Origin of the sequence: Acinetobacter sp. WCHAc060006 (assembly GCF_004209135.1) — a bacterium.
Lineage (GTDB): Bacteria > Pseudomonadota > Gammaproteobacteria > Pseudomonadales > Moraxellaceae > Acinetobacter > Acinetobacter cumulans.
In genome coordinates this window covers 115344-173014 of the sequence record NZ_SGSS01000001.1, presented here as the reverse complement: position 1 = coordinate 173014, position 57671 = coordinate 115344, and the positions used below count along the sequence as shown (strand labels likewise).

The following is a 57671-nucleotide window of genomic DNA, read 5'->3' as shown; positions in this document are numbered from 1 at the left end:
AATCACATTTCTATTTAAGCAAGATTTATTTCGTGATGCATTATTTAAAAAGTCCAGCTTCTAGTGAATAGGAGTTTTTGCACTTCCACAATAAGATTTGGATTTAAAATATAAATTAAACCGTTTTATTCCTAAGTAAAAACCTCGATTCACCATTCTATGAGCTTGCGTACCGATAAACATAGTCATACGCACTACATTCATTTTTAGATAAAACGGCCTTATTTTAAAGCTTGAATATTAAACTTGATCGGCGTAAAGTTTCATTAATTTAGTTACCCTAGTTAACCAAAATGAATTCTCGTTTAGGTTTCCGCACTTCCCTACTGCGTTCATCGCGCATGATTTGTGATGAAATCAACACCCTTTTATTACCCTACCAGCTGAATTATTCACTGTGGCAAGTCATGTTCGTTATACATGAAAAGCAAAGTTGCACTTCGATAGACATTGCAAATTATCTCAATGTCTCTAAGCCATCTATTACTAAACGTACGCTTATACTGAGTCAATTGGGCATCCTTACACAGCTAGCAACCCAAGATAAACGTCAAAAGAAAATAGCACTCAGTGATGCAGGTCTGCAACTATATCAAACTTGTGCCAGTGTTATTAATGACTTTGAACAGAGCATGATTCAACAATTTGACCAAAAAGACGTTGTGCTCAGCACTGCGCTTTTAAATACTTTGATTGATCAACTCTCAGCAAAAAATTCGGGAAATAATCATGCCTAATTCAGCGCCTTTATGGACCAAAAATTTTATTTTAGTGAGTACTATCAACTTTCAATTGGTCCTTACATTTTATCTGTTGGTAGTGGTCATTGTTGGCTATGCTGTTGCTGAGTTAGGTGCGAGTACTGCTCAAGCAGGTTTAGTCTCTGGGCTGTTTATTGTCGGCACTTTGGTTGGACGTTTATTGGTTGGACAGTTTCTGGAACGGTTTGGACGTAAGTTTAGCTTGCTCGTTGGCTTAACTGGATTTTTACTGTTTTCTTGCCTGTACTTTATTCGTTTTGACATTGGCATGTTGCTTTTCGTGCGTTTTATGCATGGCTTCATGATGGGCAAAGCACTAACCTTTTTACATAAAAAATCCCCCAGCTCATGGGGGATTTTTTAAAACGACATTGAGTGCTTGTTCAAAATTGATTTATTGAAACACTTTGAAACGTGTTGCATCATCAATATAGCCTTTATCTTTGGCTTCACCTTCCACAGAACCAAATACCAATTGTGCACGTAGTTTCCAATTGCTAGGAATACCCCATTCTGCATGAACGTGTTCATCTACAATTGGGTTGTAATGCTGCAAAGATGCACCTAAACCTTCTGTATGTAAGGCTGTCCATACTGCAAATTGTGCAATGGCAGTTGAATGTTCTGCCCAAATTGGGAAGTTTTCTGCATAAGATGGAAACTGTGTTTGTAAACCTTGTACGGTCTCTACATCTTCAAAAAATAAAACTGTGCCTACGCCTGCAGCAAAAGTTGCCATTTTTGCTGTTGTTTTTGCTGCACTTTCCTCGTCTTTTGCATAGGATTTTAATGCGTCTGCAACAAAGCCCCAAAATTTTTCATGTTGCGCATTCAATAAAATCACTGCACGTGAAGACTGTGAATTAAATGAAGATGGGCTTTGCTTGATGGTGTTTTGAATCAAATCAGTTAAATATTCAGGTGTTTGCACTACATTTTTGCCAATTGCATAGATAGTACGACGTTTTGTAATTAGATCTAAAAACTGATTTGGCATCTATTTTTTCCTTTTGAACATATTTAAACGTTAAGCAAGCCAATATTCATTAAATGTCATGAAAGGCTCAGCTCAACTGCACATTGTTGGTCTTAACATTATGCAAAAACAATTCCATTTACCATTAAAATTTGGCAATTTTTTAACCAGTTGTTAAAATTTATATGCACGTTTTCTAATAATTAAATACATAAATCTGATATACGCATAAAAAAAGCCCCTTCATTTTTTGAGGGGCTTTTTAAAATCCGTAAAATCACTTCAGTACATATCAATGCAAAATATAATGTTTAGAAATTTGCTTGTAATACTTTCGCTGAAACTTTATTTTTCCATAGATCACGCAGTGTTGGAAGGTAGAATTTTTCGCCTAGCTCTACAAGTTCTGCATCAATCAAACCGTGTACTTCATGCATAAACAAGTAATCAAGTTCAACTGTCGACAACATGGGTTGTGATTTAGAAAAATCTTTGCGTTTTTGCTGTGCTTGTTTAACAAGATTGTCTGCATATTTGCGGTCTTTGTATTGAGCTATCGCATTTAAACGTAATTCAATAATTCCCCAACCACTCAACAATAATTTAAAGGTTTCAAAGTCAGCAGTTGTCGACTCCCAAGACATTTCTTCCAAGTTTTCATTTTCAGGTAATACTGGCAGCATAAGCTCCATAACACTTGGAAAAATTTTCTTGAAATTTAAAACAAATTTAACAGGATGCTCACCAGGATAATCCTTAAATTGAACTTTCTTTTGGACATCTGTTAAATAAATATCAAACATTTAAACAACCTTTAATTAAAGCACTGTTTTTTATATTTTATTTTCGAATTGCACCATTAATGCAAAACGCAAATAAAGTTCAAAACATAAATAAGACAGGCATTTTATCAAGTATAAGGATTTATTCAATGCTCATAAGAAGATTAAAGATACCATTGATACAACTCGGCTTGACGACTCATACGCTAAATTAAATACAGTACATGACAGATCTAAGTATGAACTAGCTTACTGACACGGCAGTAATCATCATTTTACATTTCACGTTTTTAGGGTTCTTTTTTTGTGCACTTCAAATACTTAAATATTTCATGAAATTCATTGCCTGTCATCAGGCCTAAAAAATTTCACATTATATTATTAAAATCAGATATTTGTTTGACCCTTTCACCCCATTTTAACAGCGAAACTTTATGGACACGATTAAAGAAACGAAGCCCGAAATTAGCTTTAAAGAAGCTATCTTATTTTGGTTAAAACTTGGTTTTATTAGCTTTGGTGGGCCAGCGGGTCAAATTTCCCTCATGCATCAAGAACTTGTCGAACAAAAAAAATGGATTTCAGAAAAACGTTTTATGCATGCATTAAATTATTGCATGCTGTTACCTGGGCCTGAAGCCCAACAACTGGCCATCTATATGGGCTGGTTAATGCATAAGACAAAAGGTGGTGTTATTGCTGGTTTATTTTTTATTTTACCTTCACTTTTTATTTTAATAGGTCTGTCGTGGGTCTATGCTCAATTTGGCAATATCCCCATCATTGCAGGCCTATTTTATGGCATTAAACCAGCTGTTACTGCTGTCGTTTTTCATGCCACTTATCGTATTGCACATAAATCACTTAAAAATAATTATATGTACTCAATTGCATGTATTGCGTTTATTTTAATATTTGCATTTAAAGTTCCCTTTCCTTGGATTGTACTTTTAGCTGCAATCAGCGGTTATGTACTCAGTAAATTTAAAGCTGAGCTTTTCTCAGACAATCACCAAAGCACAAACTCAAAAAGTTATGGCCAAGCGATTATTGACGATCACATGCCAGCACCGCAGCATGCCATTTTTAAAGCGTCTCGACTGATTCAATTATTAGTTTTTGCTGCAGTACTGTGGTGCCTACCTATGAGCATACTGACAATAGTTTATGGCTGGTCGCATGACTTCACACAAATGGCCTGGTTCTTTAGCAAAGCCGCTCTAATGACATTTGGTGGCGCATACGCAGTTTTACCCTATATGTATCAAGGCGCTGTAAACTTTTATGGTTGGTTAAAACCAACACAAATGATTGATGGTTTAGCATTGGGTGAAAGTACACCCGGTCCACTGATTATGGTCGTGGCTTTTGTTGGATTTATGGGTGGATATAACCTTGAACTACTCGGGCCTGAACATACATTTATTGCGGGTGCTTTAGGTGCAATGATTGTTACATGGTTCACTTTCTTATTTTCATTTGTATTTATTCTTGGTGGCGCACCAATGATTGAATCGACACATAATCAAATTCAATTTACAGCGCCTCTTGCAGCAATTACAGCTGCAGTGGTGGGCGTCATACTAAATTTAGCCATTTTCTTTGTATACCATGTACTATGGCCAAAAGGTTTTGATGGGGCATTTGATTACATAGCAGCTATCATAACGTTCCTTGCCTGCATTGCGCTCTTTAAATTTCATCAAAGCGTATTACGTGTCATTGGCCTAGCTGCTTTACTCGGCATATTCATTCAACTCAGCAGGTAAACATAAGCAGATCATTGACCTGCTTATAACACACCATGTTTATACTGCCACTTGTAGTCTGCAACTCTGATTAATTTCAGCAGAAACATGTACAATTTCTTCATGGATGGATAGTGCTTTGCGAACTTGATCCGCAGTTATATTCATGTTGCCTACGTCTAAAGACAGAATACAAGAAAATTTGCCTTTACCCACCTTCCATACATGAATATCCGTAATCACAATTCGGCTGTCTAAATCTTCTATGACCTCTTGAATTTCTTCAACGACAGGATGCTCCATTTCTGCATCCAGTAAAGTTTTAGCTGTTTCGCGAATGAGCCCCCAAGACCAATGTGCAACCAAAATAGCACCAACAATTCCCAGCACTGCATCTAAAAAATCCCAACCAAAATATTTAGCTGCAAACAATGCAATGATGGCCAATACAGATGTTACGGCATCAGCTACAACATGCAAAAATGCTGCTTTTTGATTTAAATCATGATCATGCTGTTCATCTTCAGCGTGGTGGTGATGGCCATGACCGTGATGGTGGTCATGCTCATGATGATGGTGGTGATGGCCACTATCATGCAATAACCATGCGCAAACAAAGTTAACAACTAAGCCAATAACTGCAATGGCGATGGCTTCGTTATAGTGAATATTCACAGGATTAAAAAGACGCTCTATAGATTGTATGCCCATGAATAACGCAACAACCATCAGCAAAATTGCACTGGAATATCCCGCTAAGATTTCGATCTTCCATGTGCCAAAACAAAAACGCTGATCTTGTGAGTATTTACGCGCCATACGGTACGCAAAATATGCTAATCCTAAAGCTAGCATGTGTGAACTCATGTGCCAGCCATCTGCCAACAAGGCCATCGAATTAAAGAACCATCCGCCAACAATTTCAAATACCATCATGACGCCTGTCAGGACCGTGGCAATGAGTATTTTCTTTTGTGCTAGCGGGTTTCCTTCATCAAATTGGTGGGTATGGTTAGTTTTGACATTATTTAGATATTGCATTGTATTGGCCACAAATATACTCCCCTACAGTATATTTAATTCAAAAATAATTGCTACCGCCATGCCTGTTCAAAGCTAAAGAATTTGCAGAATCCAAGGCTTTGTTGCATAGAGTCTTTAAAGGTAAAGTTATCCTAAGTCACTAAAATTTAAGGCATCACTTGGGTATGTGGTCGGCCAATTTCCGTAAATTTATTTAATAGGGCTACACGAGCATGAATTTCATTTACTTGACTGGGAAAGCTTCTTGCCATTAATTTTTCGCCTAATAACTTGATGCAATGCATTTTAGTTTCAACCAAACTTCGCCGATGATAGCCTGACCATTTTTTCCATAGTGTCCTGCCTAAACGTTTAACTGTTCGAAGTAATTCATTTCGCTCTAACGAGCTGCTCTTTGTATCTTTCCATGGTTTCGCATTTTTTCTAGGTGGAATCACCGCATGCGCTTGCCGATCTGCTATGACCTGACGGCATTTCTTAGTGTCATAAGCTCCATCGGTATAAACAGAGTCAATCTGCTCATCTTGTGGAATTTGATCGAGTAAGTCACCAAGTACCTGTGAATCACTTACGTTGTTTGTTGTAAGCTGAATAGCACGTATTTGAAGGGTTTCAGCATCTATCCCAATATGAAGTTTTCTCCATTGGCGACGATATTCAGGCTGATGTTTCTTTCGTTTCCATTCACCTTCACCTAAAAACTTCAAACCAGTGGAGTCCACGAGTCGGTGAAGTCCATTACTGCTTTTTTGATAATTAATTGCAATATCAATATGCTTTTGTCTTCTACAAATAGTGGAATAATCTGGGGCTGTCCAATCTAACCCGCAAAGTTTAATCAGGCTCTGAACAAAACCTGTGACCATACGTAATGACAGACGGAATAGAGATTTCATCATTAAACAGCATTGAATAGCGGTGTCAGAGTAAGTTTGATTTCGACCATGTTTGCCTTTAGAGCGAGCATACCATTGAGTCTTAGGATCAAACCAAATTGAGATATTTCCTCGATTTATTAGTGCCCTGTTATAAGAAGACCAATTGGTTGTGCGATATTTTTTAGGTGTAGGCTTATTCATCTGAGAATTATATTGCTAGATAAGCCTTTAGAGGTAGGTTTATGCAACAAAGCCGTCTATATGCGACCCCGAATACGTCAGTTTTTCAAATCTCTTTATTCAACTCCCGATTCAAAAGTATTAGCAATTAAATATAATTCAAGTCATGACTGTGACTTTACACTATTAAGAAAAGTGAAACATTCAAGCTGTCAAAGCATAAAAACGGCTATTCGTAGCATTTTGTATGAACGTGGTTACACGCCTGCTGAAATTTCAGTATTAATCAATTAATTTTTCCTCATGGTTAGCCTCATAATAAATATGAGGCTTTCTGAATTATGCACATTTTGGAATTTTCATATTAATAATTAGATATTTATCTTTTCTTCATCATATTTTACTACTTCGATATTTTAAAAGGCAAATTAGCCTGAAAAGAATAATAACAATATAAAATTCTCCCTTGAAATTTCTAGTGAATTTTATGTAATGAATAACGCTTTAGGTATTTTAGATTTATTTTAAAATTGACATTTTTAATGTCTTAAATATCTAATAATATCATTATACTCTTTTCCATGAGCTCTGTTGAGAAAAATACCAATACAAAGAAGTCGCGACTATTTAAACATTATTCATATCTACTTTTCATAATACAAAATTATAGACCAAAAATCCCACTCTTTATATAGGTATAATCCTTTGATGTAAAACAAGATATAATATTGTTTTAAAATACAAATAAAAAATTGCATTGTAATGATATCCCGACATAGCATAATCAGGATACCCAGTGTCATAATTAATTTACGTCAAACAGAACTTAACTAGCCTATCCATCTCAAGAGAACTATTATCCTGAACCACCACATCGATTAACTCATCATAATCCTCAGCAACTATATATTCTTCTTCCAACATAACACTTTCAGTATGCTTAATAATAACCTCTTTTTTTAAAAGTTTTTGAAGAATTAAATTACCATTAAAATGACTAACCTCAGCATTTACTCTTTTAACCTTCTGAGGTTTAAAGGTTCCATTTGATTCAAAAATTCTTAATATCCTTTCAATATTTTTCCTAGTTTTTAAATTTCTATTACCAACATTCTGAAATAAATCCTCCACAGCATCAGATAACGCTAAGTCAACACTACTACCACTAAAAATATCAGGAGATATATTACTTTTTGTAGTAGGTCTATTCCTTATATTCAATAAATTACAGTTTTGAAAAACTGTATTTTTATTAAACATACAATCCCAGAAGAAGTCATAGTTTTCAAAATGTGAGTTCTTAAAAGTAATATTTTCAAAATTAAAAGTAATTTTTTTACTCGAGTTAAAGATTGGTGAAATATTTTTAAAGTAAAGTTCCTTCACAACACCATCTTGAATAAAAATTTTTTCCAGAAAATCATTTGGATTTTTTGAATATACATTAATATATATATAAATAAATAGAATGAATATATTTGATGCATAGGATATCTTTTCATCCCCTGAGAATTTAGACTTAATATTTTCAAAACACAATATCACAAAATCAATATATTTCTCCTCCTTACCAACCAAGGATGATTGAACACGATCTAGTATTTCTTTACAAAAAATATTTGCATAACCGACAAAATTTAAAGAATTTAATATTTTTTCATTTACTGAATCATCATTTAATTCAATTAAAAATTTAGAAATGGAAACTTGTAAAAAATATTTTTTCAAGAAATCATATTTAAAAGTTATACAATCACCAAAATTACTAGCCTGAACATCCAACAATAGATGCTCTTTCAAGGATATTGCTTTGATATTATCTATTGCTCCATCCAATAAAAAAATTTTATTTATTTCTAAGCAACCATCATAGTCGATCGCCAACTTAGTTAAAAAATTCAATTGTTGTTCAATATTGAAAAATTTATATTTTTTATATTCATGACCACAAATTTTATATATTAAATAATCATGACTATCTTCTTTAAGCAATGGAAAATCTGAAGACAAAAATAAGTTGTCATCCATACTAATATCATCTTCTTCATTGATAATATTCTTAGCATCTTCCTCTTTTTTATCAATCAAATATTTAACAGTATCCAACATAAATGGAATGTAACTTTCTTTATTATTATTAAATTTATTTAGTATTTTAAGTGCTTGCTTTTCCTTTTTATTATCATTGAATGATAGCTCAAAAAATTTATTTGCCTTTTCTTCATCAAATGGTTGTAATGTAACAATCGAAATTCCTGTATTATCATTCAGACTTAACTCTTCCCAAAATTGATTTCTACATGTAAATATAATTTTACAATTACCATTATTAAAACAATATTCGTTAATAATTGTATGCACAAAGCTTCTAAAGTTAAACTTATTTGATAAGTTCGATATAACCTCATCAATACCATCTAAAACTAATATTATGTGCCCATCATCTAATGTTAATCTCAATAAATCTCTGGTAAAAAAACTACTAATATCAGTGGAAAATTTATATAAATCGAACAAATCAATATTTCTATCAAACTCCTCACTATGAATTTTTTTTATAATATTTGATGAAGTCATATATATTATTTTTGTTTTTTTATTGTGTTCAGTATATTTATTTAAATACTGCTCTAATAATGTAGTTTTTCCAATACCACCTTCACCCTGAATCACTAAAATAGGTTTATAAACTGTTTTGAACCATTCATTTAAAATTTCATGGGTTCCTTTTAATCTATTTGTGTTTTCTATGATTGCATCACTAACAACATAAGCCTCTCTTTTTTTAAATTTCTGAAATTCTACTTTATCTAAAGTATTTTTGTATATATACGTTAATCCAAAGTCATCTAAGAATAAAATTTTCTTTATCTGTATTTTTTGTTCTACCAATGCTTTTTCGATTGACTGTAATCTTCTTGAACTATCTGTTATTGGTCTATCTGTTACTACTATGATTTTTTTATCTAAAATTTCTGCTCTATTTTTTAGATCAATAGCTAATTGTTTAAAATTTGAACCAGAATTTATATAAACTAGGTCAAGTGCATTTTCGAAATTATCAATATATGAATAAATTTTACATTTATATCTTACTTTTGTATTGTTACTTTGTAATTCAATTGGGTAACCATCCAACAACTTTAAATTTTGATTTTTAGAAAGATAATCTAAGGACATATCTATATTTCGACCTAAAATTTTCTTTTCAGCCTCTCCATTAGAATCATCTGATAAGATACCTAGCGTTTTTTGCAACGCAAAAATTTCATTTTCATCAGCCAAGTTAATTTCATCTTCTTTATTATTATTATTTACACCACGAACAAAGATAGAATTTTCTCGACAAATATTTTTATTATCAAAAAACTCTTTTGTAACTTTCAATATTTGTTTAGGTTGATAAATTTCAAATATATAGATTGTTTTTTCAGACAAAATATTTTTATATATTTTAAAATCAGGAAAAAAATTAAAGAAATTTTCTAGTTTATTTTTTATCTCATTTATAAATTTTTCACTTTCCAAGTTTGTGAAATTTATACCGCACACATCACCATCATCTTTTACACCAAATACTAAATATCTAGTCTGACCATGATAGTTTTTATTAGCATTAACTAATGCACCAAAATCTTTATAAAATTCCCCCCATGCTCTCGCCTTATCTCCCTTTTCATTTTCCTCCCAATACCACTGACTTTTAAACTCTAATACAGGACTTTCTTTCCTTCTTAATATCGTGTTTAGTTCTATTTTATCTAAAGTTCGCATATTACACTCAAAAAATAAGGGCTGATTAATCAGCCCTTATTTTATACTTTTTATTTCTTAATTATCAATCAATTAAGCCAATTGAGCAGCAGTAATTTTCTTAGTATCAACTTCTTTAGAAGCGTCAGTATACGTTTCCATTTTTTCGAAGCTTAAGTAATTTAACTTTGACAACGACTCAAACTCTCATCTATATAACTTTTATCTAGTTGATTAATTTTTAGTGAGTTAAATAATCTCTCCAGTCTTTGCTTGTTACCCGGATATGCACAATATAGTTGTTGAATGTCCTTAATTTTCCTAGTTGACGCAAGTTTTTCTAATGAGTTTACTACCCCTTGCTCTACACGCCCCCAATTCACATTCAACTTAGTTAAATCATATTTATAACTATTTGCTGTATACATAATATGGTAATAGTTAAATTCTTGATCAGTCGGATTCAACTTCTGTATATCATTTACAATCATATTAATCGCATCATAATTTTCACCAAACCAATTATTATTAAAATAGGACATAAAAGTATTATAAATGACACGCTGTTTTGGAAATTTTAGAATTCCATCTTGGTACGCTTTTAAATACTCTTCCTCCATCCCTAAATCAGCCAATGTGAGCAACACAATGTAATAATAAAAAGGGTCTTTCGATGCGACCTCATAATTTTCGAATAAAAAATTAAGATTTCTGATAGATTGCTCACCAAAATATTTCATATTTTTTTTAGAAATATTAGCTGAATAATCTCCACCTCTGACTTTCCATGCCTGTTGTCTTACCCATAAAGCATAATAAATATATCCAAGCGGTGAATCTGGAACAGCTTTTATCCACTCCTGCCCCACAGCAATATTTTCAATAAAATAATTGTTAGACGTCACTCTTGAGCGATTAACGATATACAACAAGCTATCTAATAATGCAGTATGCTTAAACTTTCCATCAATATTATATTCTTCACTATTTAATAAATATTTAGCTTTATCCGATATTTCTTTGAATCTCTTTTGCTCAATCATACCTATCATGGTTGATTGAGTTTCGGCATTTGTCTCGAATTTACTTTCTATTGCAAACTGCTTTTTACTTAGTTTTGAATACGAAACATCAGCATAGCTATTTATTGAAAATATACAAAATCCAATTAAAGCTAAAATATTAATTTTCATAATTTATCTCATTAGTTTTTTATTTTTATGTTTTTATTTACACACTAACAAAGAAAATCCCACTCGAAAGTGGGATTTTCTATTCTACTTAATCAATTAAGACAATTGAGCAGCAGCAATTTTCTTCGTATCAACTTCTTTAGAAGCGTCAGTATAAGTTTCCATTTTGTCGAAACTTAAGTATTGGTAGATGTCAGCAGACATGCTATCAATTTGAGCTGCATATTGTTGGTATTCTTCTGGAGTTGGTAATTTACCAAGTACAGCAGCAACAGATGCAAGTTCAGCAGAAGCTAAGTAAACGTTAGCGCCTTGACCTAAACGGTTCGGGAAGTTACGAGTAGAAGTCGATACACATGTAGTGTTCGGTGCTACGCGCGCTTGGTTACCCATACATAATGAACAACCTGGCATTTCTGTACGAGCGCCAGCTTTACCATAAATGTTGTAGAAACCTTCTTCCATCAATTGACGTTCGTCCATACGAGTTGGAGGAGCCAACCATAGACGAGTAGATAAAGAACCACCAGGAACTTTGTCTAGAAGTTTACCAGCTGCACGGAAGTGACCGATGTTAGTCATACATGAACCAACGAATACTTCGTCAATTTTCACGCCTTGAACGTCAGAAAGCAATTTAGCGTCATCTGGGTCATTCGGGCAGCAAAGAACTGGTTCAGTGATTGTAGAAAGGTCGATTTCGTACACTTTAGTGTATTCAGCGTCAGCATCAGCTTTAAGAAGTGATGGGTTAGCCAACCATTTTTCCATGTTCTCTACACGACGAGCCATAGTACGCGCATCGCCATAACCTTCAGAGATCATCCACTTAAGCATAGTGATGTTCGAACGAAGGTATTCAGCAACTTTCTCTTCAGAAAGTGTGATTGAACAGCCAGCTGCAGAACGTTCAGCAGATGCGTCAGAAAGTTCGAACGCTTGCTCAACAGTAAGGTCAGTTTCCATTTCTGTAAGGTCGATCTCAAGGATACGGCCAGAGAAGATGTTCTTCTTACCTTTTTTCTCTACAGTTAAGTCACCTTGCTGAATCGCAACGTAAGGAATTGCATGTACTAGGTCACGTAGAGTGATACCAGGTTGCATTTTACCTTTGAACTTAACAAGAACAGACTCAGGCATGTCTAGTGGCATAACACCAGTTGCAGCAGCAAATGCTACAAGACCAGAACCCGCTGGGAATGAAATACCAATTGGGAAACGAGTATGCGAGTCACCGCCAGTACCTACTGTATCTGGAAGAAGCATACGGTTTAACCAAGAGTGGATAATACCGTCACCTGGACGTAGTGATACACCACCACGGTTCATGATGAAATCAGGAAGCGAGTGTTGCATTTGAACGTCAACTGGTTTTGGATACGCAGCTGTGTGACAGAAAGATTGCATAACTAGGTCAGCAGAGAAGCCTAGGCAAGCTAAGTCTTTAAGTTCGTCACGAGTCATTGGACCAGTTGTATCTTGCGAACCAACAGTCGTCATCTTAGGTTCACAGTAAGTACCTGGAAGTACACCTTGACCTTCAGGAAGACCACAAGCGCGACCAACCATTTTTTGAGCTTGAGTGAAGCCTTTACCAGTAGCTGCAGGTTGAACTGGAGTACGGAATAAAGTTGAAGGTGCAAGACCTAGCGCTTCACGAGCTTTAGTTGTTAAACCACGACCAACGATAAGGTTGATACGGCCACCAGCACGTACTTCGTCTAGAAGAACTGGAGTTTTAAGTTCAGATTCAGCGATTTGAGCGCCATCTTTGAACGCAGTTACTTTAGCAGCAGCGTGATCGATCTTAAGAACGATTTCGTCGCCCATGTTCATGTTTTGAACATCGATTTCTACTGGCAATGCACCAGCATCTTCCATTGTGTTGAAGAAAATCGGAGCGATTTTAGAACCTAAGCAGTAACCGCCTTCTTTCTTGTTCGGGATGTGAGCAATTTCGTCACCGAAGAACCAAAGTACAGAGTTAGTTGCTGACTTACGAGAAGAACCAGTACCAACAACGTCACCTACGTAAGCAACTTGGTTGCCTTTCGCAATAAGGTCTTTGATTTGGTTAAGCGGACCAACTTCACCAGGAACTTCTGGGTTAATACCGTCACGTACGTTTTTAAGCATTGCGTTAGCGTGTAACGGAATGTCTGGACGGCTCCACGCGTCTTGTGCAGGTGACAAGTCGTCTGTGTTAGTTTCGCCAGTTACTTTGAAAACTGTAAGTTTGATTTCTTCAGGAACGTCTTTACGGCTAGTGAACCATTCAGCGTCAGCCCAAGATTGCATAACTGCTTGTGCATTCGCATTGCCCGCTTTTGCTTTATCAGCAACGTCGTGGAACGCATCAAATACAAGAAGAGTTTTCTTAAGTGCGTCAGCAGCTAATTCAGCAAGCTCTGCATCATCAAGAAGAGCAACTAAAGGAGCAACGTTATAACCACCAAGCATAGTACCTAGTAGGTAAACCGCACGTTCTTTAGTTACAAGTGGAGAAGTCGCTTCACCTTTTGCCAAAGCAGCTAAGAAAGCAGCCTTAACGTAAGCAGCTTGGTCAACACCTGCAGGAACACGGTTTTCAAGCAAATCAACTAAGAATGCTTCTTCGCCAGCTGGTGGATTTTTTAATAATTCAACTAATGCAGCTGTTTGAGCGTCATCAAGTGGCTTCGGTGGGACTCCGAGTGCGGCACGTTCTTCAACGTGTTGGCGGTAAGCTTCTAGCACAGTGTTATTCCTCTTTTTTAAAAAATTACTCGCGAATTCCTGCTTTATAAAAGCTTCACAAGTAATATGGACTGCTAAATTTTACTAAAATTCCAGTTAAAAGTTAATGCAAGTAAAGTGTTTCTTTGTGATGCCCGTTATTTTGTAAATAAATGGTATCGATTTTGCTTAATCTACAATCAAATTCAACACTTATTGCATGCTTTTCACTCACAAATTAACTTTGAAGTGGAATTCACCCCATAAAAAAAGGCAACTAAATGTTGCCTATATTTTTTAAGATTGGATATTCCACCTTAGTGTACTGTAGTTGCCGAAATATATTGGTTTAATTCTGTACGACTGCCACTGAATTTCACCTGACACTGGTCTTCAAATCTACCGCAGTGCTGATTACTTGCGAACGAAATATCGACTTCGCAACGCGATGTTCCCTGCATAATATTATGCTTAAAATAAACCTTGTCCCCAATGCTCAGCACATAATTTACGCCACCAATAATGACAAGGCCCTGTTCATCTTCCAAAAGTAAATCTGCATGGTTCATATAGCCAACAACATCCATTTGCTACTCCTTTTAATGCGGATCTTCAAAATCATTATTCATTAAAAAGATAAGCTTTTCTATATTTTAGAAATAGGTTTTGTGTCAATTTGTGATCACATTCTGCTTAGGCTATTTATAAGTATTCCTGTCTATCCATAAAAAAATAGATGCCCATAAAAAAACCGTTCAAATATGAACGGTTTTTTTATCAAGCTACATGCTTAAAATGGTTTGTAATCTGGCATTTCGTCATGTGGCGTTGCAATACATTTGGCTGTAAATTCAGCTCGGATTTTTTCGCGTGATGCTTCTACATCATTTTTGATCGCATCTTCAGGCAAGGCATACACTTCGTCAATAATACTGATCAGAAACTTTTTCGTAGTTTCATCTTCAATTTTTGAAGCATGTTCTACTGCTTTGTCTTTTTCAATCGCATTTTGACGATCTAACATTACAGTACGTGCAGCATTACCCACACTACGACAATAACCATGCCATTGCTCTTCAGGTGTTAATGGTTTCTTTTCGGCACAACCAACCAAAGCCACCAAAACAGATAAAGCGAGTAACTTTTTCATGAATTTCTCCTTACGACAGGCAATATAAAAGATCGCTCGGCTTTTGTCATGTAAATAATGAGAGCATTCTAAACAAACAAAAAGCCCTTACGGGCTTTTTGAACAATTTGACTTAACCACAACTTGCAGCAGTAATTTTTTTGCTACTTGGATCGACTGTAACCGTTACACGCTCTGCACGATAATCCATTGTTACAGGTTGTCCGGGTTGAACCATTCTGACAATTTGAGATTTTGTGAGCACTTTAATTTGATCTTTAGATAAATTCGATTGTCCAACCAAACGCTTCGCCTCTTCAGCAGAACAATTGGCCTGACTTGCACGGAACAATGCCCATTCTTCTACTACCCGCCCATTGGCTAAATGGCAATATCCAACCTGACCATTCGTTTCATTACGTATTTCAAGCTTTCCACCTTGATCCACACAGTATTGACTTGCAGGATTAGCCATCCCCACTTTTGGCACTGTGCTTTGACTATTATGAGTCGCACAACCTGCGAGCCCAACCACCATCAAACTCATCCAAATCATATTTTTCATTGGTCTTTCCTTCATGATTAGCCTTTAAATTAACAGTTATTTCAAAGCGAAAACTGCTTTATTGCAAAGCCACACGAAAATATAAAAAGCGCTTAAAACAAAATACTTAATTGACCGAATGAATATCAAGTTCTTCGTTAGTCGCTAAAACCACTGAAGATAAAATTGGTACACCTAAAATCATTGGCATTGCAAAAATCCAAAGAATGACTGTCGCACCTGGGTTAAAGAAAAAATGAATCGCAATTGCTGTAAACACCAAAACAAATAGCAAAATCATGGCAAATCTTAGCGTAAATTTAGTTGACATCGTCTTATACTCAAATGAGAAATCATATTCTTTCAATATACACATACTTTTAGTATGGTTTTATTGATTTTCAATCTGCATTTTCACTTTACTATTGATTATTCTCATCTTAAATCCAGTCTTAAAACCAAATACAAGCGCATGCTTAGCATCAAGCTCTTCCATTTTAAACGTCCTAAATTGACGTGCTACTGATTTTTAAAGCTTTTTAAATTTGAAAATTGAACCACGCAACCCTTATGCTAAAAAGTAGATTTCCTTCAAACACGCCTTGTAGCGTAGGAGCAAATATGTCAAAAAAGCTGCCGATTTATTTTTCGGACCAAGCGTGGTCGTCCTTACAACACCTCATGGGCGACAATGGCAAACCCAGTCCGACTATTAATGCCTTGCTTGAACAGCAAGATATTTCAGATGCATTTTTACACTCGAATCTCAATGTGCAAGCCATCAAGCGAAACTCGCATATTCAACTTCCTGTTGCACTCGAGCGAATTCCTGCAGGGCCTGCTTTTGCCAATAAAGATGTCTTTGAAAAAGCCTTAGACTTAAATGATTATTTGGTGATTAATCCATTAGCAACCTTTATTGCACATGTAGATAGTGAATCACTCCTTCATGCAGGCTTTGAAATTAATGACACCTTTTTGGTTGACCGTAGTTTAGAAGCCAAGCATGGCGATATTGTGGTTGCACTGATTGATAACCGTGAAATTACACTAAAACGCCTGATGATTAGCGCAAAAATGTCTAAAGATGAAATTGCCGATATCTTTGGCGATGCCAATAAAGTCTTGCCTGAAATGTGGTTAAAAGCAGAAAATCCTGCTTATGAACATATCATTCCAGAAGACTCGCAAACTATTAGCATTCAGGGTGTGGTGACATTTAATCTTAAGCAGCTCTATAAGCGTTTGTAAAATATAGAGCATTGCTATGAAAGCCGAAAATAAAATATTTGCGTTAGTCGACGTGAACAATTGTTACGTCAGCTGTGAACGTGTTTTTAATCCCAAATTAAATAATGTGCCTGTTGTTGTTCTCTCAAACAACGATGGTTGTGTGGTATCGCGTAGCGCCGAAGCCAAAGCTTTAGGCATTAAAATGGCGGTGCCTGTATATCAAATTCAAGACTTAATACAACAGCACAATGTACAAGTACTTTCGAGCAATTACGGTTTATACACCGAAATGTCAAAACGCTTTATGAATATCCTAGGGCAATTTGTAAACGACGAAGAGCGGGAAATTTATTCAATTGATGAATGCTTTTTAGATTTCACCAGTTATCAAAATTTATTTGATTTAACGGACTATGCACGCAAAATTATTCAAACCGTCAATCAATGGCTAGGTATTCCCTGCTGTATTGGTATTGGACGCTCAAAAACTGAAGCAAAAATAGCCAATCATATTGCAAAGCAAAATACATACTTAAATGGGGTTTGCAATTTAGTCACAATGGATCCTTGCGCCTCAGAACAACTACTGGCCCAAATGCCTGTAAATGAAGTTTGGGGAATTGGGCGCAATCACCACAAATCATTAAACCAGATAAATATTTTCAGTGTATTGGATTTAATTGAAACTAACCCAAAGGACATGCGTCGCTTATTTAGTGTGATGATGGAAAAAACTGTACGTGAACTGCAAGGTATAGCCTGTATAGACATTGAGCAAGACGCACCATGTAAATATCAAATTATTAGCAGTCGCTCGTATGGACAGCCAGTTTATGCACTTGAAGACATTAAAGCATCTATACGGCTTTATATTGCCCGTGCTGTCACGCGTTTAAGAGCAGATCAGTCTTTATGCCGTATGGTGGGTGTATTTATTCAGACAGGACGTTTTGGTAATAACGAAAAATATGCACCTTATACCGCCATTACGCTCAATGAACACACCGATGATTTACTCAGCATCACACAAGCAGCAACGTATGCCGTTGAGACAATTTATAAAGCTGGATTTAAATATAAAAAAGCAGGCGTCGTTTTATTGCAACTACAAGCCAAGCAAAATTTTGTACCCGACTTATTTTGTGATCTTGCGCAGCGTCAAAGTCGCTCCAAACTCTCCGATACACTCGATCATATTCAAAAAAAATTTGGCCATCACTTTGTTTCTATAGGGCTACCTCAAGACGATGCAGCCACATGGCGAATGAAAAAAAATATGTGCTCGCCCGCCTATTTAAGTAACTGGAATGAACTCTTAAGGGTGAAATAGGCTATATAGAAATTCCTCAGTTGTATCAAGCGCGGTCATGTCTATTTAAAACAAGTAGAAATAGAACCTAACCGCGACAAGATGATTACCAACTGTACAATCACAACCTAGAAATTTACAGCATTAAAAAAGGATCAGCACATTTAAAAAAGATCTGCACAACAAAAAGGCATTAACCATGATTGATGATTTCGGTTTTTTTCGTGATCGCCTCAACAATTTTCTTGATGGAATACAGTAGCTGACCTAAAAGCACATGCTTTGAGGTTAGTACGACCAATACCATTGGGTATTTAGCATTTGGAATAGCTGTTAATACGACTTTGCCATTATTGGCGTCCAAAGTTAAGCTTTGACAACCTTCCAAATTTATCTCGCCCATAAAAGCCTGTACCATAGCTAGGATAGAACTACTTACAGCGGCCAATTTACCGGCATTCTCAATCTTCTTCTTAGATGCTGAACTAAGCTCAAACCCATCTGTAGAGCACAGCATAGTAAATTCAACTTCCGAAATATCTCTGAGCAATGCATTAAGATGCTCGTGAGCATATTCTACAAGTGCCTCTGGCGCTTGACGATTCAATTGATGTGCTAACATACTTTTACCTTAAATAATTAAATTGAAAATTGAACTTCTGCATTGGCAATCAATGCTTCAATGAGTAAAAGCACATCATTTTTTTCACGGGCGTCAATAAAGAATAGCGGATATTTTGTATCTATTTGACTTTTTTCCCAATCTCTATAAATAGATGTGTTATAAGCTGTTTTCACATCTAAATGCGTTATACCAATAATAATATTTTCAGAAACAGTTTTAAAATAATTTAAATAAAAATCAAGCTCTTTGATTGGATTCTCAGTGCTATGATCTATTAAAATAATTGTACCTAAAGCCCCTTTGCAAATCTCACTCCAAATAAAATCAAAGCGTTCTTGGCCTGGCGTACCATATAACCCTACTTTCGTTCCATCATCTAAGATTAATTCACCATAGTCGATTCCGACTGTAGTAAACATTTTAGTGTGAGACTGAGTATCTGTATTAATTGCTTCCGTGGATACAACGCCAACGCTGGATAATGACTTAATTGCCTCACTTTTCCCCGCACCCATTGTCCCTGCAAAGACTATTTTGTATTGATGTAAAATCATTTTATTCCACTATAACCCTAGCTTTTTACGCAAGCTGTTAAAAAAACCACGCACCTTACTTACTTCCTGAATTTCTAAAGGCGTCGTAATTTGACCCAATGAATCTTTTTCAGGAATTTCTTCTACAATTTGAGCAATGTGACATGCAAATAGGTAGCGATTGATCAATGTTGCATTAATACTGGTTTTTTGCTCAATATATTGCACCGTACATCCTCGGCTAAAATAAGCAGAAATTTTTAATACTACATGACGTTGCTGATCTAGCTCAGGTTGTGGCCAATGATGTAAACGATATGCACCATAATATTCAGGTAAATCTGACGGGGAATGATCCCAAATAAATTGCCAAATTCCAGTATTTAGTTCTTTATATTGAAAATTTTTCTTAAACTTAACAATAATATTAAGGTTTGCCGGTACAATTGATAGATCTTGCCCCGTAATACTGGTCAGTTCTGGATGTTGATAAAACTCCCTATTTTTCAAATCAAAACAGGCGATTATTTTGTCATTATTTTCAATAACAAAATGACTAATCCCTGAATATTCTTGCGTAACTTGCAAAAAAGCAGACGTAAGAATTTGATGCTTAATGGTATTCGAAATATCAGCATTTTCTGGAAAAATATTGCATGACTTTTTATTATTATAATAAGTTTCATGAATATCATCTAACGCATTACTAATCCATTCATTCAATATCTGTGATGAATTTATGGGTAAATATAGTGTATTATTAACAAGTTCACCTGATAATTTTTCATTTTTCTTTAATTTTAAAATTTTTACATTCGATTTATTTATTTTTTCAACATAATCAATATCTGAAAAATCATCATTTATTAATAAAATTTGCAACCTATCATCTGAAATAGGTGTCCAACAAATATCAAACTGGCTAGAAAATTTATTATAAATAATATTTTTTAAATCATTAATCGTCGAAAGACTTAAACCGAATATTGAAACATAAACTGATTTAGCCATAATTTTAGACAATCATATTGGTTAAAAATTAAAAAGGTTATTGCTAGGTGCAATAACCTTTATTTCAATTAAGAAAAATCAAGCTCTTTCTCGAAATGCTTTAACTCATGACGTGCCATAGCCAAGTTAGCTTTACTTCGATCTAACACTAAGTAAAGAAATAATGCTTCATTTGAATCCAATGGACGGATTAAGTGATACTGCTTACCCAACGTGATTAAAATATCCTCAATCGAATCATTCAAATTCAATGCTTTAGATACTTTTCGTTTTGAACGAATTACTTCTGTATTACCTGCTGCCGCAAGCTCTAAATCAATTGTATTATTACCTTGTGTAGCAAGAGCTAAACCACTCTCACTATCCACAAGCGCACTCGCGATAAAACCATCAATTTCAAGCAAAGAATCTAATGATACTTTGGCCATGCTGTACTCCCCCTGACTTTATATTATATACTTTATATTATATTTTGATAATATTTAAAAAATAAATTACTGCATTAAAAAAATATCATCAAACAACCTATCGTTCACTGGCAAATTAGATCAATTAAAATCATCCAAAAATAATAACTAAATATAGAAAAACTCAATAATTAATTAACAAAACAAATATAAACATAAGAAAAAATACTAAAAAAAGCAAAAAATAACGCTGAAAAATCGATTTTTTAATCAAAATTTGTAGAATTTTAAGCCATTTTTTATTTTCTATTTTTTAATAAATATATTTTTATATTTAGCTTATCTTTACAAAAAACAGCAAACCAATTGGCAATAACTATCAAAATAGTGAAAGAAAAAACAATAATTAATAATAATTTACAGTGATTTTTTCAATTATTTTTCGTTATTTAAATGGTTAAATTAAAAAAAATCAAATATATGATTATTTTACATGCATATTTAATTTTTTTCATCTCGTGAGGCCCACAATAATTTAGATTCACTCAGTTTATGAACTACTTAAATATTTTATACAAAATTCATGTTTTTCCCCCTAAAAAAAACTTATAATTTGTTAACATTTTGCATAATTTATACTCTATTAATTAATGAACGACTCACAACTTTCACTGAGTGAATATCTATCAGCCGTTCAAAACGTCATCAAACTGGCTTTTGATGATGCTGTATGGGTCAAGGCGGAGATTCGTAATCTAAATATTAAAGGTGGTCATTACTATTTAGAACTGGCAGAAAAAGACCCTGACAGTGACAAAGTCATTGCCAGCTGTAAAGCGACAATATGGAAATTTACGGCGTCAAAAATCGTCGGCACATTTGAAAAAGAAAGTGGTATTGAACTCAGTCGTGATTTGAATGTGCTTATTAAAGTACGTGCCCGATTTGATCCACAGTACGGCTTTTCTGTGAATGTAGAAGAAATTGACTCTAGCTTTACGTTAGGTGATTTAGCCAAACGCTACCAGCAAATCTTAGTAAAATTAACAGAAGAAGGCTTAATCGAACGTAATATACGTTTAGCATCCCCTTTTGATATTCAACGTGTGTTGGTTATTGCTCCAGAAAAAGCAGCAGGCTTGGGTGACTTTAAAAAAGATGCAGATGCACTGTCCAATGCCAAAGTGTGCCAATTTATTTATCATTATGCGACGTTTCAAGGCAATACAGCGGCGCAAAGTATTCGAGATGCCTTGGCCTTAGGTTTAAGACAATGGGCAAACCAATATGATACCGCCCCAGACCTCATTGTGATTATTCGTGGTGGTGGTGCAGTCAATGATCTAGCCTATTTAAATGACTATGACTTAGCGGCTTTACTTTGTAAGCGTAGCGTTCCTATTTGGGTCGGCATCGGTCATGAAAAAGACCGTACAATTTTAGATGAAATCGCGCACCGTTCTTTTGATACGCCAAGTAAAGTCATCGCAGGTATCCGAAATCATATTGTGGAACGTGTACAGGAAGTCAGCGACTATTTGCAAAGCATCCAGCTCATGTCACAACAGCAAATTAGCGTGTATCAAAGTCAAAATGACAAACTCTTAACCCTGATTCAAACCCTTGCACAAAACCAGCTACAAGATGCCTCCAAGCAGCTCACGCAGCTCATTGGACTGACTGAAAACTATGCCAATCAGCAACTGAAATTTGCCAAACATCAAGTAGAAGCTTTAATGCGTGAAGCGTTACTACAAAACCCACGCACAGTACTTTCCAAAGGCTTTGCTGTTGTGCGTCAAGATGGTCACAGCATTCGTCATGTGCAAAAGCTAAAGACCTCTCAACCTATCCAAATTGAACTTCAGGATGGCATTTTAGATGCCAAACTGATCCATATTCACCCGCATACGGGAGTATTACCATGAGTAATGAATCCATCAACTTTAAACAAGGCTACGACGTTTTAAAGAAAAATGCTGAATTGCTAGAATCGCAACAAGAACCAGATATTGATAATTTGATGAAAATTGTTGAGGAATCTATGCAAGCCTATAAAGCTTGTAAATCTCGAGTTGACGCTGTGCAAAATGCACTCAATGAAACTTTCAAAGAATAAAGTATGTATACGGCGTAGATACACTGCAAAATAAAAAAGTAATCCTAGGATTACTTTTTTTTAAATCTATTTTGCTTAGATTAACGAGCGCCTAAAAACTCAAATGGTTTAGTCACTTTAAATGAATCATTGGCTTTACCAGCATATACTTTGGCCTGATCTGCACCCAACTCCAACTTCTTGGCTTGACCATCTTTAAAGTTGATATCTTTTAAATCCACCCAAAACACATTAGGCGAAACAGCCGACTCAAAGAAATACAAACCACGCTTATGGTCTACAACTGTTCGCCAGCGAGTAGATGAAATATTCGGCTCTTCTTCTGTATTTAAGCCAAAAGGTACTGAAGCATTTCGAATCACGCTAAATACACCTGCCAAAGAATGTTTTTGATCTGCATTTTTTGGAATGGCATTGGTGTAGAACGATGCACGAGCAAAACGATCAGCTGCGCGGTTTGTTCCTGGTAGCATGGTGGTGCCACCAATTTGTTGCCAATATGTATTGAGCGCCAGTTGCTGGTCAAAGGTAGGTGAATTGGTCATCACTTGATACTTGCGGTTATGATGAATGACCTGCTTGCCATTAATATATTCAATAATGGCACTGTCGCCTGTTGCATCTGAAATTGATAAATGTAACGTCGCTAAGCGATTTTCACCTGGCACGTGGTCTGATACGACTACAAACGGTTCTTTTTCTAAAAACTTGATCGCTTCATCTACCGAGCTAAAATTATCCAATACATATTGAGCCCATAGTGAAATACTTAAAGTTGCTTTGGTATTTTTTTGCACTGCAGGATATTCAGACTCTACTAACCACAATAAATTTGCCATGAGGCCTTTTTCATTGACGCCATCAGTCGTGGCAATATCGTAGCCTGTTGCAACCACACTGCCGTATTTAGACGTCCATTGCACAGATTTTGGACCAGCCAAACCACTACGCTTAACCTCACTGGGTAAAATCCATAGGTTTGTGCCGACATCACTTTTCCAATCCATTGAGCGGGCTGTCATAATCTCATTATTGCCCTGAAAAATAACACGCGTACATGCCGAAGCCATTTCAGCAGCAAACATCAATCCTGCTGCGAATAACACTTTTTGTAATGCTTTATTCATGAAACGCCTCTATTTAAAAAATTGGTAAATTTATGCCGACGACTGGTCCGTGTTCTTTAATATCCCACTTGAAATCACCACTTGTATAATCTTGCTCAAAATAACGATAGCCCCCACGTATATTCAAATGTCGGTTAAATACAGGAATGCGGTAACCGACATAAGCTTGTACAGAACGGGTATCTTCAACCCCAAAAGTGATTTCTGAAGCAAAATTCCACGCAGAATCGAGGTTATATTTAAATCGTGCACCCCAAAAGAATTCATCCCAGTCTGTAGAAGCTTGAATCTTATGATTTAAAGCACCAAGTGTTGCACTGGCATCTGTATGATGCATACCTATAGTGGGCTCAACAATGAATTTAGCGTATTGATCTTTGGTTTGCTCAGGGGAAACATAGGCCTGATAATAAATACCGTAGCTACTTTGATCCAACTTAGTCGCTAAAGCCAAAGGAACATGCAAAACCTGTTTATCTTGAGAAGTTTTTACATATTGACGATCTGCATAAATCCCCCATTTGCCTTTACTCAAATCCAAATGTGCCATATAGGATTTATCTAACTCTTTTAACGTCTCTTTAAAAGGCTATTCAACCTCATAGGAAATAGGACCTTTGCTAATATCGCCATCGATATCCGCGGCAAAAACATAAAGATTCAAATTGAGTTTCGTTTTTCCTTTAAATGTATCCGAAATCTCATTTGCAATTGCTGATTGACTCGCTACTAGCGCTAAACCCACCGTAAAATTTATTAAAGTTTTTAAGTACATTTTATTATCCTGATGTGTTCTATTTCTTTTTTAGCATACTTTTATCAGTTTCTACTATTAAATTGTACCAACCTCTTCAGCTAGATTTATAACCGTATATCTTTATCATTACATACTAAAAAACACTTTAGTAAATTTAACCCGCTCAATATAAATAAATGTCGCATGATTTAATTGTTTGCGCCATTTAAAATGCACCGTAATAAAAAACCGCCTAAATGGTTTTAAATTTAGGCGGATATTTTTACTTCTACAGAACAAACAAGATTAGAAACGCCAGTTATAAAATACGTCTATTGCGCGTTCTAAAGATTGGCTTGCTTCTAAATACAGGCGTTGGTTCATTTGATAACGCAATGTCAATTTATTGACTGGAGTAAATACACCTACGCCATAACGAATAAACAAGTCTGGCGTAATATAACCCGTTACAGATACCTGGGTATCATCACCTGTACCTTGTGCATCTAATGCTAAACCACTTAGACCAAATGTACGACCAATCTGATTGGTTAAGGCACGTGTACCGCCCAAGCCCATACTAATACCTGCAGCTGCAATGGTATTGTTTACATCGGACTTAAAGCTCTCAGTTTGACTTAAGCCTGTCGCGCCTTCATTAATACGTCCCGTAATTAATGCATTCATCGCTTCTTGTTCAGATAAGCCAGCATCGTTATACACTTGAATACTCGGACTTGTTGCAGTTCCTGTTACACGTACGCCCACAGTACTGCTCTGAATAGTTTTATTGGCATCCACATCTAAGGTTGGATTAGACAATGGGCCATTGAAACGAGCAATCGCACGATTCAAATCTAGGCTTTGACCATAAGCTTCAATTTTCACACGTTTAGATACACCAATTGCACCATTGGCACGCATCGCTGTTTCTAAACCACGTTGTGATAAATTCAAGCGACCAATTAATGGAATACGACTATCAAAACCTTGGAAAATCACTTGATTGCCCAAGCTTACACTAAGGTCAGCACGGATATCCCAAGGGCGTGCTGATTTTAAAATTTCGAGCTGATTATCGCCTTCATGCACAATACGAACGTCAGATGAAACAGCCGTAACAGGCACTGAAGACTCAGGCATTGAAATAAGTGCACGCGGTACTTCAACCGTACCATTCAGAGTTAAACGTTTTTTAAATGGGTAAACATCTAAATTTAAGTCTGGTGTGACTTGGGCCGTAATCAGTGGTGCTTGGCGTATAAGCAGATCACTGCCTTTTAAGCTGAGCTGTACCCGTGGTTCATCTTTCCAATCCACACTACCTGTTAATTTACCAACACCACGTCCACTATTAAATGCACCGTTAATTGAAGCATTGTTTTGGCGAATGGCAGAATACAACTGAATATTGGTTAGGTTCACAGGTAAAGAAATCATACTGATTGAACCATCTTTAATACGTGCTTCACCTTCTAATAATGGCGATGTCAGTGTTCCTCTGATTTTACCCGCATACGAGATGGTGCCCCCTAACGCGCGCACATCTTGAATAAACGGTTTCAAAATTTTCAATTGCACTTGATTAAAGGCAATCTCACCGTTCATTGGTTTGGACTCTTTATAAGGATCAATCACCACATTGGCATAACCTGTACCAATATCAGGGGCTTTTACATCTAATCGAAGCTGTAAACCTTGTGCAACGCTTTTGAGTACCAACGCCACTTCATCGTATTTCATGGTTGAGCCAAGATACTGCGGATCTTCTGCAGCCAAGCCCATTACCCCGTCGCGCGTGAGTAAACGTGCATCAATTTTAGGTTTTGCACCTTTTGCCCATGAGGCTTTGGCATAACCATTGACCTTACCTGTCAGCGCTAAACCGTCGGGCATGAAGGCCGCAAAGTCATTTAAGTCCACGTTACGCGTAGTAAATGACACATTGCCACGGTTGGGATTAACACGAATAGGTTGATCAAAACACAACTCACTTTGCTGACTCATCCAACAATGTGCGCCAATAAAAACATCCGACTGTGCTGTATTATAAATAATCGAAGCATTTTGACGTTGTACAAGACGAGTACGCAGTGAGTCGAAATCACCTTTTTGGATTTGGCCTAGCCAGTTATTTTGCGCATTAAATCCGCCTGCAAACTGTACGCCAAATTTAGTAATTTTATTTTCTGCATTTGCTTTGAGCACATGTGCATTACGTGTACCTGCCAGTGACAGTGAGGCCTTCGAAATACCACGGTTACCACTGCGTAAGTTGTCTAAAGTTGCGGTCAACAATGACGGAACACTTTGCGATGTTGGCAATTGTCCCTGTATGCGTACTTTTTGAATGCTAAACAGGTTATTTAAACCGAAATTATCAATCGCTAAGTTTGCAGAGGCTTGTAGTCGAGGTTGCACTTGCATATTTAAATAGCCGTATGCCCGACCTCTTAAACCTGGGTAAATTTCATATAAAGCTGGCGCATTGACTTTAAGCCTTAAGTTTTGTGCATTACCTGTGGCTTGTATCTGGTTACTTGCATACGCCAAGTACAAATTATTGGCTTCAAACTGCTGTGGCAATAATCCACTTTGATTTGAATTAACCACAATAGCTAGGTTACCTTTACCACGTATAGGCTTGTCATTAATTACACCCGCCAAATTCAAACCGTCTAACTGCACGCGTTTCAAACGATCTGACCATTGGCCCTGTGTTTTTACATTACCTGATAATTCGCCACGCACATTCGATGCAAAATAATGCGGTTTAAAACGTACCAATGAGGCATTCACATTCCAAGCCAAACCATCTTTAAGGTTTAAAACCCCATTGGCCAAAATTTTGCCAGCGACACCATCATGGCGTAACTCTGAAATTTTAATTAACTCAGGTGTGCCTGCTACATTTAACTTTAATACACCTTGGCTGGCTGCTAACTGACTTGCGGTTAAACCGCCATCATATTGCACAGCAAAGCTTTTAAACGCACCGCCTTGTTTAGCATCTTGGAAAAGTAAGGCTGCTGTGCTCTTACCTGTCAAACGAACAGTATCTTTTTGACCCACTAAACGCCCAGTTAAATCAACTGCATCTAAGTGAATAATTTGCTGATTTGGCTTGGCATAACCATTGGCTTTTACTTGACCATTTAAAACATCGATAGGTGCGGCAGCAGCAATACTCTGCGGATTAAAATGATCTGCATAAAGCTGTGCGTTCCACTTCAGCATGCGCTTGTCATCTGGAAGCTGAACCACGGCACTGCCTTTAAGTGCGCCTTGCTGTGCAATATAGCTAAAGCTTGGCACATTCAAATTGTTATTTTTGAGGTTTAATTGAGCCTGATACTGGCCTGCAGGAAGCATGCCTTTATCATGTGCGGACACAGCTGTTGCAACAAAAATATTTTGCTGACCTTCAACCAATGCTAATTTCGCATCACCAGAAGCACTACTTAACCATCCAACATAAGGCACAGCGCGATCAATATTCTTCCAAGACACATTCATCAGCATTGGCTGTGGTTTATCATTTTTAACTGGATTTTGATCTAACTTTAGATTCCATGTTTCGTATTTATCAAAGTCAACCAAAGCTGTTAAATGCAGACCATTTTCTAGTGTACCCTTAGAGCCTATTTTGCCGTCTAGACTTGGTGGTAAAAAGTCCTGTACCACTTGTGGAATTAATTTATCTTTAGGATTAATTTTGGATAATGCACCACGAATATCCCAAGTGACATGATCCTTCCAACTCACCACACCAGCAGCGCTCACAGCACCTTGCATTAACTGTGCATTTAAGTCGTCAATATTTAGTTGATGAATCAAATCGGTATGCATGATGGCACTGTACTGGCCTTCAGGTAGATCTTTTCCTTTCAGATCCGTTCTGACATTTAAGTCTAAACGATCGATATTGCCCTGAAACTCTGCCACACCTTTTTTAGAATGTAGCTTGAAGTCTGTTAAGAGTGGCCAATTGTAGTTTTTAAACTTTAATACACCTTTCATTGGCACGTGATGATCCATTGGACGTACAACTGCCCAACCCGTCAGTAAGTCTGGCGTATTGGTTGCCACACCCGCCTGAATACTTTCTAAAGTACCCCGAGCTGCAACGTTAATATCATGAATATTTAAGCTTTCACGTAATGAAGGTAAATTCACCACAGCATCTGCGTGAATTGGATAACGACCTGTAAAGTCCATTGAACCCGTTGCACTACGTACGGCTAAATAGCCCATATCAACACGCGAGTCTTTAAACTCCAGCTTTGTACCTGACCACAAGGCATCATTTAAATGAATATCATAAAAATCTACGCCTGCTGAATGGGTTTTAATGAGCATATAGTCTACATCTGCATCATCTACACGTAATACAAATGGCAAACGAATATCACTATAGCTAAAAGGTGTATCACTTGGTGGGAGTTTAGTGATGATCTGTAGATTCCGAACATCAGCATGACTTAAGTGAATTTCTTTATTTAAAATTGCACGCCAGCCTAATTTTACATCAGCACGATCAATTTTGACGTCAACAGGTTTTAGGCTCACCAATACATTACGTAAAATAATGCCTCGCCATAAATTACCACCTTCATATTCATACTGAATAATTTGTTGGCGCTCTAAAACACGGTCGAGCAAAAACTTACTGCCCTTGTCTGTAGAAAACATCACAGCTAAGGCAGCCACGAGCGATACAATAATAAAGCCAAGTGTAAGCAAGACACTTCTAAAAATACGGCGTCGCTTGGGTACACTTTCTTCTGGTAGATTATTGTTTTCTTGCTGCTGTTCTTGATCAGCCATAACTCTCTCTATTACCGTATTTTATAATTGTGAGCCAATGAAGAAATGAATTCGTATTGGGTGATTATCATCAGATAAACCTGATGCAACATCAATACGAATTGGCCCAATTGGTGATGCCCAGCGAATACCTAAACCTGCGCTATAAGCGGTTTTGGTATTAAAATCTTTGTCATAGGCATTGCCTGCATCACTAAAAATTGCCGCACGCCAACCATCTTTAAATTGATAGTTATATTCTAAAGAACCGACCGCCAATGCTTGACCACCAATTTTGTAGCCCGACTCAGATGCAGCTAAGCTCTTGTAGTCAAATCCACGAATGGTTTGATCGCCACCTGTAAAGTAGCGTAAGTTATAGGGCACTTTACTAAAATCTTTAGTAAAAATATAACCTGCATCGGCACGACCCACAAATTGATGGTTGTCATTTTCACCTAAAGAGTAAATAAAACGCCAACCTGCATTCACGATTGCCATGTCGGCATCGGTCAATAATTTTTCGGAACCTAGCTCGACTTTATAAGTCTGCTTAAAGCCAACCGTTGGGTTTACACGTTTGTCCGTATCTGTTCTAGACACTTCATAACCCATCAGTAATGATTGTTGCTGGCTATTGGCATTTACTAAAAAGGCTTCAGGTATTTTATCAATATCGACAGCAGCTAAACCATTTTCTGTAATACGGTCTAAACGATAGCGCAGACCATAGGTTTGTTGCCATTGGCCACGTGGGTTTTTAATAATTCGGTCAGCACCTGCAACTGCGGATTCAATTAACAAGTTAACATCACCACCGACATTATCACGCTCTTCACGCTCATAACCGCCTACTAGGCTAATGTAATCATTCAGTGGGTGTTTATAAGGGATGTTATAACGACCATCTAAAGACTGTCGAATTTGTGACAGCTCCATATTGGCATCAAATGAATGTCCATGTTCATTTACAATTGCACGGCGATATTGCCCACGTAAACGAACACCCGTATCTGTACCAAAACCAGCACCCATTTCTGCACTATTTAGCTTGTCAGCATTTAAAGTGACAATCACAGGAACAACTTTGCTTTCACGTGCTTTATCTTTTAATACATCTTGCTCGTTATCTTTTTGCTCTTGTTGCTCCGCCAAACTGCGTAGGCTCGCTTTTTGCTCTGGGTCTTTCACACCTGCAAATTGATCTTCATTGACTACATGCTGTGTGACTTCATGATCTGAAGCTACCGCTTTTTTATCTTGTACTGCTAAATCATCTGCTGACAGTTTATTTTGATCGACTAACTTTTGTAAATCTGGCGGTAAGTCTAGCTCTTTTTCTATTGGATCTGGACGGACTGCATCCACCAAAGTGTAGTTAAAGTAACGTGAGTTGGTTAGGTTATTGGCTAAGCCATTTACACGCCAAAAAGCATAATCCGCACCTTCTTGCCATGTCACTAAACTACGTAAAATTTTCTCATTCAAAGGGAATGGTTTAGTTGGGTCGCTCATTCTAAATTCGACATCACCCAACTTATAACGCTCACCTGTTTCAAAGCGCAAGTTAATATCGGCAGTATTTTGTGGCTGCGCAACCTTCACATCATGCAAACGCCAATATGAGTCAAAATAGCCGTTATTAGATGCTGCATTATCTATACGAACTTTAGTGTTTTCATATAAGCCATGATTAAACACACCACCTTCTTCTTGATCTGGCAATACACCAATCACTTTGAACTGTGCTTGATTCGCCCCAGGGCCTGTAAACTCAACATTTTGCTGTTGAATGACTACAGGGCTATTTGGTGTAACAAGTACGCGAACACGAGAATTACTAGTTTTCTCAAATTTAAACTCAGAATTATAAAAACCCACAGCCTGTGAAGCCTGAATTGACAACGCACGTAGCTGAGGTAAAGCGGAAGGAAAGTCGCTGAACGATTCTTGCGTAAAACTCGACAACTTACCTTTAATATTGGCTTTTAAGTTTTCTAATGCTTCCGCATAATCTTTATTTGAGACATTGCTTTCATTTTGTGAAGACACCAAAACAACATCTGCAGTAATCCGTGGCACTTTCGCTGTATTCATTTGGCGTGGCGGGCGCACTTTATATAATAATCGCTTAAAGAAATTGGGTTGCTTATCGTCAACAGCTTCTTGATTATCTAAACCCACCACCAGCTCACGACCCGTTTGATTTTCTTGAATCGCAATGTCGCTATCCGCACGGATAGATTGCATTAATACATCTACATTGACTGGAGCTTGGTTAATTTCTTGCAGTTCTTGTTGGGTGATATCTGCAACTGCAACTTCATTATTTTGTGTTGCTCTATAGTTCTGAGCAGACTGTTTCGCCTCTTCTGCAACTTTAAAGATTTCATTTGCAAGCTGTTGATCAATTGGTTCAACTGGCAAATTTTCTAAATCATCAAACTCAATCGGTTTAAACGCCTCAATAGGGGTCTGAGAATTTTGTTGTTCTTGTAACATTTGTACGCTGTCAGCAGAAGCTGGCTGAGTCAACTGCTGTTCAACTTTTTGACGAAGTTCTTCCTCAGAAACACCTTGTTGACTGGCTTCAGCCTTTAATGCATTCACCATTTCCACTTGAGTTGCATCGGCGACAGGCGTATGTTCTTCAACTGTTTGAGCCATTACGTGCTGCGCAAACAATGTTAAAAAGATACTTAAACACAAACGTTTGTTGTTATGATGCCCGAGTGTCAAATGACTTATACTTAAATTAAGTGTGGTCTTTTTAAAATTTATTTTTTCTGGCATAGCGAACTCTAAACATACGTGTTTATGAAATAGATCTTTAACCCCATTGAAGTTAAATTCAAGAACTGAATTTCAATGGAATTGATCCATTTTCCTAGGCTTTAAAGTATCTTACATGATTTTCTTCGCTGTTTTACTAAACACTCACATTTCTTAATAAAACTTTATGTAGCACATATCATATGAAGAACAGTGAACATTTACTCAGTAGCCGTCGTTTCCTACCCATGTTTCTCACCCAATTTTTTGGGGCATTAAATGATAATGTTTATAAGCAAGCCTTACTTCTCGTTATCACTTATGGATGGATTCAACAACAAACAGCAAGTATTAGTACTTTAAATAACTTAGCAGCCTTACTGTTTATTTTACCCTACTTCATCTTCTCTGCGACGGCTGGACAGCTTGCAGATAAGTACGAGCGTTCACAGCTTGTTCGAATGCTTAAAATTGCTGAAATTTTGATTATGCTCTTGGGGACTGCAGGCTTTTTATTAGGCAATTTATGGCTATTATTGTGCGCACTGTTTTTAATGGGCACACATTCCACCTTCTTTGGGCCCATCAAATACGCTATTTTGCCTGAAATCCTTAAGCCACAAGAGCTTATGTCAGGCAATGCACTATTCCAATCAGGCACATCTATGGCCATCTTGATCGGGATGATTTTGGGTGGTGCGGTGATTTCCCTATCGCAAGGCAATTTACTATGGATTAGCCTCACGGTAATCACAATTGCTTGCTTAGGCTATTTATCAAGTCGCTTTATTTTAAAACAGCAAGTCACCTCACCCAATATAGACATTGACTGGAATTTCTTTCGTACCAGTGGTCAAACCTTGCGCTATGCCAAAAGCCTGCCTTTAATTTTTACGATTTTATTAGGCAACTCATGGTATTGGTTTTATGGTGCAACCTACCTCACCCAAATTCCACAGCTGACGCAGCAAAATTTACATGCATCTGAAAATGTCGTGAGTTTATTACTGACCTTCTTTTCTGTTGGTATTGGTGTAGGCTCATTATTGTGTCGTAAAATTGGTGGTACAGAAGTCAATATTAAAATGGTCCCATTAGGTGCCATTGGTCTTACAGTATTCGCTTTATATTTAGCAGCCAGCCTTACTTTTGTACCAGAGCGTACTGGTGCGCTACTCAGCCTCAGTGATGTATTCCAAGGGGGCTGGAGTTATTATAATGTGATGTTTGCAGTGACTTTACTTGGTATCAGTGGTGGTTTTTATATTGTGCCACTCTATGCCATGATGCAAGCCTATTCACCTCGCTCACATCGTGCGCGCATCGTAGCGGCAAACAACATATTAAATGCTGTTTTCATGGTATCTTCTGCTATATTTTCAATTATCATCTTAAGTATATTGAAGATTGATATTAAAATACTTTTCTGCATAACCGCAGTGTTGAGTGCTATTTTCTCTATTTGGCTCGTCCTGCGTTTAAAACCTATGCTTAAAACTGCGCACGTCTCGTTGGAGGATTAATTCATGCGTCAATACACCGGTCTAGACAAATTCATCCATTCTTTTGACCAAGCGCTACGCAGTTTAGTTCCTGGAAGCACTTCTGCGCAACGTGAGAACCCTGCCAATGGAACCAACACACAGTTGGCTGTGAGTGAAGCTCGCCATGTTGCAGGCTTAATGCGTGTCAACCATAGTGGCGAAGTATGCGCACAAGCGCTTTATCATGGCCAAGCGCTCACTGCAAAGTTACCCAATGTACGTCGTGAAATGCAACAAGCAGCCATTGAAGAGCAAGATCATTTAGCATGGTGTGAAGATCGACTCAAAGAACTGGATAGCCATACCAGCTTACTAAACCCTGTATGGTATGGTCTGTCTTTTGGTATGGGTGCTTTAGCAGGTATTGCGGGCGATAAATATAGCTTGGGCTTTGTCGCTGAAACAGAACGTCAAGTGAGCATGCATCTAGAACACCACATGAGTCAGCTACCTGTACAAGATCAGCGCTCATATCAAATTTTAAATCAAATGAACATTGATGAATTGCACCATCGCGATACGGCGCTTAATGCAGGCGGTGTTGACCTTCCAGCACCTGTTAAAATCACCATGACGGCCATTTCAAAGCTCATGACCAAAACCAGTTATTTTATTTAAGCCATACATAAGATTCAAAAAGCCCGCTAATCTGCGGGCTTTATCAATTTAAAATCTAGTATTTAAATTAAGCACATAGCTTTTCACTATCAATAATTAAAACTTCGCAGAGTCTATCTTTTATTTATGTTTAGAACTTTGTTCAATAGCTTTTTTTCGATAGCCATACACCAACCGCGCAAGCCCAATACAAGCAATCACAGCAACAATCGTATAAAGCTCATCGTCATAAGGCAATATGTACTGCCAAAATACATGTAAGGCATGCGTGATGTGTACTCCAGCACTAATCACTACCCATGCCCAAATGAAGCAGGCCACAATGTTAATGAGTACATATTTCCAAATTGGATAAGCTTTTATGCCTACGGCGATCGGCAATACTGTTCTAAGTCCCCACGCAAAGCGCATACCCAGAATAGTTAAAATTGGATAACGATCGATAAATTGGCTGGCACGTTGAAATTTTTTGGCAAACTCTTGCTGAGATTCAAGCATTTTTTGCCCATAGCGTGCGCCCAATTGATAATAAAATTGATCACCAATAAAGCTTCCAAGCATAGCAACCGAAAGTAATAGCCAAAAATTAAGTAAATGCTGATGCACTGCATAAGCACCCAGCATAAGTACTGTTTCGACTTCAAACAAAGTTCCTGCAAATATGGCCCAATAGCCATAATGCTGAATGAGCTCAGTCCAATTCATACAGCCAACAACTTGATGATTATTATTTTTTCTATCTTAGCACTGAATCTAGCATGACTGCTGTTTTACAGACTCAAATGATCTGCTATGCGATAACCCAACCTAGCACCCAAATCAAACGCTAAGTGCTCAACATTTGAATACATAAAATTATAGAAACTCAAGTCTATGCATGACATGAGACCACAGGAAAGTGATGTTTCTCATGTACAAAAGCTAAATCTGACCAAATCTCATACATGGGAATTTTCACATCTAATGCTAAAGGTAGTTTTTTTGCATTAAACTGCATATTGGACAAACAACTGCCCCATGCGATTAAATCAATATCTAAAGTAATTTGATGTGAAGGTCGAATACGTCCTGAATCGGCTTCCATACATTTTAATTGCAGGACTAAATCCGTTACGGATAAATGACTTTTCAATAAACACGCAGCATTCCAATAATCCGCACCAATCGCATCTCGGCACGGAATTAAATAAATACTGGAAAAGCTTAAATCACCGAATTGAGCGAGTTGTGCAATTGCTTGTTGAAAATGCTGTTTTGGATTGCAATTACTCGCCAGTGCTAAGGCGAATATCGTTTCGGTGACGTTCAAGACGAATTCCTACAGAATTTGCTTGCGGGATAATGGCAGGCTTACGGATGGTAATCATAATAGATTCCACTACAGGAAAGGTAGTAAAAAGTGCATTCAAAACCAGTTTTGCTGCATGTTCGATCAATTTAGGTTGCGCTTCTTGAATCACTTTTGCCGAAATTTCACAAATTTCCGCATAATTGAGCGTATCGTCTAACTCATCAGAATTAGATGCCTGCTCTAAACTGGTATTAATCTGCAAATCGAGCATTAAAGGCTGAATAATTTGACGCTCCCAATTGAAACAGCCCACCACTGTCTCTACCTTTAAGCCTTCAATAATAATCGCGTCCATAAATCTCTCAAATACAAAAGTCCCCCTTATATAAGGGGGATTTAAAATAGTGTGTCAAAGCCATAAAGACTGTAAGCGCATTAAAGCTTAGTGCTTTAGCAACAGATTAGGGTCTATACTTTGCACCATCTGTAAGCGCTGGTCAGCATAAATATCTGTATACGGCGCTAGAATACGCATAAAACGATCAAAATACAGCATTTGCTTAAATAACAACGCAAAATCTCGTGGGAAACGGATGCCATGACGTTCGCCTACACCCACCATATCCATCATAATGTCATTGATATCCGAAGGATTTGATGTGAGCAATTCTTGCGGATCTGCCAGCAATACACCACTAAACAGACGCTCTAAATCATCAGCCAAAACTTTGGTATCAATTTTATGATCCGTCATGCCCATTTTCAGCATATTTTCAGCCATTAAAGCATAGTCGGTCTTTTGCAATGCATCCATAAATGCAATACAGGCAGTCCATACTTCTGGCTTTAACTGACCCACAATACCAAAATCGATAAAGCCGACACGACCATCTTCTAAGAACATAAGATTGCCCGCATGCAAGTCCGCATGGAAGCTATTACACATCATCAGGCTACCAAACCATGTATTCATGGCAGTAATTAAAACTTGTGATGGATCTTTTGCAACTTTTTTAACCATATCAAAATCAGTCAAAGGTACACCATACAAGCGTTGCATAGTCAGCACACGACGAGTTGAATATTGATGATAAACCTTAGGTGCTGTTGCTGCTTGATTATTGGTAATATTTAAATAATTCACAAAATCATCTAAATTTTGTGCTTCTTCAATAAAATCAACTTCACGCACCATACGTGTTTTTATTTCTTCAACAATATCTGCCAAAGACGCAAATTTAACTTTAGGTACAGCTTTTTCAAGTAATTTAGTCGCCCAATGTAAGACATTTAAGTCAGTGTATAAAATGGTTTCTACACCTGGCTTTTGGACTTTAATTACGACATTTTCACCACTCACTAAAGTGGCTGCATGTACCTGTGCAATAGATGCGGACGCAAGTGGTTTTTCATCAATAGATGCAAATATTTCATCTAAATTACGGCCTGCAAACTCCGAAGCCAATACCTGCTGTACATAGCTAAACGGCAAGCTTGGTGTCTGATCTAGACAACCTTGAAACTCTTCCACATATTCACGTGGAAATAGCGAAGGCGTACTTGCAATAAACTGCCCTAATTTAATATATGTAGAACCGAGCGATTCAAAAGTTTCACGCATGAGTTTTGCATTGCTTGGTTTTTCTGTGGCGTATTTAATGCCAGCCTTGGCTGCCACCACAGCTGTTTCACCCATACGGGCAACAGAACGTAATCCATCAAGCCAAATATTGTTTTTCATAATGTCTGAGGAAAAATAAAGTGTAGTGAGTGTAGCAAAATTTTATGCCCTTGCAGGATTATCTTGCCTGACAGCTTGCACAATTTTCATCATGCATAAAATTTAAAATTCGCTGCGTCATATTTAAACCATTCCACAATAAAAGCTTTTGCTTCAGTGGCCTAAGGTTTAAACCCAAATATAATAACGCATGATGCGCCTGTAAGCTGGCCATCACATTCGGCGTGGTCGCGAGTACACCTGAGTCCGCACAGCGTAGGCTTTCATTTTGCTGTTCTTCTTTTGGAAACAGACATTCATAACAAGCCGAATCGCCTTCAACCATAAACAATTGCCCCTGAAAGCCAATTGCTGAAGCACTAATTAATGGCACACCGTGTTGCTGACAAATTTGATTCACCAAATAACGTGTTGTGAAATTATCACAGCCATCGAGCACCAAATCTTGCGATGCTATTAGGCAATCTGCATTGGTTTTATCCAACTTAGCGACAATACTGTGCACCTGAATATGTGGGTTAATTTGTGTTAAACGTTTTGCCAATATATCTGCTTTATAAAAACCAATATCTGCAGGTCCAAAAGCCATTTGGCGCTGCAAATTACTCACTTCAATGCTATCTGCATCAATTAAGCTAATTTTTCCCACACCTGCGCGTGCCAATAACTCAGCCAATGCACAACCAATCCCCCCACAGCCTACGATCAACACATTAGAAAGTTTGAGCTTTTCTTGTGCTTCAAGATCCCATCCCTCTAAGAGTATTTGACGACTATACAGGTGCATTTCTGCTTCGCTGAGTTCTAAGTCCAAGTCCGATGACTGATTCACTATTTCAATATCCGTTTAAACAATTATGGTATCGATATTCAAGCTATTATCAGCATTGCATCGATAGTATTGTCAATTCTTTGATGAATTTCCTTTAAATTTGCTTCTTTATTGATGAATAAAGCATCAATGAAAGGTTTAGTAATTGAAGCACCAAAAAGCATGTCTGCCAAAACCTCTGCAGTTAACGCTAAACGCCAGTCTGAGGGCAAAATACGCTCAATAGCTACAATGAGGTGATTACGACTCGATGCAATCCCCATTTCATAAAACGTATGTGTCATGCCGTCCATATCCGCGTGTTCCGCAATGGATAGACGGCATAATTTTATATGACGCTCAGAAAGTACGTGCTCAGCTATCATTTTCATGTGTTGTTTTAACATATCTACAGCATTCAACAGAGAATCCGAAAAAGCTTCTTCTGGCCAAATATAAGAAGACTCAACCAATGAGTTTAGTAAGGCGCGTTTATCTGCAAAATATGCATATAACGTTTTTTTAGACATTCCTGCTTCACTGGCAATTTGAGCCATCGTGACATTTTCAAAACCATAATTACCAAATAGCTGTTCTGCAACTGCAAAAATTTCTTTACGGCGTTGCTCTACTGTCATTGCCAAAGGTCTACCCAATTTAGCCATGTGCTCTTCCTTGACTTAGGAAACCAGTAAGTTTCATAATGTGCGCCATTTAAACAATTCAGATTTATTATGACAGCATCCCCCAATCGCGCAATGCCAATACTTATTGCATTGCTTGCAACACTTGGCCCCATTGGCATTGATATGTATTTGCCTAGCATACCTGCAATGGCCGAGGCACTAGGCAGTAGCGAAGGTGCAGTACAATTCAGTTTAATGACATTCTTTGTGGGTTTAATGCTTGGGCAATTGGTCTATGGCCCACTTTCAGATAAATTTGGTCGTAAGCCACTGATCTATTTAGGGCTGAATATTTTTATAATCGCATCAATCAGCTGCGCTTTTGCAACAAATGTCATGCAACTCCAAATCATTCGTTTTGTACAAGGCCTTGGGGGGTCTATTGGAATGGTGATCGCTTTTGCGATGATTAAAGACCAATATCAAGGCCCTGCCATGGGTAAAATGATGTCTATGGTATTGGCAATTCTAGGTTTATCACCCGTAGTTGCACCACTGATCGGCAATGGCTTACAAAGCTTGGGTTCTTGGCGCAATATTTTTGCATTTCTTGCCGTATATGGCATTGTGGTGATAAGTGCTATCGCACTTTACCTACCAGAAACACGTGATATCAAGCTACGTCAACAATTTAAGCTCTCACAGACATTTAAACTGTATGGTCGCATCATTACTGACCGTAAATTTATTATTTATGCACTGAGCTTATGTATTGCACAGGCTGCTTTCTTTGCCTACATTGCAGGCTCAGCAAGTGTCCTTATTTCTCAATATCAGCTGAGTTCTACCCAATTTAGCCTACTATTTGCCTTTAATGCTTTTGGCTTAATTATTGCGGCCATTTTAACGCCAAAAATGCATGAAAAGTTTGGGCTCCTCAACGCCTATAAATTTACAACATTTGCCTTACTCATCGTCATGGCTATGCTTTTCTGTTGTCTTGTTTTTGGTATAAATCAGTTAATTCTATTTTGTATTATTATCTTTATAGCTGTTGCCTTGCTTGGTTTTATTATGCCAACAGGAACACAATTGGCATTAACTTTTCAACACCAAAATGCAGGCACAGCTTCAGCTTTATTGGGTGCACTGCAATTTGGCTTTGGTGCAATCATTACCGCAATTACTGGAAGTACTTCAGCTGTAGGCGCTATAGGCTTAATTAGTATTATGGCCGCCTGTGCATTGCTTGCCACCATCACTTGCTTCGTGTTTTTTCCAAAGCATCTCCCGATGGCCAACCATTAAAAAAGATGCGACATATTAAAAAATAACAAATTACATCAACAATAAAGGCGGTCATTTGACCGCCTTATATTTAGATAAATTAAATTATTCAACCCACTTTGGCTAACTGCTCTAATTTTGCAATTTCTTGTTGCTTGAGCAAATTACGCTGAATTTTACCACTTGATGTTTTAGGTAAGCTGTCTACAAATTCAATTTCTTTTGGATATGCATGTTTTGATAACCGTGAACGTACATATTCTTGTAGTTTTTTCATGAGTTCTGCCGTACCAGCATATTGTGTTTTAAGCACCACAAAAGCTTTCACAATCTCAGTACGCTCAGGGTCTGGCTTACCAATAACTGCTGACTCTAGAACCTCTTCACACTCAAGCAAAGTACTTTCCACATCAAAAGGACCCACGCGATAGCCTGACGTTGTAATGACATCGTCAGCACGACCAATAAAATCGATGCCCAAATGTTCGTTTAAACGTACAGTATCACCTGTTAAATAATAGTGCCCGACAAATGATTTACGATTATTGCCCCCATAGCCATTAAACCAAAACAAAGGTGACTGTGAGCAATCAATGGCCAAGGTACCAATACCGCCTGCTACTACTTCTTGGTTATTACTATCTAATACAGCAAAACGATGCCCAGGAATTGCATACCCAGCAGAACCTACTTTCTTTTCATGCACTAAGGCATGATGGTTGGCAATTACCATACCCAATTCAGTCTGACCATATTGATCGTAAATATTGACATTTAGATCATGGTTAAACCAATGAATAACTTCAGGTGTAAGTGGCTCACCCGCGCTACTCACCACACGCAAATGGGTTTTAATTGACTCATCAAACTTTTCTTTAAAGCCAAAAAACAAACGAAATGCTGTTGGCGATCCTGTTAAGTTACTCACTTTATATTTTTGAATAATTTGCAATGCGTTATCTACACTAAATGCACGCTCATCCATAATAATGCTATGACCTAAGCTTAATGGCCCTGTAATACCATAGTACAAACCATAAGCCCAACCTGGGTCAGCTAAGTTCCAAAATGAATCTTCTTCACGTAAATCGACAGCATGGGTCATATAACCTTTAAAAGCTAACATTGCCTTTAAAGGTACAGGTACAGATTTCGCCAAACCTGTCGTACCTGAGGTAAACATCATTAAAAAATAGTCATCAAAGCTTTGCATTTCTGCATCACAGTGTACAGATTGCTGGGCCATCACTGTCCAAAAACCCGCCTCAGTCGCTGTCGAGTTAGGCATTACATCGACTTGCCCAACCGTTAAAATATGCGGCACTTTAAGGTTGTTTAATTTTGCACGTTGCTCTGTATTGGTCACAATCAGTTTAGTCTGTGCAACTTCAATACGGTGCTCAATTGCTTTAGATTCAAACGCAGTAAATAAGGGTTGATAAATTGCTCCAATACGCCATGTAGCCAATACAGTTATGAGTAATTCTGCTGTACGTGGCAATAAGCCCGCGATGCAATCACCTTTTTGAATACCTAAACCTTTAAAATAATTTGCAAGCTTGCCTGAGGCTTCATCTAGTTGTTCAAAAGTCCATGTTGCCGATTCGCCATTCTTACCTTCCCAAATAAACGCTGTTTTGTGCTGTCCAACGTACCGCTGGCAACATTCCACATAGGCATTTACTTCCTTAGAATGACCTTGTAATTGCATTATAATTAATTTTTCAAAATCAAAATCGAGATATGCTTGTTCAAGTGTTTTCATGGTATTCCCTATATCATGTCGGCTGAGGACTTGGCATCTGCTCTATGTCACTTCAGCATTGTTATATTGCTTACACACATCTTGCTGTGTGGCGCTGTACATCCCGTACTTCAATTTGGCCTAAGTTAAACTCACGCCTTTTTTATATAATTAGAAAAACACGTTTAAAGAAGGCCTGCAATTTCCATAAACCTCATCTGTATTGCAGGCTTTGAACATCGACCAAAGTCTAATGACTTCGGCCTTCATGCTTATGACTCTGCATGTTTATGACTTGGCAACTTCACGCGCAATTACGAGGCGCTGAATATCGGATGCGCCTTCGTAAATTTGGCTGACACGCACATCTCTATAAATTCGTTCAACAGGAAAATCCGAAACATAGCCATAGCCGCCATGAATTTGAATTGCATCTGAACACACCCGCTCTGCCATAGTTGAGGCAAATAGCTTCGCCATAGACGCTTCTTTTAAGCAGGCTAAGTTGGCATCTTTTAAAGTGGCCGCATGAAAAATCAACTGACGTGCGGCTTCAATCTGTGTGGCCATGTCGGCCAAACGAAATGCCACCGCTTGATGCTCTACAATATTGACACCAAATGCTTGACGCTCATTGGCATATTCAATGGCTGCATCCAAAGCCGCCCGCGCCATACCAATACACTGGGCTGCAATACCAATACGGCCCGATTCTAAATTGGATAAAGCAATTTTGTAGCCATCACCTTCTTTACCCAATAAATGATCAGCAGGTATACGACAGTTATCAAATATAATCGTTGCAGTATCTGAGCAATGTTGGCCCATTTTTTCTTCTAAACGTGATACGATATAACCTTCAGTACTTGTTGGTACTAAAAAGCATGAAATGCCTTTTTTGCCAGCTACTTTATCTGTCACTGCAAACACCAATGCGACATCAGCATATTTACCGGTGGTGATAAATTGCTTGGTACCATTGATAACCCACTCATCACCATCACGTACAGCCTGACACATCAATGCACTGGCATCTGAACCAGCTTGTGGCTCTGTTAAGCAGAAGCAACCTAACATTTCTCCAGTCGCTAATTTGCTTAAGTATTGCTGCTTCTGTTGCTCTGTGCCATAACGCTGGGTAATTCCACATGGCAAAGAGTTTTGTACGCTTACAATGGTCGAAATTGCGCCATCACCTGCGGCAATTTCTTCAATAGCCACAACCAAAGACACATAGTCCATGCCTGCACCACCCCATTGCTCAGACACAGTCATACCTAAAGCACCTAAGGCACCCAATTCTTTTAATTCTTGCGCTGGAAAGCGCGAAGTTTTATCGCGTTCTGCAGCAGTAGGTTTTAGTTTATTTTGTGAATAATCACGCATCATTTCCTGAACCATTTTTTGTTCATCATTCAAAATCATGCTTACATCCTTTTAAAATTTAATTATTTTCACTATCGAATACATTGCAGTGGCGGTTGCGCCACCTACTGGCCAAACATCCCATTTAGCCAGTAATAAATTAAGTTTCGTTGCTCACCCATCAAAAGGAAACAAGAAGTTTTTTCTTAAAATGAATTATTTAGGTTGCATACGAATTGCACCATCCAAACGAATCACTTCGCCGTTTAGGTAGCCATTTTCAAAAATATGCCCTACCAAGTGCGCAAATTCTTCTGGTTTTGCTAAACGCGGTGGAAATGGCACCATTTGCCCTAAAGCATCCTGTACATTTTGCGGTAGGCCTTTAAGCATAGGCGTTTCCATAATCCCTGGCGCAATGGTCATTACTCGAATCGCTTCGCGAGCCAACTCACGAGCTAAGGGTAAAGTCATTGCGACAACTGCACCTTTTGAAGCTGCATAGGCAGATTGCCCAATCTGACCATCATAAGCTGCCACAGAGGCTGTATTCACAATCACACCACGCTCTTCTTCACCCGCTTTTAATTCATATTTAGCTATTAAGCGCGCGCCAAAACGAATCATATTAAATGTACCAGACACATTGATATTCAATACTTTTTGGAACATTGCCAAGTCATGCAAACCATCGCGACCCAATACTTTTGCAGAAGGTGCGATCCCCGCACAATTGACCAAACCATTTAATTGACCATATTTATTCTCAACATGTTGAAAAAAAGCTTCTGTTGCAGCTTCGCTAGTTACATCTAACATGACAAATTCAGCATGCTCACCTAGGCGATGTTGTAAGCTTTCACCTAAGTCTTGGTTCATATCGACCATAATGACTTTTGCGCCTTGCCCAACCAAATAAGTAGCTGTAGCCGCCCCTAAACCAGACGCACCACCTGTAACTACAAACACTTTTCCTTGGATTTTCATTTTCTTTTATCCTAAACAACATGTTTTAAAATTCGACTTAAGACACAGAGTAATCACAGAATAAATTGAGTACAATTTCCAAATACTGCATCACGCGTGATGTATTTGAACAATAGAAAATATACTTCAGCTCAATCATGGAATTTAGATTGGATCACGACTATTTCAAAGGAACAATTTCAATTAGCCTTGTACATGAAGCACTCCTTCATGCAAAACAACAAGGCTATGACACTTTTGCTTTACTGCAAAAAGCGGGTATTGCACCTGAACTGCTGCATTCGGATAAAACTCGTGTGTCGGTAAGCCAATATGCACAGCTTTGGATTGTACTTGCGGATGCAATGAATGATGAGTTTTTTGGGATGGACTCGCATCCCATGCGCCGAGGCAGTTATACATTCTTATCCAAATCAGTTACGCAAAGCGCTGATTTAAAACAAGCTCTAACGCAAATTCTTCAATTTTTAAATCTTATTTTAGATGATTTTAAAAGTAAGTTTTTTGTGGAAGAACACTATGCATATATTGTGATTCAAGAAAACACCTTGCCCAAACGCATGTTCAGTTATGCCACGTATTTAATGTTAATTCATGGCCTGATGTGCTGGTTATGTGGACAACGTATTGTTTTGAATCGAATTCAGCTACGTTGCACTGCGCCGAACGATGATCACGACTATAAAGTTCGATTTTGTGATGATATTCAATATGCTGCCGACGAAAACTATATTCAGTTTGATGCCAACTACTTAAACTTAGCCATTAAGCAAGACCAAAAAACTTGGCATCAATTTATTCTGCATACACCATATAACTTATTGGTGCGTTATAAAAACCCCAATGCATTGGGCCATCAAATTCGTAAACACTTTATGCAAACCGCAACGGCTGATTGGGAAGAACTGACTGAACTAGCGCCCCTTTTTAATATGTCGGAAGCCACGATGCAACGTAGACTTAAGCAAGAAGGTATTAATTTTCAACAACTCAAAAATGACATACGACGTGACCTTGCGATTGATTTGCTCGCACAAAGCCATTTAACCTTACAAGATATTAGTGAACAACTGAATTTCCATGATGCAAGTGCATTTCACCGTGCTTTTAAAAAATGGACAGGCGTCAACCCAGGGATGTACCGCCAAAAACAACAGAATGAAATTTCAGAAGTCTAATATTTAAAATCACTCAAATAAGCTTAATTTTAGATTAATTGAAAAATTTACAAATTTATCAATAGTTTATTAAAAAACACAAATACGACTGTACGTTCATCGCTAGAAGATTGCCAATCTCCTTTAAATAGGTTATTTTTCACTCAATTTAAAGCATTTTGCTTATTGTTATTTTGGCTGTATCTCACTCTCTGATCTCATCACCTCGAAGGCTCCCACATGCTTAAGATGATAGACGTACTCGAGCAAAGCTTGGTACAAAATTTCTCTGAATCAATTTTTCAAGCAACTGAACAGACTGAAGCTCAGTTTCATCAGGAACTACTTAAGATTTCTGATATTGATTTAGCCAATATTGTCTCTACATTTTTCTTAAATGAGCAGGCACTTGAAATTGCACAACACTTGGATATTTCAACGGAAACCATTCAAGAAGTTCAAGCTGGTGCCAATTTAAAAGATGAAGCTTACATTACAGCAACTACTAAAATTGTTGCCTATTGTCTTGCAGTAGAAACTGATGCTTTCAACCAAGTTGAAGTGGCAGAATGTCTACAAGATTACCCAATGTAATCTATCACAGTAGTACAATAATCATTAAAAATACGGCGGCCGACATGGCCGCTTTATTTTGTATAAAAAACCTTTTTACAGCCCTAAACTATACTTATCAATTTAACTGAAATTTTATGATCTATTTGATATATAAAACAAAATCACATACTAAATTTTTAAAATAAATATTTTTCAATAACTTAATATTTAAAATACTCTATTTTTATATTTTTCATTTTGTTATCACTTTTTCTATTTTGCTCTATTTAACTTCAGCACGTATTTATAACGAATTATTTTTGCGCTATACATTTTCGGGGTTATATGAAAACGATTCGTCAACTTGCTATCTTGGCTACTACGGCTTTAGTAACCACAGTGACTTTGGCAGCACCACCAAAAGAAATCAAACTGGATTATGCCTACTATGCCCCAACTAGTTTAGTGGTTAAAGATCAAAAACTTTTAGAAAAAGCCTTCCCTCAAAGCCAAATCAAATGGGTATTTAGCCAAGGTTCAAACCGCTCATTAGAGTATTTAAATAGTGGTAGTGTCGATTTTGCATCTACTGCAGGTTTAGCTGCGGTATTAAGCAAGGCCAACGGTAGCCCTATTAAAACAGTGTATATTCAAAGCCAACCTGAATGGACCGCATTACTGGTGGCTAAAAACTCAAATATTAAGAGTTTAAAAGATTTAAAATCTAAAAAAATTGCAGCAACCAAAGGTACTGATCCCTATTTATTTACCTTACAAGCGCTAGAAACAGTTGGTTTAACTAAACGAGATGTTCAACTGGTTCATTTACAACACCCAGATGGTAAAACGGCATTAGAGCGTGGCCAAGTCGATGCTTGGGCTGGACTTGATCCATTAATGGCTTCAGCTCAACTACAGTCTGGAGCAAAACTGCTTTACCGCAATGTCAGCTTCAAAAGCTATAGCGTTTTAAGCGTAAAAGATGCTTTTGCAAAAGAAAACTCTGAAACTGTGACCGCGGTGATTAAGGCGTATGAACAAGCACGAAAATGGGCCAAAGCACATCCTGATCAAGTTGCCGCACTATTAGCCAAGGAATCTAAGCTTCCTTTAAATGTTGCAAAACTACAAATTAGCCGTACCAACTTCGATCAAAACGTTCCAACTGCAAAACATATTGCTGCCTTACAAAAAGCAGGCAATATTTTGACCGAAGAAGATTTAGTACGTAAAGGCACAGATGTAAACCAAGTAGTGACTCAATTACTTGATGCAAAATTTGCACAAAATGCTGTGAAGTAAAAGGCATTTTTTGACTTATGACACATCCTCAAGCAACACCGAAAGCACCTACTTCACTCAAACCGAAAATTGAAAGTGAAGCATCTAGGCCCAAGTTAAGCACTTGGTCAAAAGCACTCACGATCCCAGTTTTAGTTCTTATATTATGTGAATATTTGGTTCGTGCAGGCTGGATTGAACCGTATTTACTCCCTGCACCCAGTAGCCTTTGGCAAAGCTTCACAGAATTGGCAGCTGGAGATTTATGGCAACATATTTGGGCGAGTAGCTTACGTGTATTAATTGGCTTTTTAATCGGCAGTTTTTTAGCCTTGTTTTTTGCAGTATGGGTTGGTCTAAGCAAACAAGCTGAAGCCTTTTTAGAACCAAGTTTTTCAGCCATTAAGTCTATTCCTAGCTTAGCATGGATACCACTTCTGCTCCTTTGGCTGGGTATTGATGAGGCTTCAAAAATTACTTTAATTGCAATTGGTGCATTTTTTCCTGTGTATACCAACACTGTAGCTGCAATTAAAGGCGTAGACCGTAAATTAATCGAAGTCGCTCAAGTCTATCGTTTAAAATATTGGCAACTTGTACAGCAAATCATATTACCAGCAGCCTCCCCAGGCATATTGACTGGGCTACGTAATGGTCTGAGTTTATCTTGGATGTTTATGATTGCTGCTGAATTAATTGCAGCAACACAAGGAATTGGCTATTTACTTAGTGATGGCCGAGAAACCTCGCGACCAGATATTGTCATTTTAGCGATTATTTTATTGGCAATATTAGGTAAGTTAACCGATCGTGTCATGCAAGCACTAGAAACTTGGTTACTTCGCTGGCGAGACGTTATTAAACAGTAACCGCCTTTCAAAATAAAAGCGCATTGAATGCGCTTTTATCATTTGTTTTTGGCGCAGCTACATTACTGTTGCCATTGCCCTAAGGTCACACGGTCATTTCCGCCATAATCTTTTACAGTACGGACCTCACGATAGCCCGCTTGTAAAAATAGATGACGTACCGCTTCACCTTGATCATATCCATGTTCGAGCGCAACCCAGCCATTCACGGTTAAATGCTTTTTGCCTTGCTGAATAATTTGCTCGATATCTGCAAGACCATGCTTATCTGCCACTAAAGCGCGCTCAGGCTCTGTCGCTAGATCTTTCATGTGCACATCGTCTGCATCGATATACGGCGGATTCGACACAATCACATCAAAGAATTCACGGCCAAATGGTTTTAACCATGAACCCAATACAAACTTCACATGCGCTAAATCATGTGCTTTTGCATTGTATTCTGCGACTTCCAGTGTCGGCTCATAAATGTCTGACGCTGTAACAGACCAATCAGGCCGTTCACTTGCCAATGACAAAGCAACGGCACCTGTTCCTGTGCCTAAATCTACAATACGCGCATCTTCAGGTAAATCTAAACGCAACACGGTTTCAACCAATACTTCAGTATCCGGACGCGGTACCAAAGTGTCTTTAGTCACTTTTAAGTCTAGAGTCCAAAATGGCTGTGAACCCGTAACATAAGCCAATGGCTCACCCGCTGCAATACGTTCTAAACCAGCGAGATAAGCTTGTTCTTGCTCTGCGGTTAACGCTTGATCCTTCTTCATGATTAAATCAAAAGAATCAATTTTCGTAATGTGCTCGAGTAACCATGCATTTTCCTGACGCTCATAGCTTTCAGGTTCACCGCGGTAGGCCAACGCCTGTGCAATATTCATTAGCCACCATTCTGCTGAGCAAGCATCGCTAACTGATCGGCTTGATATTCGCGGTGCAAACTATCCAGCAATTCTGTTAAGTCGCCTTCCATCACAGCATCTAACTTATATAGCGTTAAGTTAATACGGTGATCGGTCATACGGCCTTGCGGATAGTTATAGGTACGGATACGTTCAGAGCGGTCGCCCGAGCCAACCAAGTCACGGCGCATTTCAGACGTTGCCGCATCTGCAGCTGCACGTTTTGCATTTTCCAGACGTGAAGCAAGTAAAGCCATCGCTTTGGCTTTGTTCTTATGCTGTGAACGCTCATCCTGACATTCCACCACAGTTCCTGTTGGAAGATGGGTAATACGAACTGCCGAATCGGTTTTGTTAATGTGCTGACCACCCGCACCTGACGCACGATAAGTATCAATACGCAAATCAGATGCGTTAATTTCTACTGTGGTGTCTACATCTATTTCAGGCAAAATTGCTACGGTACATGCTGAAGTATGCACACGACCCTGTGATTCTGTCGCTGGTACACGCTGTACACGATGCGCACCGCTTTCAAATTTCAAACGGCCATACACGCCTTCGCCATTTACAAGGCAAATGACTTCTTTATAACCGCCATGCTCGCCTTCATTTTCTGAAAGTACTTCAATACGCCAACCTTTAGATTCGGCATATTTGCTATACATACGGTATAAGTCGCCTGAGAAAATCGCAGCTTCATCACCACCCGTTCCTGCACGGATTTCCAAATATGCAGAGTTCGCATCATTCGGATCTTTAGGAATCATTAAGATGTTAAGGTCAGCTTCCAAAGTGCTAATCAAAGCTTTATTTTCTTTAATTTCTTCCTGAGCCATTTCCTTAAAATCAGGATCAGACAACATCGCTTCAGCAGTTTCTATATCTGCCTCAGCTTGAGTATATTTGTGCCATACTTCAGTAATTTCGCTCAAATCACTATGTTCGCGTGAAAGTTGACGAAAACGTTTATTATCTGAAATTACCTCAACATCTGCGAGTAAGGCATTTAATTCTTCGTGACGGTCAGATAATTGATCCAACCGCAAACGCAGTGATTCTTTCATTTTACAAAATATCTCTTTAACGCCTGCTCTAATACGCGAAATAAAATTTGGCTAGAGCAGACAAATCTTCATTTTGCGCCTAGTTTACAGATTCTCAGTTTTAAATGACATCTTTATTGTTATTCAGCTGCTTGTGTCTTTAACTTATATATAAGACACAACATCACTCTATCTTCCGCCTGTTTCTATGGGCTATATCATGCATGTCGCCAATCCGACAAAAACGTATTTTTAATCTGCCTAAATTCAGCTAAATTTAAGCGCCACAACATATCCTGTTGTGCTTATAGGACTAATACCCTCAATAAGAACATATTCAGGACGTTCAGTTGTGCCTAATAAAGTATGATTTTGCTGTTTTAGACAAAATTTCAAAACTAGCGCCAATCATTATTCTACTTAATTCATTCATCATTGCTTTGAATTGAGGAAATTAAAGGCAATTTTTTCACAATTGTTACAAAGAAAAACATTGCTTACACCAAAGCACATTAATTTGGAGAAGGCTCTCCATATTTATAAAGAATTCTTTTGTTACATTTACCCCATCTAATGAAATTAAAGAGTCCAAACACGATTGGACATGGAGTTAACCATGAAAATGAATACACTTTTACTTAGTAGTGCTTTAGCACTCACTTCAGTATTTACGGTTAACGCCCACGCTGACAACACCACTCGCGTTGCTGCTGCTAGTGCACTCGGTAGCGTTGCAGGTACTGCAATTGGTAAAAATATGGGCGGCACTGGTGCGACCATTGGTGCTGCATTAGGTGGTGCTGGTGGTGCTGCTGTAGCCAGTGATCGTCGTAATCGCACAGATTCTGCGATTGGCGGTGCAATTGGTGGCGGTGCTGGTTATACCGTAGGTAAAAGCATGGGTGGTACAAATGGCGGTTATGTTGGTTCTGCCCTTGGTGCTGCAGGTGGTGCGGCTTTAGGGAATAAAATCTCTAAAGACAAAAATTACAATAACAGTAGCCGTAAATACAAAAAACATCGCCGTCATCGTTAATTCGGCACATCTAAATTTAAAACCCGCTCAATGTCAGACATTAAGCGGGTTTTTATTATAAAAAACTATACGCTAAAAAATGGAGCATCATGTCTAAAGAAGACTCTTTTATTCTAAATACCCCTATTCATATCGTCTTCAAGTATCAACAAAACAGCAATAATATTAAGCAACCTCACTAATCCAATGAGGCATCTCCACAAGTAAATCAGAAACTGTATATGCGTTTCCTACTTGACTAAAGCCATGGTCAGCATAATAGAAACTTGATGCTTTATTTTTCCCTGTATCATTGTACAAAGCCTCTTTTACCACATCATTTTTAGCAATGTATGCCAATAAAGCTGTTTCAACACCCAAACCAAAAACACGGCAAGACATTACAACTTGAGAAATTGTGTCTTCTTCTACCAAAGCAACAGCAACAATACCGTTATTACTGAATTTATCTTCTACTTGAACAGTATAAATTTTTAATTTTTTGCTATCTAATAACTGAATAATCTCTGACTCAGTCCACCGCTTTCCAGTTGTATTAAACTGATTCGTTTTATTAATAAGTTCAAATGCTCTGATAAAGTTGGCATTCTGTTGATCCAAAATGATATCAAAATTAACTTTAAGCTCTAAAGAGAGTAAGAACTCTTCACGATTCATTGTTTTTTCAGAGTGATCTCTCTGAATTTTAGCCTGAATCAACTCAGTTCTCGCAGCAGATTCATTTGTAATATGCAAAGTTTGCATTTCTGGTGCGTATAAAATTTTATTTTTCCAAATCTGAGGCTCCCCACTTAATGTATTTATTGTTGGAAAAACACTCAACACCTCTTCGATTTCACGCGGATTATCATCAATAAATAAAACATTTTCAGGGAGAAGATTAGTCTCTTCTAATATTTCTGCAATATTCTTAGATTTTGGATCCCAATTAATTTTAAGTGCACAAAAATCTTGTACTTTAATCGTGTTTTGCCAAATATGATCAAACCGACCTACAGTTTCATCATGATTATTTTTACTTGAGATTGCTAAAAGTCCACCACGTCGTTTGAATTCTAATAAGGCTTCTACATAACCCAGTGGCCAACCCTCAGTTAATTCATGAGCTATAATCGTTTCAAACTCAGCAGCAACGCCTCTCCATAAAGTATTATCCAAATCTGTAATAATTAATTTTATGGTAGAAAGATTTTTAATACGAATCAACATATTATCTAATCTTTCAAAAATAGAACCAATCATTAAATGAGTATCTTCACCATCATTAAGTCCACTATGTGAAAGATGACTCTGTACACTATCAACTATTAGACTGTCGCCAACAAAATTCAAAAGGTCATTTATTTCAAAATAATAGACATTACTTTCTTTTGATAAAATATCCTCTAAATAATCATTTATATCACGAACAAATCTATAAAGAGATCTAGAGCGGTTTATTAAAAAATCCCCCTGAGCTTTTAAAGGAGGTTCTATAAATGAAAGAAAAAATATCGGCCCATCATATTTGAGCTCATTTTTGATTTGATCTATTTTAGCCCCAATATATTTTTTGAACTGCTCCAAATATTGATCATAATTTTTAGCAAATTGATGATCACTATGTACATGAAGCACATCACCAGCTACAGAGCCACCTAAAATATCCCATAAAAAATGCCGTAATGTGAGATGTACAATTACTGCATCTAACTGATTCGTTTCAACTCTAGGAACTGGATCATAGTGAAGTGACCCCATTAAATAATGAGAAATATTTCTACCAGCAAGATTTCCATAATTTGTTATTTTTTCTGAAACACATGTTCCCAACAATGCGATATTTTTAAACTGAATATTATTTTTAAGAAGCTTATTAGTAAAAAAAGCTCCCTTATTTCGTATATTTAATTGCGCATTTCTATTCGCATTTAATTTTTCTTCACTACTCATCATTGATGCAATAATCTGATTTGTCACAGATATACGATCAGACGCATTCAATATCATTTCAGTATATTGTTTTTTTCCTGAATCATCAGGCTTCCTGTTTAAACATGTTTCATATAATGCTTCTACAAGCTGAATTACTGTTTCATAATTTAAGTTTTCTTTGGCATTCATATCTTATGTCTTTCTTTTATAAAATTATATTTTTGAAATCTGTTACAACTAAATTATAGAAAAAAAACAAAAAAACAACATCTCTATTTCCCAAGCTAAGCGCGGACTTATGGGAGGCTCATCTTTCTTAAGATTATAATTTTTACACACAATCAAATACCAAAATAAAACCATATAAAACAATGTGTTGTGAATATTTAATTAATTATGAAGCAATTAAAGATCTAAAATTACAAAGCATTAACCAAATAATACTACTGAGCAATATTAGCCTTCACTATTTTTTCCATCTTTTTTCTTACATTTAACTCAAGACGAAATTGTGATGCTCTTAGGAGTTTAAAATGAAAATCAAAACCGTATTCTTTAGTGCCGTATTTGCAGCTTCAGCAATGACCATGACTGCAGCAAATGCAGGCAATGCCACAAATACAGCCCTTACTTCAGCACTTGGTGGTGTTGTAGGTGCAGCCATTGGTAATCAAATGGGTGGCCAAACTGGCGCTATGATTGGTTCTGCAATTGGTGGTGGCGCAGGTGCTGCAGCAGCCTCAAATAAACGTGATCGTAATGGCGCAATTATTGGTGGTGCACTTGGCGGTGCTGGCGGTTATACCGTTGGTAAAAATATGGGTGGCACAAATGGTGGATATATTGGTGCTGCAGCGGGCTCTGCTGGTGGTGCTGCTTTAGGCCAAAAAGTTAGCCAAGACCGTCGTTATGATGATAGATACAACAATCGTTATGACAGCCGTTATGATGACCGCTATGACAATCGTGGCTACCGCAATTCTAAATACCGCTACAACAACTCAGCCTATCGCCATGACAACGGCCGTCACCTAGGTTGGTACAAACAAGACCGTCGCTAAGTAGGATAGCCTCTTAGGCTAGCGCTCAATATTAAGCACCTTCGGGTGCTTTTTTAATGTCCAAGCAAAACATCTAAACCACTATATCAATCATCATTTTAGAAGAACGAATATATATACGATACAACAGGAATACCTATTAAAGGTGGAATACAGCCCAGACCCGAACACATTTATAATCATGCTTATATAGATTGTGCTGAATGCGATTAATATCGAAATTTATCGATATACATGCAAACCCATATATCGTATTATGTCGATATAAAGAATACGAGGCCAGTTATGCGTAACTTAAATGAAATTAAATTTTCAATATTAGAACTTGCACCTGTTCGTGAAAACAAAACGATTGCAGATGCCTTACATCATGCTTTGGAACTGGCACAACATGCAGAAAAGCTGGGTTTCGAACGCCTTTGGGTAGCAGAACATCACAATATGGCTGGGATTGCGAGCTCTGCAACATCAGTGCTTTTAGGCTATTTACTGGCAAATACACAACAGATCAAATTGGGTTCAGGCGGAATAATGCTTCCTAACCATGCACCATTAGTAGTTGCTGAACAATTTGGCACATTAGCAACCTTATATCCTAACCGTATTGAGCTAGGTTTAGGTCGTGCACCTGGTACAGACCAAAATACAATGCGTGCCTTACGTCGCGGACAGCAAGAAACCGAAGATCAATTCCCTCGTGATGTCACAGAAATTTTGCAATATTTTAAAGACCCTATGCCAAACCAGCGGATTATTGCAACGCCTGGCCAAAGTACACACGTTCCAGTTTGGCTGTTGGGCTCAAGCTTATTCAGCGCACAACTGGCAGCACAGCTTGGCCTACCCTATTCATTTGCCTCACACTTTGCACCCCGTATGTTAGGCCAAGCCATTCAAATTTATCGCGACAATTTCCAAGCTTCGGAATACCTTGAGCGCCCTTATGTCTCTATGGGGGTTCCTGTTGTTGTGGCTGAAACCGATGCTGAAGCTGAATTCTTAGCAACTACACCATACCAACGCATTTTAAATATGTTTCGCAACCAACGTGGCAAACTTCCAGCACCAATCCCAAGCATGGAAGGCATTTGGTCTACGTCCGAAAAAATGTCGGTTGAAAGTTTTTATGCCATAGCTCAAATTGGATCGAATTCCACAGTAAAAGCAGGCTTAGAAGCATTAGCACAACGCTATGATGTCGATGAATTTATTTTTACTTGTGATATTTATGACACACAGAAACGCTTAGACAGTTTTGAACGCTTGATGAGCATTCGTAACCAACTTTAAAATATTTGGACCTGCAAATAGCATTCATATTCTTTCCATATCGACTTCTTATCTCTGTAATGAAAGTTGCTATTTGCAAAGCCCCCCAATCTTCGACAATTCATAATTCTGCGAATCTCCCACAAATTCACATAATCTTTTGATGATTACAGCATTATTTTCGGGATGACTGTCCAGATTACATTCCGTATTTTACCTCTGTGCGAAAGTTCGCTATCTATATTCCTATAAATACACCCGAAAACAATTATTATTGGAACACCACTTATGAGTAAACAACAGCCCGATGGCACGCATCAGGCCTTTCAAAATATATATACTGATTTTAAAGAATTTAAAGGCATACTTCTTTCTTCAAAAGATATTAAAAATTTTGACTTTAACCATAAAAATGTCGCAGTAATTGGTATCGACCAAGACACGGCTACGCAACTGAACCACATCAGTCAACATGCACAGCAAGTTGCTGTATTTCAAATACAACCCCACTTTGTTTTACCCAAAACAGAACGTTTTATACATAAACTGATTGAACACCCTTTGGTGATTAAAAATCGACGCTTATTTAACAACCGCATTAAAAGCCTTTTAGCGCTACGTTTTTTAGAAGAGCAAGTTAAAGATACATGGCTTAAGCATTTGCTCATGCCAAATACAGCCATTCAAAATAAGACTTTTTTAAAGTCAGATAGTTATTATTTGGCTTTACAACGTCCCAACTGCACCTTAGTGACATGGCCAATTATGAAAGTGCATAGTCATGAAATTCAGGCGATTAATGATCATCTTTATCCATGTGATGTCATCATTCACCATGTAAAAGCACCATAATTCATCCATTTTTAAATGAGCTTATGCTGGTTTCGTATAGGCTCACGAATTTAATTTGGTTGTTTTGTGATCAATTGGTTCATTTTTTTGTGCTTATAAAAGTGCTATCAAAGCAAATTAGTACATAAAACTATCTGAAAAATAAGCTACATTGTTGGGTCGAATCAAAGCATTTTCATCCGTATTTAGCACATAGAAATCGCACTACTTTTGTCTAAATTTGGTAAATAAAAACATCATGATTATTTAGATGGTTAAAATATTTTATTTAATTTTTCTAATAAAATTTGCTCAATTTTTAGTTTTTTATTTCCATTCAAAATAAGCGCTTTCTCTAATCTACTCTTTCAAGAGGTTATTTTTATAAAAAATGACATTATAGATGGCATTTATTTTATACATACTGATATTAAATTCTTATCAATCCATATTTCATATTTATAAAAAATGAGCCACTTAGGCGTGGCTCATTTGAGTGTTAACCGATTCGACGCTTCAAACCTGTCATCTGTAATACACGTGTTGAGATTTCTTCAATCGACATTTCCGACACATTTAAATACTTAATGCCTTCTGAAATATAAATCCCCTCAATTGCACGCAACTCCATTTGACACTGGTTATAACTTGCATAACGGCTATTTGCTTTACGCTCCGAACGAATCGCTACAAGACGTTCTGCATCAATCATCAAGCCAAATAGCTTATTTTTATGGGGACGAAGCACTGCAGGCAGACGATTATCATCCAAATCCTCTTCAGTTAAAGGATAGTTCGCAACACGAATTCCAAACTGCAAAGATAGGTAAATTGACGTCGGTGTTTTACCCGAACGTGATACCCCAATCAAAATCAAATCAGCTTTATCATAATGGCGTGTACGTGCACCATCATCATTATCTAGAGCAAAATGTACCGCATCAATACGGGCCTTATATGACTCAGAATCAGTCACTGCATGAGTTTGTCCGACTAAAGTCGTAGGCGATGTGCCTAATTCATCAGACAACTTACTAATAAGCCCTTCAAATACATCAAGATTTATTGCATCAGCTGTATTAATAATATCACGTACATAAGGGTCAACTAAGGTATCAAACACCAAAGGCTTTTGACCGTCTTTTTGTGAGCGTTGATTGATCTCAGCTACGACGTTTGTAGCAGCCTCTTCAGAGGTAATATAAGGGATGATATGAATGTCAAAATCTACATGCGGAAACTGCGCCAGCAAAGAGTGTCCGAGGGTTTCAGCGGTAATGGCCGTACCATCAGAAATAAAAAAAACACTGCGCTGAATTTGTTTACCTTCTGACATTAAAATTCTCCTCAAATAT

The 57671-nt window shown here is 37.5% G+C and carries 50 protein-coding genes and 1 pseudogene; 18 read left to right on the top strand and 33 right to left on the bottom strand.

What is annotated here, in order from left to right; all coding sequences use genetic code 11:
* The first annotated feature begins 293 nt into the window (after positions 1-293).
* Both EXE29_RS00805 and EXE29_RS00800 read left to right on the top strand, forming a co-directional pair.
* Positions 294-737, top strand: a complete 444-nt coding sequence (locus EXE29_RS00805; protein WP_171406236.1) for a MarR family winged helix-turn-helix transcriptional regulator — start codon at positions 294-296, stop codon at positions 735-737.
* Positions 730-1089: pseudogene (locus EXE29_RS00800) on the top strand (MFS transporter); the annotation flags it as partial. The gene EXE29_RS00805 and the pseudogene EXE29_RS00800, both read left to right, overlap by 8 nt.
* 66 nt (positions 1090-1155) lie before the next feature.
* Here EXE29_RS00800 and EXE29_RS00795 read toward each other — a convergent pair.
* Together EXE29_RS00795 and EXE29_RS00790 are read right to left on the bottom strand one after the other, a co-directional pair.
* Positions 1156-1758 (bottom strand): nitroreductase family protein, encoded by a 603-nt coding sequence (locus EXE29_RS00795; protein ID WP_120363658.1) that lies wholly within the window; start codon positions 1756-1758, stop codon positions 1156-1158.
* 290 nt (positions 1759-2048) lie between these two features.
* Positions 2049-2540, bottom strand: a complete 492-nt coding sequence (locus EXE29_RS00790) for a hypothetical protein (RefSeq protein WP_120363657.1) — start codon at positions 2538-2540, stop codon at positions 2049-2051.
* A 413-nt stretch (positions 2541-2953) separates the two neighbouring features.
* On the opposite strand from EXE29_RS00790, the gene chrA reads away from it, so the two are divergent.
* Complete coding sequence (gene chrA, locus EXE29_RS00785) at positions 2954-4288, top strand: chromate efflux transporter (protein WP_120363656.1); 1335 nt, start codon at positions 2954-2956, stop codon at positions 4286-4288.
* Between the two features lie 39 nt (positions 4289-4327).
* Here the strand turns inward: chrA and dmeF are convergent, their stop codons facing one another.
* The 9 genes from dmeF to EXE29_RS00740 all read right to left on the bottom strand — a co-directional run bounded on the left by dmeF (position 4328) and on the right by EXE29_RS00740 (position 16034).
* Positions 4328-5308: a CDF family Co(II)/Ni(II) efflux transporter DmeF gene (gene dmeF, locus EXE29_RS00780; protein WP_120363765.1), complete on the bottom strand. Its 981-nt coding sequence runs from the start codon at positions 5306-5308 to the stop codon at positions 4328-4330.
* A 149-nt stretch (positions 5309-5457) separates the two neighbouring features.
* Positions 5458-6390, bottom strand: a complete 933-nt coding sequence (locus tag EXE29_RS00775; RefSeq protein WP_120363655.1) for an IS5 family transposase — start codon at positions 6388-6390, stop codon at positions 5458-5460.
* A gap of 789 nt (positions 6391-7179) precedes the next feature.
* Positions 7180-10143 (bottom strand): RNA-binding domain-containing protein, encoded by a 2964-nt coding sequence (locus tag EXE29_RS00770; protein ID WP_120363654.1) that lies wholly within the window; start codon positions 10141-10143, stop codon positions 7180-7182.
* Positions 10144-10304: 161 nt separating this feature from the next.
* A complete protein-coding gene (locus EXE29_RS00765) occupies positions 10305-11315 on the bottom strand; it encodes a hypothetical protein (protein WP_120363653.1) in 1011 nt (336 codons plus the stop codon).
* A 96-nt stretch (positions 11316-11411) separates the two neighbouring features.
* Positions 11412-14051 (bottom strand): bifunctional aconitate hydratase 2/2-methylisocitrate dehydratase, encoded by a 2640-nt coding sequence (locus EXE29_RS00760; protein WP_120363652.1) that lies wholly within the window; start codon positions 14049-14051, stop codon positions 11412-11414.
* A gap of 296 nt (positions 14052-14347) precedes the next feature.
* Positions 14348-14617 carry a hypothetical protein gene (locus EXE29_RS00755; protein WP_117007113.1) on the bottom strand — a complete coding sequence of 90 codons (270 nt, stop codon included), beginning with the start codon at positions 14615-14617 and terminating at the stop codon, positions 14348-14350.
* A 203-nt stretch (positions 14618-14820) separates the two neighbouring features.
* Positions 14821-15180: a hypothetical protein gene (locus tag EXE29_RS00750; RefSeq protein ID WP_106984846.1), complete on the bottom strand. Its 360-nt coding sequence runs from the start codon at positions 15178-15180 to the stop codon at positions 14821-14823.
* 112 nt (positions 15181-15292) lie between these two features.
* Entirely contained in the window at positions 15293-15724 is a 432-nt protein-coding gene (locus EXE29_RS00745) for an I78 family peptidase inhibitor (protein ID WP_106984847.1), read from the bottom strand.
* Positions 15725-15830: 106 nt separating this feature from the next.
* Positions 15831-16034: a hypothetical protein gene (locus EXE29_RS00740; protein ID WP_106984848.1), complete on the bottom strand. Its 204-nt coding sequence runs from the start codon at positions 16032-16034 to the stop codon at positions 15831-15833.
* Positions 16035-16324: 290 nt separating this feature from the next.
* On the opposite strand from EXE29_RS00740, the gene EXE29_RS00735 reads away from it, so the two are divergent.
* Together EXE29_RS00735 and EXE29_RS00730 are read left to right on the top strand one after the other, a co-directional pair.
* A complete protein-coding gene (locus EXE29_RS00735; protein ID WP_106984849.1) occupies positions 16325-16954 on the top strand; it encodes a LexA family protein in 630 nt (209 codons plus the stop codon).
* A gap of 16 nt (positions 16955-16970) precedes the next feature.
* On the top strand, positions 16971-18266 hold the full coding sequence (locus tag EXE29_RS00730) for a Y-family DNA polymerase (protein ID WP_117007110.1): 1296 nt from the start codon (positions 16971-16973) through the stop codon (positions 18264-18266).
* A gap of 172 nt (positions 18267-18438) precedes the next feature.
* Here the strand turns inward: EXE29_RS00730 and EXE29_RS00725 are convergent, their stop codons facing one another.
* From EXE29_RS00725 to EXE29_RS00710, 4 genes are all read right to left on the bottom strand, one after another.
* Positions 18439-18867, bottom strand: a complete 429-nt coding sequence (locus tag EXE29_RS00725) for a roadblock/LC7 domain-containing protein (RefSeq protein ID WP_106984851.1) — start codon at positions 18865-18867, stop codon at positions 18439-18441.
* Between the two features lie 17 nt (positions 18868-18884).
* On the bottom strand, positions 18885-19424 hold the full coding sequence (locus EXE29_RS00720; RefSeq protein WP_106984852.1) for a GTP-binding protein: 540 nt from the start codon (positions 19422-19424) through the stop codon (positions 18885-18887).
* A 9-nt stretch (positions 19425-19433) separates the two neighbouring features.
* Positions 19434-20414, bottom strand: a complete 981-nt coding sequence (locus EXE29_RS00715) for a hypothetical protein (RefSeq protein WP_120363651.1) — start codon at positions 20412-20414, stop codon at positions 19434-19436.
* 68 nt (positions 20415-20482) lie between these two features.
* Entirely contained in the window at positions 20483-20842 is a 360-nt protein-coding gene (locus EXE29_RS00710) for a roadblock/LC7 domain-containing protein (protein WP_120363650.1), read from the bottom strand.
* A gap of 629 nt (positions 20843-21471) precedes the next feature.
* On the opposite strand from EXE29_RS00710, the gene xseA reads away from it, so the two are divergent.
* Complete coding sequence (gene xseA, locus EXE29_RS00705) at positions 21472-22749, top strand: exodeoxyribonuclease VII large subunit (RefSeq protein WP_120363649.1); 1278 nt, start codon at positions 21472-21474, stop codon at positions 22747-22749.
* A complete protein-coding gene (gene xseB, locus EXE29_RS00700; RefSeq protein ID WP_120363648.1) occupies positions 22746-22940 on the top strand; it encodes an exodeoxyribonuclease VII small subunit in 195 nt (64 codons plus the stop codon). The genes xseA and xseB overlap by 4 nt, the downstream gene beginning before the upstream one ends.
* 80 nt (positions 22941-23020) lie before the next feature.
* On the opposite strand, the gene EXE29_RS00695 is transcribed toward xseB, so the two are convergent.
* The 5 genes from EXE29_RS00695 to EXE29_RS00680 form a co-directional block, all read right to left on the bottom strand.
* Positions 23021-24067, bottom strand: a complete 1047-nt coding sequence (locus EXE29_RS00695; protein ID WP_120363647.1) for a linear amide C-N hydrolase — start codon at positions 24065-24067, stop codon at positions 23021-23023.
* 13 nt (positions 24068-24080) lie between these two features.
* Positions 24081-24617 carry a hypothetical protein gene (locus EXE29_RS00690; protein WP_228198693.1) on the bottom strand — a complete coding sequence of 179 codons (537 nt, stop codon included), beginning with the start codon at positions 24615-24617 and terminating at the stop codon, positions 24081-24083.
* Positions 24618-24656: 39 nt separating this feature from the next.
* On the bottom strand, positions 24657-24842 hold the full coding sequence (locus tag EXE29_RS17665; protein WP_228198692.1) for a hypothetical protein: 186 nt from the start codon (positions 24840-24842) through the stop codon (positions 24657-24659).
* Between the two features lie 267 nt (positions 24843-25109).
* On the bottom strand, positions 25110-29630 hold the full coding sequence (locus EXE29_RS00685) for a translocation/assembly module TamB domain-containing protein (RefSeq protein ID WP_120363646.1): 4521 nt from the start codon (positions 29628-29630) through the stop codon (positions 25110-25112).
* A 21-nt stretch (positions 29631-29651) separates the two neighbouring features.
* Positions 29652-32402 (bottom strand): autotransporter assembly complex protein TamA, encoded by a 2751-nt coding sequence (locus EXE29_RS00680; protein ID WP_120363645.1) that lies wholly within the window; start codon positions 32400-32402, stop codon positions 29652-29654.
* Positions 32403-32584: 182 nt separating this feature from the next.
* Between EXE29_RS00680 and EXE29_RS00675 the strand changes: the two genes are divergently transcribed.
* Together EXE29_RS00675 and coq7 are read left to right on the top strand one after the other, a co-directional pair.
* On the top strand, positions 32585-33904 hold the full coding sequence (locus tag EXE29_RS00675; RefSeq protein WP_120363644.1) for an MFS transporter: 1320 nt from the start codon (positions 32585-32587) through the stop codon (positions 33902-33904).
* A gap of 3 nt (positions 33905-33907) precedes the next feature.
* Entirely contained in the window at positions 33908-34543 is a 636-nt protein-coding gene (coq7, locus tag EXE29_RS00670) for a 2-polyprenyl-3-methyl-6-methoxy-1,4-benzoquinone monooxygenase (RefSeq protein WP_117007035.1), read from the top strand.
* A 120-nt stretch (positions 34544-34663) separates the two neighbouring features.
* Here the strand turns inward: coq7 and EXE29_RS00665 are convergent, their stop codons facing one another.
* The 6 genes from EXE29_RS00665 to EXE29_RS00640 form a co-directional block, all read right to left on the bottom strand.
* A complete protein-coding gene (locus EXE29_RS00665; protein WP_228198691.1) occupies positions 34664-35248 on the bottom strand; it encodes a DedA family protein in 585 nt (194 codons plus the stop codon).
* 166 nt (positions 35249-35414) lie between these two features.
* Complete coding sequence (locus EXE29_RS00660; protein WP_120363643.1) at positions 35415-35852, bottom strand: 2-amino-4-hydroxy-6-hydroxymethyldihydropteridine diphosphokinase; 438 nt, start codon at positions 35850-35852, stop codon at positions 35415-35417.
* Positions 35809-36189: a dihydroneopterin aldolase gene (gene folB / locus EXE29_RS00655; RefSeq protein WP_106984864.1), complete on the bottom strand. Its 381-nt coding sequence runs from the start codon at positions 36187-36189 to the stop codon at positions 35809-35811. Before folB ends, EXE29_RS00660 begins: the two co-directional genes overlap by 44 nt.
* Before the next feature lie 87 nt (positions 36190-36276).
* Positions 36277-37575 (bottom strand): ABC1 kinase family protein, encoded by a 1299-nt coding sequence (locus tag EXE29_RS00650; RefSeq protein ID WP_106984865.1) that lies wholly within the window; start codon positions 37573-37575, stop codon positions 36277-36279.
* A 58-nt stretch (positions 37576-37633) separates the two neighbouring features.
* Positions 37634-38362 (bottom strand): HesA/MoeB/ThiF family protein, encoded by a 729-nt coding sequence (locus EXE29_RS00645; protein ID WP_117007160.1) that lies wholly within the window; start codon positions 38360-38362, stop codon positions 37634-37636.
* Positions 38363-38445: 83 nt separating this feature from the next.
* Positions 38446-39051 (bottom strand): TetR/AcrR family transcriptional regulator, encoded by a 606-nt coding sequence (locus EXE29_RS00640; protein ID WP_120363642.1) that lies wholly within the window; start codon positions 39049-39051, stop codon positions 38446-38448.
* 69 nt (positions 39052-39120) lie between these two features.
* On the opposite strand from EXE29_RS00640, the gene EXE29_RS00635 reads away from it, so the two are divergent.
* Entirely contained in the window at positions 39121-40320 is a 1200-nt protein-coding gene (locus EXE29_RS00635; protein ID WP_228198690.1) for a multidrug effflux MFS transporter, read from the top strand.
* An 88-nt stretch (positions 40321-40408) separates the two neighbouring features.
* On the opposite strand, the gene EXE29_RS00630 is transcribed toward EXE29_RS00635, so the two are convergent.
* The 3 genes from EXE29_RS00630 to EXE29_RS00620 form a co-directional block, all read right to left on the bottom strand.
* The gene (locus tag EXE29_RS00630; RefSeq protein WP_120363641.1) at positions 40409-42064 is read right to left on the bottom strand and encodes an AMP-binding protein; all 1656 of its coding nucleotides are present in this window, start codon (positions 42062-42064) and stop codon (positions 40409-40411) included.
* A 267-nt stretch (positions 42065-42331) separates the two neighbouring features.
* Positions 42332-43468: an acyl-CoA dehydrogenase family protein gene (locus tag EXE29_RS00625; RefSeq protein ID WP_120363640.1), complete on the bottom strand. Its 1137-nt coding sequence runs from the start codon at positions 43466-43468 to the stop codon at positions 42332-42334.
* A 156-nt stretch (positions 43469-43624) separates the two neighbouring features.
* Complete coding sequence (locus EXE29_RS00620; protein ID WP_106984870.1) at positions 43625-44395, bottom strand: 3-hydroxyacyl-CoA dehydrogenase; 771 nt, start codon at positions 44393-44395, stop codon at positions 43625-43627.
* 137 nt (positions 44396-44532) lie between these two features.
* Between EXE29_RS00620 and EXE29_RS00615 the strand changes: the two genes are divergently transcribed.
* The 4 genes from EXE29_RS00615 to EXE29_RS00600 all read left to right on the top strand — a co-directional run bounded on the left by EXE29_RS00615 (position 44533) and on the right by EXE29_RS00600 (position 48257).
* Entirely contained in the window at positions 44533-45573 is a 1041-nt protein-coding gene (locus EXE29_RS00615; RefSeq protein ID WP_120363639.1) for an AraC family transcriptional regulator, read from the top strand.
* A 219-nt stretch (positions 45574-45792) separates the two neighbouring features.
* Complete coding sequence (locus EXE29_RS00610) at positions 45793-46146, top strand: hypothetical protein (protein WP_106984872.1); 354 nt, start codon at positions 45793-45795, stop codon at positions 46144-46146.
* A 306-nt stretch (positions 46147-46452) separates the two neighbouring features.
* Positions 46453-47409: an aliphatic sulfonate ABC transporter substrate-binding protein gene (locus EXE29_RS00605; RefSeq protein WP_120363638.1), complete on the top strand. Its 957-nt coding sequence runs from the start codon at positions 46453-46455 to the stop codon at positions 47407-47409.
* Positions 47410-47426: 17 nt separating this feature from the next.
* Positions 47427-48257, top strand: a complete 831-nt coding sequence (locus EXE29_RS00600; RefSeq protein WP_120363637.1) for an ABC transporter permease — start codon at positions 47427-47429, stop codon at positions 48255-48257.
* A 62-nt stretch (positions 48258-48319) separates the two neighbouring features.
* On the opposite strand, the gene prmC is transcribed toward EXE29_RS00600, so the two are convergent.
* Together prmC and prfA are read right to left on the bottom strand one after the other, a co-directional pair.
* Positions 48320-49138, bottom strand: a complete 819-nt coding sequence (prmC, locus tag EXE29_RS00595) for a peptide chain release factor N(5)-glutamine methyltransferase (RefSeq protein WP_120363636.1) — start codon at positions 49136-49138, stop codon at positions 48320-48322.
* Entirely contained in the window at positions 49138-50226 is a 1089-nt protein-coding gene (gene prfA / locus EXE29_RS00590; protein ID WP_106984876.1) for a peptide chain release factor 1, read from the bottom strand. Before prfA ends, prmC begins: the two co-directional genes overlap by 1 nt.
* 595 nt (positions 50227-50821) lie before the next feature.
* Between prfA and EXE29_RS00585 the strand changes: the two genes are divergently transcribed.
* Positions 50822-51241: a glycine zipper domain-containing protein gene (locus EXE29_RS00585; RefSeq protein WP_120363635.1), complete on the top strand. Its 420-nt coding sequence runs from the start codon at positions 50822-50824 to the stop codon at positions 51239-51241.
* Positions 51242-51406: 165 nt separating this feature from the next.
* Here the strand turns inward: EXE29_RS00585 and EXE29_RS00580 are convergent, their stop codons facing one another.
* Positions 51407-53344, bottom strand: coding sequence for an HAD-IIIC family phosphatase (locus tag EXE29_RS00580; protein ID WP_120363634.1), 1938 nt, complete (start codon positions 53342-53344; stop codon positions 51407-51409).
* A gap of 344 nt (positions 53345-53688) precedes the next feature.
* Between EXE29_RS00580 and EXE29_RS00575 the strand changes: the two genes are divergently transcribed.
* The 3 genes from EXE29_RS00575 to EXE29_RS00565 all read left to right on the top strand — a co-directional run bounded on the left by EXE29_RS00575 (position 53689) and on the right by EXE29_RS00565 (position 56337).
* The gene (locus EXE29_RS00575) at positions 53689-54216 is read left to right on the top strand and encodes a hypothetical protein (protein WP_106984878.1); all 528 of its coding nucleotides are present in this window, start codon (positions 53689-53691) and stop codon (positions 54214-54216) included.
* Between the two features lie 285 nt (positions 54217-54501).
* The gene (locus EXE29_RS00570) at positions 54502-55506 is read left to right on the top strand and encodes an LLM class flavin-dependent oxidoreductase (RefSeq protein WP_106984879.1); all 1005 of its coding nucleotides are present in this window, start codon (positions 54502-54504) and stop codon (positions 55504-55506) included.
* 267 nt (positions 55507-55773) lie between these two features.
* Positions 55774-56337, top strand: coding sequence for an NAD(P)/FAD-dependent oxidoreductase (locus EXE29_RS00565; protein WP_106984880.1), 564 nt, complete (start codon positions 55774-55776; stop codon positions 56335-56337).
* Positions 56338-56815: 478 nt separating this feature from the next.
* Here the strand turns inward: EXE29_RS00565 and ppsR are convergent, their stop codons facing one another.
* A complete protein-coding gene (gene ppsR / locus EXE29_RS00560) occupies positions 56816-57652 on the bottom strand; it encodes a posphoenolpyruvate synthetase regulatory kinase/phosphorylase PpsR (RefSeq protein WP_106984881.1) in 837 nt (278 codons plus the stop codon).
* Positions 57653-57671 lie beyond the last annotated feature (19 nt).

Excerpts from the sequence above, each read along its gene's own strand:
- EXE29_RS00805 (WP_171406236.1), top strand. The coding sequence starts at position 294 with ATGAATTCTCGTTTAGGTTTCCGCACTTCCCTACTGCGTTCATCGCGC.
- EXE29_RS00795 (WP_120363658.1), bottom strand. The coding sequence starts at position 1,758 with ATGCCAAATCAGTTTTTAGATCTAATTACAAAACGTCGTACTATCTAT.
- EXE29_RS00790 (WP_120363657.1), bottom strand. The coding sequence starts at position 2,540 with ATGTTTGATATTTATTTAACAGATGTCCAAAAGAAAGTTCAATTTAAG.
- chrA (WP_120363656.1), top strand. The coding sequence starts at position 2,954 with ATGGACACGATTAAAGAAACGAAGCCCGAAATTAGCTTTAAAGAAGCT.
- dmeF (WP_120363765.1), bottom strand. The coding sequence starts at position 5,308 with ATGCAATATCTAAATAATGTCAAAACTAACCATACCCACCAATTTGAT.
- EXE29_RS00775 (WP_120363655.1), bottom strand. The coding sequence starts at position 6,390 with ATGAATAAGCCTACACCTAAAAAATATCGCACAACCAATTGGTCTTCT.
- EXE29_RS00770 (WP_120363654.1), bottom strand. The coding sequence starts at position 10,143 with ATGCGAACTTTAGATAAAATAGAACTAAACACGATATTAAGAAGGAAA.
- EXE29_RS00765 (WP_120363653.1), bottom strand. The coding sequence starts at position 11,315 with ATGAAAATTAATATTTTAGCTTTAATTGGATTTTGTATATTTTCAATA.
- EXE29_RS00755 (WP_117007113.1), bottom strand. The coding sequence starts at position 14,617 with ATGGATGTTGTTGGCTATATGAACCATGCAGATTTACTTTTGGAAGAT.
- EXE29_RS00750 (WP_106984846.1), bottom strand. The coding sequence starts at position 15,180 with ATGAAAAAGTTACTCGCTTTATCTGTTTTGGTGGCTTTGGTTGGTTGT.
- EXE29_RS00745 (WP_106984847.1), bottom strand. The coding sequence starts at position 15,724 with ATGAAAAATATGATTTGGATGAGTTTGATGGTGGTTGGGCTCGCAGGT.
- EXE29_RS00740 (WP_106984848.1), bottom strand. The coding sequence starts at position 16,034 with ATGTCAACTAAATTTACGCTAAGATTTGCCATGATTTTGCTATTTGTT.
- EXE29_RS00735 (WP_106984849.1), top strand. The coding sequence starts at position 16,325 with ATGTCAAAAAAGCTGCCGATTTATTTTTCGGACCAAGCGTGGTCGTCC.
- EXE29_RS00730 (WP_117007110.1), top strand. The coding sequence starts at position 16,971 with ATGAAAGCCGAAAATAAAATATTTGCGTTAGTCGACGTGAACAATTGT.
- EXE29_RS00725 (WP_106984851.1), bottom strand. The coding sequence starts at position 18,867 with ATGTTAGCACATCAATTGAATCGTCAAGCGCCAGAGGCACTTGTAGAA.
- EXE29_RS00720 (WP_106984852.1), bottom strand. The coding sequence starts at position 19,424 with ATGATTTTACATCAATACAAAATAGTCTTTGCAGGGACAATGGGTGCG.
- EXE29_RS00715 (WP_120363651.1), bottom strand. The coding sequence starts at position 20,414 with ATGGCTAAATCAGTTTATGTTTCAATATTCGGTTTAAGTCTTTCGACG.
- EXE29_RS00710 (WP_120363650.1), bottom strand. The coding sequence starts at position 20,842 with ATGGCCAAAGTATCATTAGATTCTTTGCTTGAAATTGATGGTTTTATC.
- xseA (WP_120363649.1), top strand. The coding sequence starts at position 21,472 with ATGAACGACTCACAACTTTCACTGAGTGAATATCTATCAGCCGTTCAA.
- xseB (WP_120363648.1), top strand. The coding sequence starts at position 22,746 with ATGAGTAATGAATCCATCAACTTTAAACAAGGCTACGACGTTTTAAAG.
- EXE29_RS00695 (WP_120363647.1), bottom strand. The coding sequence starts at position 24,067 with ATGAATAAAGCATTACAAAAAGTGTTATTCGCAGCAGGATTGATGTTT.
- EXE29_RS00690 (WP_228198693.1), bottom strand. The coding sequence starts at position 24,617 with ATGGCACATTTGGATTTGAGTAAAGGCAAATGGGGGATTTATGCAGAT.
- EXE29_RS17665 (WP_228198692.1), bottom strand. The coding sequence starts at position 24,842 with ATGTACTTAAAAACTTTAATAAATTTTACGGTGGGTTTAGCGCTAGTA.
- EXE29_RS00685 (WP_120363646.1), bottom strand. The coding sequence starts at position 29,630 with ATGGCTGATCAAGAACAGCAGCAAGAAAACAATAATCTACCAGAAGAA.
- EXE29_RS00680 (WP_120363645.1), bottom strand. The coding sequence starts at position 32,402 with ATGCCAGAAAAAATAAATTTTAAAAAGACCACACTTAATTTAAGTATA.
- EXE29_RS00675 (WP_120363644.1), top strand. The coding sequence starts at position 32,585 with ATGAAGAACAGTGAACATTTACTCAGTAGCCGTCGTTTCCTACCCATG.
- coq7 (WP_117007035.1), top strand. The coding sequence starts at position 33,908 with ATGCGTCAATACACCGGTCTAGACAAATTCATCCATTCTTTTGACCAA.
- EXE29_RS00665 (WP_228198691.1), bottom strand. The coding sequence starts at position 35,248 with ATGAATTGGACTGAGCTCATTCAGCATTATGGCTATTGGGCCATATTT.
- folB (WP_106984864.1), bottom strand. The coding sequence starts at position 36,189 with ATGGACGCGATTATTATTGAAGGCTTAAAGGTAGAGACAGTGGTGGGC.
- EXE29_RS00650 (WP_106984865.1), bottom strand. The coding sequence starts at position 37,575 with ATGAAAAACAATATTTGGCTTGATGGATTACGTTCTGTTGCCCGTATG.
- EXE29_RS00645 (WP_117007160.1), bottom strand. The coding sequence starts at position 38,362 with ATGCACCTGTATAGTCGTCAAATACTCTTAGAGGGATGGGATCTTGAA.
- EXE29_RS00640 (WP_120363642.1), bottom strand. The coding sequence starts at position 39,051 with ATGGCTAAATTGGGTAGACCTTTGGCAATGACAGTAGAGCAACGCCGT.
- EXE29_RS00635 (WP_228198690.1), top strand. The coding sequence starts at position 39,121 with ATGACAGCATCCCCCAATCGCGCAATGCCAATACTTATTGCATTGCTT.
- EXE29_RS00630 (WP_120363641.1), bottom strand. The coding sequence starts at position 42,064 with ATGAAAACACTTGAACAAGCATATCTCGATTTTGATTTTGAAAAATTA.
- EXE29_RS00625 (WP_120363640.1), bottom strand. The coding sequence starts at position 43,468 with ATGATTTTGAATGATGAACAAAAAATGGTTCAGGAAATGATGCGTGAT.
- EXE29_RS00620 (WP_106984870.1), bottom strand. The coding sequence starts at position 44,395 with ATGAAAATCCAAGGAAAAGTGTTTGTAGTTACAGGTGGTGCGTCTGGT.
- EXE29_RS00615 (WP_120363639.1), top strand. The coding sequence starts at position 44,533 with ATGGAATTTAGATTGGATCACGACTATTTCAAAGGAACAATTTCAATT.
- EXE29_RS00610 (WP_106984872.1), top strand. The coding sequence starts at position 45,793 with ATGCTTAAGATGATAGACGTACTCGAGCAAAGCTTGGTACAAAATTTC.
- EXE29_RS00605 (WP_120363638.1), top strand. The coding sequence starts at position 46,453 with ATGAAAACGATTCGTCAACTTGCTATCTTGGCTACTACGGCTTTAGTA.
- EXE29_RS00600 (WP_120363637.1), top strand. The coding sequence starts at position 47,427 with ATGACACATCCTCAAGCAACACCGAAAGCACCTACTTCACTCAAACCG.
- prmC (WP_120363636.1), bottom strand. The coding sequence starts at position 49,138 with ATGAATATTGCACAGGCGTTGGCCTACCGCGGTGAACCTGAAAGCTAT.
- prfA (WP_106984876.1), bottom strand. The coding sequence starts at position 50,226 with ATGAAAGAATCACTGCGTTTGCGGTTGGATCAATTATCTGACCGTCAC.
- EXE29_RS00585 (WP_120363635.1), top strand. The coding sequence starts at position 50,822 with ATGAAAATGAATACACTTTTACTTAGTAGTGCTTTAGCACTCACTTCA.
- EXE29_RS00580 (WP_120363634.1), bottom strand. The coding sequence starts at position 53,344 with ATGAATGCCAAAGAAAACTTAAATTATGAAACAGTAATTCAGCTTGTA.
- EXE29_RS00575 (WP_106984878.1), top strand. The coding sequence starts at position 53,689 with ATGAAAATCAAAACCGTATTCTTTAGTGCCGTATTTGCAGCTTCAGCA.
- EXE29_RS00570 (WP_106984879.1), top strand. The coding sequence starts at position 54,502 with ATGCGTAACTTAAATGAAATTAAATTTTCAATATTAGAACTTGCACCT.
- EXE29_RS00565 (WP_106984880.1), top strand. The coding sequence starts at position 55,774 with ATGAGTAAACAACAGCCCGATGGCACGCATCAGGCCTTTCAAAATATA.
- ppsR (WP_106984881.1), bottom strand. The coding sequence starts at position 57,652 with ATGTCAGAAGGTAAACAAATTCAGCGCAGTGTTTTTTTTATTTCTGAT.